We start from the raw sequence: 57671 nt of genomic DNA, 5'->3' as shown, positions 1-57671 counted from the left end.
AGCTGGTGCTGGCCGATCCGGTCGGCTCGATCCTGGCCGAATACATCAATGACGGCGTGCTCAACGACAAGTCGGGCAGCTGGCTGGTGGAGGGCATCGGCGAGGACTTCCTACCGTCGATCTCCGACTTCAGCCGCGTCAAGAAGGCTTACGCCATCAGCGATGCCGAGAGCTTCCACACCGCGCGCGAGCTGTTGGGCAAGGAAGGCATCCTCGGTGGCTCGTCCACCGGCACCCTGCTGGCCGCTGCGCTGAAGTACTGCAAGGAGCAGACCACGCCGAAGAAGGTGCTGGTACTGGTCTGCGATACCGGCAACAAGTACCTGTCGAAGATGTACAACGACTACTGGATGCTGGACAACGGCTTCCTGGAGCGCCCGCAGCACGGTGACCTGCGCGACCTGATCCTGCGCCCGTACGGCCAGCGCGACACCGTGGTGATCGGCCCGAACGACCTGCTCACCACCGCCTACCAGCGCATGAAGCTGTACGACGTGTCGCAGCTGCCGGTGATGGACGGTGACCAGCTGGTCGGCATCGTCGACGAAAGCGACGTGCTGCTGCACGTCTATGGTGACGAAGCGCGCTTCCGCGACACCGTCGCCACGGCGATGGTCAGCAAGCTGGACCGGCTGGACGTGAAGTCACCGATCGAGGCGCTGCTGCCGGTGTTCGACCGCGGCCAGGTGGCGATCGTGATGGACGGCAACGCTTTCCTGGGCCTGATCACCCGTATCGACCTGCTGAACTATCTGCGCCGTCGCGTGCAGTAAGCCGTTGATCGCAGACGTTCGCTGCTGAATCCCGGTTTATCCGCGTCAAAGGTCGTTAAGGCCGCGCTGGTAGACTTCCGCACCTTCGATGGCGCCGCGTGTCGGCGCCCCTCAGGAAAGAACATGTCCAACGCTACTTCCCAGGATCGCGCCCTGGCCCTGGCCACGCTGGCCATCCACGGCGGCCAATCGCCCGACCCCAGCACCGGCGCGGTGATGCCGCCGATCTACGCCACCTCGACCTATGCGCAGTCCAGCCCGGGCGAGCACCAGGGCTTCGAGTACTCGCGTACCCACAACCCGACCCGCTTCGCCTATGAGCGTTGCGTGGCGTCGCTGGAAGGCGGTACACGTGGCTTTGCCTTCGCCTCGGGCATGGCGGCCAGCTCGACCGTGATCGAACTATTGGACGCCGGCAGCCACGTGGTGGCGATGGACGATATCTATGGCGGCAGCTTCCGCCTGTTCGAGCGCGTGCGTCGCCGCACCGCCGGGCTGGATTTCAGCTTCGTCGACCTGACCGATCTGGCGGCATTCGAAGCCTCGATCACGCCGAAGACGAAGATGGTGTGGATCGAGACCCCGACCAACCCGATGCTGAAGATCGTCGACATCGCCGCGGTGGCCGCCATCGCCAAGCGCCATGGCCTGATCGTGGTGGTCGACAACACCTTCGCCTCGCCGATGCTGCAGCGCCCGCTGGAACTGGGCGCGGACCTGGTCCTGCATTCGGCCACCAAGTACCTCAACGGCCACTCGGACATGGTCGGCGGCATGGTGGTGGTGGGCGACAACGCCGAACTGGCCGAGCAGATGGCTTTCCTGCAGAACTCGGTGGGTGGCGTGCAGGGCCCGTTCGACAGCTTCCTGGCCCTGCGCGGCCTGAAGACCCTGCCGCTGCGCATGAAGGCGCACTGCGCCAACGCGCTGGCCCTGGCCCAGTGGCTGGACAAGCACCCGGCGGTGGAGAAGGTGATCTACCCGGGCCTGCCGTCGCACCCGCAGCACGAGCTGGCGGGCAGGCAGATGGCTGGCTACGGCGGCATCGTCTCGATCGTGCTGAAGGGCGGTTTCGAGGCGGCCAAGCGCTTCTGCGAGAAGACCGAGCTGTTCACCCTGGCCGAGTCGCTGGGCGGTGTGGAGAGCCTGGTGAACCATCCGGCGGTGATGACGCATGCCTCGATTCCGGTCGCGCGGCGGGAACAGCTGGGGATCAGCGATGCGCTGGTGCGGCTGAGCGTGGGGGTGGAGGATCTGGGGGATCTGCAGGTGGATCTGGAGAGGGCGCTGGCGGGTACTGCTGCGTGAATCCGATGACCGTGTCGTCCGCCAACACATCAGTTTCGCCGCTGGCGATGGTGCGCAGTTTTCTCGGCAACCGCGTACTCATCTACCAGCTGGCCAAACGCGAAGTCATCAGCCGCTACCGTGGCTCGTTGATGGGTTTGGCGTGGTCGTTCTTCAACCCGCTGTTGATGCTCGCCGTATATACCTTCGTGTTCTCGGTGGTCTTCAATGCCCGATGGGGCGGCGACGTGGCGCACAAGGGCGACTTCGCGATCATCCTGTTCGTGGGCATCCTGGTGCACGGCATCTTCGCCGAGTGCGTCAATCGTGCCCCCAGCCTGATTGTCGGCAATGCCAGCTACGTCAAACGCGTGGTGTTTCCGCTCGACACGCTGCCCTGGGTGGCGATGGGAGCCGCGTTGTTCCATGCGTTGGTGACGTTGGTGGTGCTGCTGCTGGCGCAACTGCTGATCCGTGGCGTTCTGCCCGTCACCGCGTTGTACTTCCCACTGGTCGTGTTCCCGTTGGTGTTGTTCACGATGGGCCTTGCCTGGCTGTTGTCGGCGCTGGGCGTGTTCGTGCGCGACATCGGCCAGATGACCGGCATCTTCACTACCGTGCTGTTGTTCCTCGCGCCGGTGTTCTATCCAGTGCACGCGTTGCCGGAGAACATGCGCAAGTGGATCTACTTGAATCCACTCACGTTCATCATCGAGCAGTCGCGGGAAGTGCTGATCTGGGGCAAGGCGCCCGATTTCATTGGCTTGGGCAAGTACGCCATTTTCGCCGCCGTGGTCGCGTGGCTGGGCTATGTCTGCTTCCACAAAATGCGCCGGGGGTTCGCCGATGTCATCTAATGAACCTGTGCGTGAGCCTGATGATCTGGCGATCCGGGTCTCCGGTGTCACCAAGTGCTTCCAGGTGTACTCGCAGCCACAGGACCGTCTGAAGCAGGCCGTGCTGCCGCGACTGTCGCGGTTGCTGGGGCGTCCTGGTGGCATGTACTACCGTGAGTTCTGGGCGCTGAAAGGCGTCGATTTCGAGGTGCGGCGTGGCGACACGGTGGGCATCATCGGCCGCAATGGTTCCGGCAAGTCGACCCTGCTTCAGATCATCTGCGGCACGCTGCAGCCGACGCACGGCGAAGTGACCGTTCGAGGTCGCGTGGCCGCACTGCTTGAGCTGGGTGCAGGCTTCAATCCGGAGTTCACCGGTCGCGAGAACGTCTACATGAGCGCGTCGATCCTGGGCCTGTCGCGCGAGGAGATCGATCGCAAGTATGACGATATCGTGGCATTCGCCGACATCGGCGACTTCCTCGAACAGCCGGTCAAGACTTACTCCAGCGGCATGTACGTGCGCCTGGCGTTCGCGGTGATCGCGCATGTCGATGCCGATATCCTGGTGATCGATGAAGCGCTGGCGGTCGGTGACGCGATCTTCGTGCAGAAGTGCATGCGCTACCTGCGCAAGTTCCGTGAGAACGGCACGCTGCTGTTCGTCAGTCACGACACCTCTTCCGTGCTGAACTTCTGCCAGAGCGCCGTCTGGCTGGATCGTGGCGACATGCGCATGCATGGCACTGCGCAGGAAACCTGCAACGCCTACATCGAATACTGCTCGCAGGAAGTGTATGGCGATACGGTCAAGCTGCAGTCACGGCAGGCCGCTGCCCGTGCCGCGGAGGCATCGCCTGGCACTCCGTCGCCAGCCCGGATCGAGAAGGACCTGAAGGTCGAGCTGTTCGACAACGTTGCCAATTCAGCCGGTTGGCAGTCCGGCGTGGCAAGCATCGACTCGGTCACCCTGTGCAACGAGGACGGTGAGCCCTTCACGACGTTTGCCGGTGGCGAGCATGTCGTGCTGAAAATCCGCGCGACCGCGCATGATCCCCTGACGAGTCCCTTGATCGGATTCTTCGTCAAGGATCGCCTTGGGCAATCGCTGTTCGGTGAACACACCTACACCTATATCCAGCCGCCGATGGAAGTGGAGGGTGGCACCGGGTTGGAAGCGTCGTTCCGGTTCACTCTGCCGCTGCTGCCCAACGGCGAGTACTCGATGACCGTCTCGATCGCCGAAGGCGACCCGTACACCAACACCCAGCACGCCTGGCTGCATGATGCGGTGCTGATCCGGGTGGCCTCGCCCAAGCTGCGTTATGGCCTGGTCGGTATCCCGTTCGAGGAAGTGACCATGGTCCGCACGCGTCAGCCGCAGCCGACAGGAGAGCCGCAGTGAGCGCATCGCAGGGACCGACGGTGACCGAAGCGCACGGCTTCATTCCACCACTGGCCAGTACCGACCCGCGCATCAGCGTCGGTCGATACACCTATGGTTCTCCGCAACTGAAGGTATGGTCGGAAGGTGAACGCATCGAGATCGGGGCGTTCTGTTCGATCGCCGATGACGTAGTGATCTTTGGGGGCGGCGAGCACCGTCTGGATTGGGTAACGACCTATCCGTTGCGCATCGCGCTGAACTCCCCCGGTGCTGGCCACGATGGGCACCCGCACACCAAGGGCCCCACGCGCATCGGCAACGATGTCTGGATCGGGCATGGCGCGATGATTGTTTCCGGCGTGACCGTGGGCGATGGTGCCTGCATCGGTGCTGGCGCCGTGGTTTCGCGCGATGTGCCGGCCTATGCCGTCGTTGCTGGCAATCCAGCGAAGGTGGTGCGTACCCGATACGACGAGCCGACGATCGCCCGCCTGCGTGCGATTGCCTGGTGGAGCTGGCCGATCGACCGTATCCGCGCCTTCGAATCGCTGCTCTGCAGCGGTGACGTTGAAGCCTTCATCGCCGCCGCCAGTGCGCCCTGACTCTCTGAACATCTCTCAAGAAACCGGCTGTCCCATGAACGATTTTCCGCTGTCGAACAGCATGCTGATCTCCCCGCGCGAACTGTCGCTGAGCGCGTGGCTGGGTCACATTCCCTTTGCCTCGTGGCTGGTCGAGCAGCTGCAGCCGCAGTCGATCGTCGAGCTGGGCACCCATCGCGGTTCCTCCTTCCTCGCGCTCTGCCAGGCGGTGCAGGAGCAGGGGCTGACTGCACGGGTCTTCGCGGTCGATACCTGGGAAGGGGACGAGCACGCCGGTTACTATGGCGACGAGATCTACAATGCGTTGCGCGAGTACCAGCAGCGCAACTATGCCGGCATCTCCGAGATGCTGCGGATGCGGTTCAATGAAGCCCTGCCGTATTTTGCCGACGGCTCGATCGATCTGCTGCACATCGATGGCCTGCACACCTACGAAGCGGTCCGTGAGGACTTTGAAACGTGGCTGCCCAAGCTCTCCGATCGGGCGGTGGTGATCTTCCACGATACCTGCGTTCGCGAGCGTGGTTTTGGCGTCTGGCAGTATTGGAGCGAGATCAGCCAGCAGTACCCGGCATTCGAGTTCACCCATACCCATGGTCTGGGGGTACTGCTGGTCGGCAAGCAGCGTGTTCCCGCGTTGGCGGACTTGGCAGCGCGCGCGGCCGCAGGCGACTTTGCTCCGATCAATCGCCTGTTCGACACACTGGGCAGCAACATCAAGCGTGCCGAAGAGGTGGAGCGTGTCAATGCAGGATTGATGGATGCACGCAACGAGGTCAACCGCCTCGGAACGCTGGGCCACGAGCTGCAGCAGCGTTGCCTGCAACTGGAGCAGGACGTGCGTGATGGCCGGGAGCTGGTTCGGCAGGCGGAGCAGCAGGTGCAGCAGCAGCGGGAACGCGCCGAACAGAGCGCTGTGACCGCAGAAGACCTGCGTCGCATCGTCGCCGAGGAGCGTGCCAGGATGGTCGAAGAGGTACAGGCGGCACTGGGACCGCAGCTGGATTCGCAGGCACGATCGCTCGACAGGCTGCTGCAGCCCTGGTGGCGTCGCTAATCCACGCCCTGCCAACGAGCGGGATGTTAGGTTGAAAAATACGGGGTGCCTGGTCCCACAGGGAACAGCAGAGGGCCGGCATTCCAAGCAACCGATTTCTTCAAGACCCATCAGCAGATTGGGTTGAACCACCTCCTAGGGATGAACATGTCTACCGTCAAGCCAATCTGCTTCTATCTGCCGCAATACCACCCCGTCGCGGAGAATTCGGAGTGGTGGGGGCCTGGCTTCACCGAGTGGACCAACGTTGCCAAGGGAAAGCCGAACTTCGCCGGCCACTACCAGCCCCACATCCCGCGCGAGCTCGGTTTCTATGACCTGCGCCTGATCGACAACATGCGGGCGCAGGCCGAGCTGGCCTCGCTCTATGGAATTCACGGGTTCTGCTTCTACTACTATTGGTTCGATGGACGTCGCATCCTCGAGTTGCCGCTGGACAACTACCTGAAGAGCGACATCGAGTTCCCGTTCTGCGTGTGCTGGGCCAATGAAAACTGGACCCGCACCTGGGACGGGCTCGAGAAGGATGTGCTGCTCGAGCAGAAGCACGGCGCCGATGAGGATCGCCGGTTCCTTGAGGACATCCTGCCGCTGTTGAAGGATCGCCGTGCGATCAAGGTCGATGGCAAGCCCATGCTGCTGGTCTACCGTGCCGACCTGTTCCCGGACGCGAAGGAAACCGTCGCGCGCTGGCGCCAGGTGGCCCGCGAGAATGGTGTGGGCGAGATCCATCTCGTGGCGGTGCAGTTCTACGGCATTGTGGATCCGCGCGATTGGGGTTATGACGCTGCCGCGGAGTTCCCGCCGCATACCTTCATCGGCGCGGAGAATCGTCTGACGCGACCGATCGACATCACCAATCCCGAGTTCCGTGGTGGCCTCGTCGATTATCGCAAGGTGGTCGCCCAGTCCATCAGCCGGCCCAAGCCCGACTTCCGCTGGTACCGCGGCATCGTGCCGTCCTGGGACAACACCGCGCGGCGCCAGCACACCTCGCACACGCTGGTTGACGCCTCGCCGTCGATCTACCAGTACTGGCTGCGCCGCCTGGTCGAGTACACCCGGGTCAACAATGCACCGGAAGACCAGATCCTGTTCATCAACGCCTGGAATGAATGGGGCGAGGGCTGCCACCTGGAGCCGGACCTGAAGCACGGCCTGGCTTACTTGGAAGCGACCCATGCCGCGCTGAACGGTGCTGGCAGTGATGAGATGCTGATGAAGGATGAGGCGTTGCTGCGCGCACTCGGCGGCGAGCGCATGAAAGCGCTCCTGGATGATCGCGAGCGTCTGGTCAACGATGTGGTCCTGCTGTCCGCCGAAGTACGCAGGACCAATCCCCAGGGAATCTCTTCGGTGCCCAGGCCGGGCCTGCGTGCGTTCATTGGCCGTTGCCTGAGGCCCTTCCCCCGCCTGCGTTCCTTTGCGGTGCGCGTCTATCACGCGTGGCACGCATGAGTTCCGTCCGTCGCGTTGCGGTTGTTGCCCACTTCGACGCCGAAGGCCGGTTGACTGACTTCACGCGTCGGCTGCTCGAAGGCCTGTTGCGGCACGCAGAGCGCATCGTGCTGGTGTCCACCCGCCTGGCGTCTGACCAGGCGGTGGGCCTGGACGAGCGCATCACGGTCATCGTCCGAGAGAACGTTGGATACGACTTCTACTCGTTCCGGACCGGTGTGCTGGCCGTGGAGGCGTTGTATGCCTACGACGAGCTGATCATCGCCAATGACAGCGTGCTGGTGATTGATCCGGAGGGCCTGGACCGTGCCTTCACGAAGATGCAGGGTGTGGAATGCGGTGCCTGGTCGATGACCGAGTCGCAGCAGGTCAGCCGCCACCTGCAGTCGTATTTCATGGTGTTCCGCAAGGACGTTTTCTTCAGCCAGTACTTCCACCAGTTCTGGCGCGATGTGCGGGTGCTGGATGACAAGTGGGAAATCATTCTTTCCTATGAGATCGGCTTGACGCAGTGGCTGTTGCATCACGGGGTACGCATTGCGTCGGCGTTCCAGCCTGGCGCGGATGGGATGCAGAAGCTGGCTGCGCGCCTGAAGCGCAAGCGCGAGCGCGATGCGGCTCCGGACAGCATTGCTGCACCGGGGGCATTCGAGATCCAGCAGGCCAATCTGGTCCACTACCTGTGGGATGACATCTACCGCCAGTTTGGTTTCATCAAGACCGAAGTGCTGCGCGATGATCCCAATGGCGTACAGGACGTTGGCCTGTCCAGCCTGATCGCCGACCCGGTGCGCCTGGGCCAGGTCGAGGAGGAAGTCGCCAGGATGCGGGCCACGCGTGTCAACGCGATGCCGCTGCTCGCCCAGTCCAGTGACGGAATTTCACAGGAAGAACTGCAGCGCTATGGTGTCGGCGCCATTCCTGCTGACAAGCTGAAGTCGCGGTTCGCCATCGTGCTTCATCTCTATCATCTGGACCTGATCGAATCGATCCAAGGCTACATGAAGAACATGATCGTTGATCATGATCTGTTCGTGTCGGTGAAATCGGTTGCTGATCGTCGGGTGGCTGTGCGCTTTTTCGAAGAGCGGAAGGTGCGTGCCTTCGTCTTCGTGCATCCGAACATCGGGCGCGACGTCGGTCCCTTCGTCAGCCTGCTCAATACCGGCCTGCTCGACCGCTATGACGCGGTCTGCAAGATCCACTCCAAGAAGAGCGTGTACCACGATGGCGGTGGCCAGTGGAGGGACGAGCTGATGAAGTCCCTGCTGGGCTCTTCACACACCGTGCTGAAGATCCTGCGCGCCTTCAGGCACGATTCCAGCTGCGGCATCGTGGGCCCGGAGCATGCCTATGTCAGCAATGCCCGTTTCTGGGGAGGCAATGAGGAACGGCTGCGCCGCCTTGCTGCGGAAACCGGGATCGACGATGCCCGCATCCGGCTGGGGTTCTTTGCCGGAACGATGTTCTGGTTCCGCCCGGCGGCGCTGTATGCGCTGCGGGAGCGGGCGCTGGCCTTGAGTGAGTTCGACCCGGAAGCAGGGCAGCTCGATGCCACCCTGGCCCACGTGATCGAGCGGCTTTTCGTACTGTGGGTGGAGCAGGCGGGCTACTTCGCGGCGACCACGCGGACTCCAGACGCTGCGTTGCGCCATGAGAACTACGCCAATCAGGGCATTTCTGTCCTTCCGGCCTGAGCTTGCTTCCGGTCTGGGAGATGGACGGCCTGCGGCGGCTTGAGCGCATCGGTCCCGGCGTGCTGTGCACGGGCTGCACGTGCGGCCCCGGCTCTGATCATCACTCCGAACCATCGTGCCTGTACTATGCAGCGTCCAGACTGATGGCTCCCAGATGTGACTCATGAACAACGGTAAAGTAGCGATGACCCGGCTGGGCTGGCTGGCGTCGGGTCTGGCGTGCATCCTGACGATCCTGGTGCTGACGCCCTTCGCAGTGGAGATGCCCATCGCCGGTGTCGACGGTTCCTGGGCCTACGCGATGAACGTCGCCACAGCCGAGCACCTGCGCTTCGGCAAGGACATCATCTTTACCTTTGGTCCATTGGCTTCGATCTACACCGAGGTGTACCACCCGGCGACCGATCACTTGATGATCGGTGGCGCGATGTTGCTGTCTGTTGCCGTGTTCGCAGGGCTGTTTGCGGTCACGTCGCCGCACAGGCGCGTGCTGCTCCCATTGTTTCCATTCCTGGTGGCATTGACCTGGCTGCCTGATTGGGATGGTTGGCGCGACGCCGTGTTCATGCTGCTGCCGCTACTGCTTCCGATCACGGTGGCGCGCGGGCAGGAGACCGGCAAGCCCAACTGGGCTGCAATCATTCTACTGGCCATCGCGATTGCGATTCTGCCGTTGATCAAGGGCAGCCTGAGCGTTCCGGCGGCGCTGGCCAGTCTGGTGGCGGTGCTGTTGTGCTGGCGGGAGTCGCCGAGGCTGGCGATCACACTGTTTGTCGTCGAAGTTGGCGTGCTGATCGCAGCCTGGCTCACCGCAGGTCAGTCATTGCTCGACCTGCCGGTCTACTTCCTGGCGCAGATGCCGCTCATCTCGGGTTATACCGATGGCATGTCGGTGTCGGTAGATGGGCGCCCCCTGAACATCGTGATCTACCTGTTAGCCAGTGTGATGCTGGTTGCCCTTTCGACGTTCGGAGGCGTCCGTCGTCGTTGGTATCTGCCGGTCCTGGTCGCGCTGTATCTCTTTGTGATCTTCAAGGCCAGCTTCGTCAGACATGACCCGCCACACGCCCTGATTGCTTCGTCGGCGCTGCTCCTGATGGGCGCACTGCTGTATCTGGTGCCGGGCTCTGGTAGGTGGCCGGGCATCGCCGCCATGGCAGTGGGCGCGCTGGGCTATGGGCTCCTCGCCTTCGCCTTCCTTCCGTTGGATCCTGTGGCGTCACTGGCACGGGTTGGTTCGAAGTTCGAGCTTTCGGTCGAAGCCGCATGGAGGCGCGCTACAGAGCCGGCAGCACTGGCGAAGGAGTATCCGCGTCGCTTGGTGCTCCTCGGGGACAGGCCGCCATTCAAGGGCCTGTCGGGCGATGCTGATCTCTATCCATGGGACCTGTCACCGCTGCTCGCTTCTGGCGCAAGCTGGAAGCCACGCCCGGTTCCGCAGAGCTATGCGGCATTCTCGCCCCCGCTACTCGATGCCAATGCTGAGCATCTGCGCAGCAGCCCGCCGACCAGGATCTTCTTCAACATCAATCCCATCGATCAGCGCTACCCCAGCATGGAGGATGGCGCCAGTTGGCTCACCCTGCTTGGAGGGTTCCGGGCGCAGCGCATCGATGCGGGCTACGCGTTGCTCTCGCGCCGCGATGCCGTGGCGGAAACCCTGCAACCACGGCCGGTGACCTCGACCGAGGTCCGCATGGGCGAGGACGTTGCGGTGCCTGAGAACCAGGGGCCGGTGTGGGCATCGATCGACGTCCAGCCGACGCTCCTGGGCAGGCTGTTCTCGATTCTCTACAAGGCTCCGGAGTTGACGCTGCAGGTGCGCTACGACAACGGCGAAACCGCGTCATATCGTTTCATTGCCGGTCTGGCCAAGAGCGGCTTCCTGCTTTCGCCTACGATCACGGATGTGAATGATTTTGTCGCGCTGACGTCCAGCCACCGCGATGACCTGCTCGGCAACCGCAAGGTCGTCGCCATGGGCATTCGCGGGGCCAGCGGCACACGCCTGATGTGGAAGTCGGCGGTCAGGGTGAGCTTTGCCCGTCTGGATGTTCCCACCGCCCCGGAGGCCGACGCGGCCTTGGCGGGTATCTGGAAGCACGGCGATGCGGTGGAGTCCTACGTGGCTGCTGGTGATTGCCACATCGATACCGTGAACCAGCTGCAGGCGGAGGGCGGCACGCTGGATCTGCCGGCAGGCCTGGTGAAAGTGCGCGGTTGGTCGGCGCTCGATGGCGCGCGGGGAAGGCCCAACGACGGCGCTTTCCTGCTTGCGTCGGCCACCGATGGCCGCACCTGGATGTTGCCGGCGAACCGGGTGCCCCGCCCCGATGTGGCTGCCTACTTCAAGCAACCGGCACTCCATTACACCGGTTTTGAAGCGTTCGTGGACACCCGCCAGCTGCCTGAGGACGTGCAGATCCGCGTGCTGCAGAAGGATGGTGAGCAACTGAAGGTCTGCGCCGCAGTGCTGGCCATCCGCCGGGCGAGGGTTGCGGAACTGCCCTGAGCGGGCAGTTCCATCGCAGCTGACAGCGCTTACTGTGCGGTTTGGAACAGCGGCAGCAGTTGCGTGAGAACGACCGCGTGGCCTTCGCGGTTGGGGTGATTGAACTGCGCCATCAGCCGTTTGCGGTCACCAGGATAGGCTTCGAACGCGGCAAGGCTGTCGGCGACAGGGGTGTCGGTCAACTCTCCCAGCTTCCGGATCATGCTGGCCTGGGCCCGGAGAGCGGCACGAGCCTGGCCGTTCTCGGCCTGTTGGTCCCAGGTTGGCGTCAGCAGGACCGGACACGCTCCCGCCGCGCGCGATGACATAACAAACCAGGCGAGATTGCGTGCCGACTGCTGCAAGGGAAGAGCACGGTCATTCAGGCCATAGTCAATCAAAACGACGCGGGGGTGCAGGTCCAGCACCCCGCGCTGGAAACGGTCGCGGCCCTGCTGGGAGTTCTCGCCTCCGACAGCGGAAGTGATCACATTCAATACCGCATGCGGATAGGCATCAGCGAGTGCATCTTCCAGTTGCCGCGGGTAGGCATCGCGTTTGTGCACGGCGGGCGTCACGCCGAATCCGGCAGGAACGCTGTGGCCAAAGGCAACGATGTCCACAGTATGGTTATTGGGCCATGCGACCTGCAGATCCCGTACCACTGCAGCCAGGCAGGCTTGCCCAGTGGGGGCAGGTGCAGGTGCGTTTGCCACGGTCTGCGGCGAGGGCTCCGAAGGGACTGGCGTGGGTTGGCAGCCGGGGGCCGCCAGGACCAGGAGAAGTAGGGCGGTATGTTGTTTCATGCGCGCAGTGTGGGCCGTTTTCGCCCAATATAGCGCGCCGCGGACGACAAGGTAGCCAGCGCTCGCCGATGGCCCTGCGCGGAATCCGTCCGCGACCCGAAGGCGACGGGACGCGAGGGGTTTGCGGATACAATCTGTAGGGATAAATGGGGCCGCTGCGGCTTGTCGCACCAGCGAGATAGCGGCACGGCCTTTCAGCGCAAGAATCTCAAGGCAAGCGATGAAACAGGCGATCAGATCAGTCAACGGTGCGGACGGTGCGGGGGCGGCCATGACGCCTGTGTGGGCGGCCTGCGTCGCTTTGTTGAGCTCCTTTCTGGTGATCCTGATGGTTACGCCGTTCGCACCGGCGATGCCATTCGAGAGTCTCGATGGATCGTGGATGTATGCGATGAACCACGCCGTTGCCGAGCAACTGCGTTTTGGCACGCAGATCGTCTTCACCTTTGGACCGTTGGCATCTGTCTATACCACGCTCTATCACCCGGCCACGGACCTGCTGATGCTGGGCGGCTCCCTACTCATCGCGGCAGCCCTGTTTGCAGGCATGTTCGCCGTTGCGCCCCCTCGCTGGCGCGCATGGTTGCTGCTGTTGCCGCTGGTACTCGGGCTGGGCGTAAGCCGCGACGTTGCCTTCCTGTTCCTTCCTGTTCTGCTTCCATGCGTTGTCATGCGCGGTATCGAGCGCGGGCGTGCGTATTCCGCTGTCGTCTGCCTGATTGCGGCGGCGATGGCAATATTGCCGCTGGTGAAAGGCAACTTCGGCGTGATGGTCGCGCTGGCGAGCGCGGCGACGATCCTGCTGGGCTGGCGATTGGATCGCCGGACGGTAATGCTGGCCCTCGCCGTCCAACTGATCGTGATGCCGATGGCATGGATGGCCTCAGGCCAGGCGCTGCCGGATCTCCCGCGCTACTTCATCGCTCAGGCCCCGATCATTTCCGGCTACACCGATGGTATGTCGGTGGTTGGCAGGGGCAAGGACATCCTTTACTTCCTGTTGGCGGCCGTTGTGCTCGTTGGCCTGTCACTGTGCAGCGGCGGGCGTCGCTATTGGCATGTAACGTTGCTGGTTGCGGCCTATCTGTTCGTTACCTTCAAATCCGGCTTCGTACGGCATGACCTGCATGCGCTCACCGCGGCGGTGGCGCTGACGATGGTTGGCGCATTCCTGTGCATCCACAATGCCGGCCGCGCCGGCATGCTGGCCCTGGTCATTGGCCTGGCCGGGTGGTGGGCGATTACCGATCCCTATGCTCCCGTAACGCCGAAGTCACTGTCAGCGCAGTTCGCCCAGTCAATCCAGCGGCCCGCAGCCGGACTGGTGACGCGGATGATCGAGCCGGAGGCACTCGGCAACCAGTTCAAGGCGATTTCCGCGGCGATCGGCTCGCGCGCCCCGTTCGCAGGGTACACGGGGACGGCCGATGTCTATCCCACCGAACTCGCTCCGCTGATCGCGGCTGGATCGACCTGGGTGCCACGTCCGATCCTGCAGAGCTACTCCGTTTACACGCCGGCCCTTGCGACGGCCAATGCCGATCATCTGCTCAAGGATCCGCCTTCGCGCATCTACTTCAAGGTGGATCCAATCGATCATCGCTATCCAGCCATGGACGACGGCGCGAGCTGGCTCCCGTTGCTGGGCAGCTATACCCCGGTGGCTCTGGAAGGGGGATATGCGGTGCTTCAGCGGTCCGGTCGGCCGCCGATGGCGTTGCAGCCTCAGGACGCTCAGCTCACCGTTGCGCGGGTGGACCAGGAAGTCGCCGTACCGGACTGGAGGGAGCCGGTCTGGGTCTCGATGGATATTCGACCGACCCCGGCTGGTCGCATCGCATCGACGCTCTACAAGCTCCCCAAGTTGTCGATCAAGGTCCGCTTCGAGAATGGCCTCACCGCCGACTATCGGCTGATCGCTGGGTCGACCCGGACGGGCTTCCTTCTGTCACCCACGGTGGCCGACGCCAGGGATTTCGTTGCGCTCTCTTCCGGTAGCCGCGAGGAACTGCTGCGTGGGCATCGGGTTGTTGCCTTTACCGTCTATGGCGACAGCGGTACCCGGCGGTTCTGGAATTCAAGCTTCCCGGTGACCTTTGCACGTTTGCCTATTCCTGAGGCCGCCGGGACAGACCGTGTACTGGCTGCTGCGCAGGAGCCCGCCCACTGATCTGCGCGGGCCTTCCGTTGCCGTGATGGCTGGAATCACTCAGGCTCGGAACGATAGTCGCTTGTGGCCGATGTAGCTGGTGATCACCGGTACGATGACGCCCAATGCGTGGGCGATGGTTTCGTTATGAAAATCCACGTTCAGAAGCGGCAGCAGCCAGCGTGCCACCAGCAGGCTGATGAGGAGGGTCTGCCCGACAGCAGCGATGTTGACGGCAATGAACCAGAGCACCTGATGGTGCAGGCGGTTGCTGGCCTGGTTGAACACGAACACCTTGTTCAGCGCGAAGGCGGTGACCAGGCCCAAGCAGAAAGCGAGCAGGATGGCGGTTACATACGGCAGCCAGTGGCTGAGCAGGATCCGGGAGCCGACGTTGACGGCGGCTGCCAGCCCGCCTACCAGCAGGAACCTGATGAACTGGCTTGAGGGCAGTGGTACGTTCATTGGGTCACTTCATTGTTGCCCATCATGTACCTTTATCCTTGATGCGCACGAGTTCTTGAGGACCGCGCAGGTGAGCGTTCGTCACGAACGGCGTCCGGTGACAGGATGCACGCTTCACGCGGCCCGGAAGGATAGGTGCTTGTGGCCGAAGTAGCTGGTCACGACGGGGGCCAGTACGCCGACTACGTGTGCCAGTGTGTCGTTGTGGAAGTGCATGCCCATGGCGGGCAGCAGCCAGTGGGACAGTGACACGCTGATGAGGAGCGTCTGGACAACAGCGGCGGCGTTGACGGCCATGAACCACAGGGCCTGCTGGTGGAATGGGTTCTGCGCCTTTTCAAACACGAACTGCTTGCCCAGTACGAATGCGGTTGCCATGCCGAGGCAATAGGCAACCAGGATGGAAGGTATGTACGCGAGCCAGTGACCCAGCAGCAGGCGTGAACCGATGTTCACCCCCGCCGCGAGGCCACCGGCAATGAGGAACAGCACGAACTGCCGTGCTACGGGAACTGTGCTCACGTTGCGACTGTTCCCTGCAAGGCCAGTGCCGCCAGCGTCTGCCCCACCGCAATGCTCTCGTTGATCGAGCGATCTTCCGGGTAGTAGTAGGCGGTGTCCGCCATGAAGAAGCCCTGCAGCGGCGTCTTCATCGGCGGCAGCATGTCCTGGAAGCCCGGCGGGCAGATCGTCTGCGCGTACTCGTAGCGGTGGCAGTGCGTCGCCTTGATCCATTCTGGCTTGAACGCCGGATTGATCATCGGCAGGTAGCTGATCACCTCGTCGATCAGCTGCTGGTTGCTCCACTGCCACTTCGGGTGGGTCTTGGGCATGTAGTACGGCGCGTACACGATGTGCTCGCCCGGACCCTTGCCCGGATTGAGGTTGCTGTACTCGATCAGGCCCGGGATGGTGATGCGGTCATCACTGATGTTCATCCAGAAGTTCTCGCTGACCGGCTGCGACAGCTTCAGGATCACGCAGGCCACCGGGATGTTCTCGATGGCATCGACCTGCTCGGCGAAGACCTTCGGCAGTGCCGGCACCATCTTCGGCACGTACTGGATGGGGGCGGTCGAGACAACCGTGTCGTACGCTTGTTGCGCGCTGGCGGTGCGGATGCCGGTGACCTTGCCATCGACCGCCGTCACTTCCTCGATTGGCTGCGACAGCAGGATGCGGCCTCCCCGGCGCTGTACCTCTACGGCCATCTTTTCCAGCAGTACCGCCGAGCCACCCTCCAGGTAGCCCATGCTTTCATTGAACAGGTTGCGGCGCGACAGCGCCACGCGCTTGATGCGGGTGCCGATCCACGATGCCGACAGGTCGTTCTGGTATTCGAAGAACTTCAGGGCGAACGCCTTCTCCCACATCACCTTGTAGGCCTTGGGGCCGATCCAGCGGGTGATCCAGTCGCGGGCGTTTTCCTTGTCCAGCGCGGTCCAGTCCTGGATTCCCTTGGTGTGCATCACATGCAGGGCGTAGCGGACCTTGTCAACCAGGCCCAGATGCGGGAAGCCGAGCAGCGCGAACGGGGTGCCCCACTTGTGCAGCTTGCCCTGGTAGTAGTAGCCCATCTTCGTGTCCGTCCAGTGCAGGCGGTCGGACAGCTGCATCTCGTCGAGCAGCTTGAACAGCGGGTAGTCGGTCTTGCAGATGAAGTGGTAGTAGCGCTCGATGCGCAAGCCGTCGAAGTCGAAATCCGCGGACATGCCGCCGATGCGGTCGTCGCGTTCGTAGATGTCGACCTGGTGGCCCTGCTTGAGCAGCTCCAGTGCTGCCATGAGACCCATGGGGCCGCTACCGATGATGGCGAAATTGGGCATGTGAGGAACTCTTCGTCTGTTCTGTCGGATCAGCGCTGCAGCACGATATGGCTGTAGCGCGGGTCGGTGTAGCTTTCGCGGATGGCGGCTTCGAACGGGGTCTGCTTCACCCCGAACACCGCCTCGGTATCGACACCCTTGAAGTCGTCACCGGCACTGAGCGCCTTGAGCTGATCGGCGGTAAAGGGCGGCTTGCTGCTGAACAGGCTGTATACCTTCAGCAGGAAACCGAAGAATCCGATCGGGATGTGCACGATCACCGTGTGCAGCTTCTTGACCCGCTTGATGGTGCGGATGATGTCCACGTAGTCCACGCGGGTATCTCCGACAATATCGAATACTTGGCCGTCCGGTTCGGTCTCGATGCACTTGGCGATGCAGCGGCAGAAATCGCGTTCGTACAGTGGCTGGCGCATGAACCTGCCGTCGCCGGGAATCGGGAAGACCGGCGTACGCGCCATGAAGCGCGACAGCCAGCCCAGGTGCTTGGGGTCGAACCAGCCGAACATCAGGGTGGGGCGAAGCACGCAGTGGCGCTGGCCGCTGGCCACTACCATCTCTTCCTGCTCACGCTTGGTATTGGTGTAGTCGTCCTTGGCGACGGAATTCACCACCGAAGAGCTGATGTGCACCATGTAGGGCACGCCGGCAGCCTTGCAGGCGGCCAATACGTGCCCGGTTGCTGTCAGGTTGTTGCGTACGAACAGTTCGGTGGTCTTGCCGGTGATCTGTGCATGCAGCTGCACCACAAGTCGCGCGCCTTCGAAGGCGCGCGCCCAGTCGCCGGGCTCCGCAAGGTCGGCCAGGATCGTCTCTACGTCGGGATGCAGGCTGCGCAGGATCTCCAGGTTATGGGCGTGCTTGTCGATCGCCACCAAACGGGTATAGCCCTGCTGCTTCATCTCGACGATGAGGTTCTGCCCCACCAGGCCCGCGGCGCCGGTCAGGACGATCTTGTCGTTCTTGTCTACCATGGACGAATTCGAATGTTTGGAAAGGGATTCAGCGTGGCTTGTAGGCCACGACCAGAGCTTGCTTGCCCAGGATGTGCCAGGCGAGCGGAATCTTCAGGTACAGCGAGACCAGCCAGGGCGCCTGTGGCAGGCGGCTTTTGGTGGTGTAGGGCAGGAACTTCGGGATCACAACCCGGGGCTCGAGACCGGCCATCAGCACACCCTCGACCAGGCTCCGGTCGCTCAGCGCGGTGTGATGATCGAAATAGTCCCAGTATTCGTCGTACAGGAAGCGGATGTTCGGCTGCAGAATGATCGCACGGCCACCGGGTTTGAGCATGCGCGCGCTCTCGCGCAAGGTCTGCAGGACGAGATCCTTGGTCGGAAGGTGTTCCAGGAAGTTGCTCATGAACACGGCATCGACGCTGGCATCGGGTATCGAAGCCACCGCCGTGCAGCTCTCGTTGATGATGCGCACGCCATCAGCGGCGAACTGGCGGACATCGGGATTGAGGTCGACCGCGATCTTGCCCGCCGCCGGAATGTTGTTGATGAATTCGCAGTAGCCTGCGCCGATGTCGACCACTGTATCGGATGGATCCACGAAACGACTGAAGTACTGGCCACACAGTACCTGCCAGATCCGATTCTTGTTGGCGAGCTCTTCCTTTGGGAAGCGGTGCTGATAGAGAACGTCTAGGTCGCGATCGATATCGGGCATGCGTGAGATCCTCTCTCTTGCTGGGTCGACGTTTGAGTCAGAGCTTGATTCTGCGGAAAACGAATTCAGGAATGTTCTTGATGATCATCATGATCGCCCACCAGAACCCCGGCAGGTAGGCCACGGCCTTGCGCTTGCCGATGGCCTTCATAATGCCCACAGCGACCTTCTCCGGGGTCGCCCACAGGGCGCCCTTCTTGAAGGCTGCGGTCATCGGTGTATCGACGAAGCCCGGCTTGATCACCAGCACGTTGACGCCGGCAGGGCGCAGGCGCTGGCCAAGGCCGCTGAGGTAGGCGGTCACCGCTGCCTTGGCACTACCGTACAGGTAGTTGCTGGCGCGTCCACGATCGCCGGCCACCGAGGAAATGACCGCCAGGGTGGCACTCGGCTGAAGGCGCTGCGCCAGTGCAGCGGACAGGGCGATGGTGGAGGTGCCGTTGGTGGCGAACTCGCGCAGCGACAGGTTCACCGAGGCATCGCAGGCAGACTGGTCGGGCAGGGTGCCATGCGCGATGAGCACGGTGTCGACACCGCCCAGCGCGTTCCAGGCCGCATCGAGCAGCGCACTGTGCGCGCCTACATCGTTGATGTCGAGCACGCCGTACTCAGCGCGCTGCGCACCGCGCACCTGCAGGTCTGCGGCAATGGTGTCCAATCGACCGGCATTGCGACCGACCAGATAGATTGCAGCCGCGCGGGCGGCATACAGGCGGGCGACGGCTTCTGCAATCGCCGAGGTGGCGCCGATGATCAGGATCTTCTGCATGCTTACTCCATCACCCGGCGCCAGAAGCCGGACGAGAATCGGGGGTCGATGTGGCGGGAGAAGGCCTCCCAGGCCGGGTAGGCCTGCCGGAACAGCGCGCCGGACATGCGCGCATCCTTGGCCGGATAGACAGCGCCGCCGGCCTCGCTGACGATGCGGTCCAGGCGGTCGAGCATCTTCAACAGGTCGGCGCCGTCGTTGGGGAAATCCAGCGCCAGGGTGGTACCCGGGCGCGGGAAGGAGAGCATGCCCGGTGAGGGCCGGTCGCCGAACTCCTTCAGCACCGCCAGGAACGAGCCGCGACCGCTGCGGGCGATTTCGCCCAGCAGCGCCGCGGTGGCATCGTGCGCGATGGCCGGCGGCAGCACGCACTGGTGCTGCAGGAAGCCGCGCGGGCCGTACATGCGGTTCCAGTGGTTGATGCCGTCCAGCGGATAGAAATAGCTCTGGTAGTGCGAGACGTGGCGCGCGCGGCGTGCCGGCTGGCGCCAGTAATACAGCGTATTGAACGGGCGCAGAGTCAGGCGGTTGACCAGTGATACGGGCGGTACCACCGGCATGCTGCGGCGTGGCGCCGAGCTGGGGGCAGCGGCCTGTGCATTGCCCGGCGCATGGTCGCCGCGCAGGAAATGCCCGCGGCCCAGATGCTTGCCACTGGCAAGGCAGTCGATCCAGGCCACGGTGTACTCGAAGCCGCTGGCGGACTCCCGCGACAGGCTGAAGAACTCATCGAGGTTGTCGAAGCGGATCGATTCGGTCTCGATCCAGGGGCCGGGGACGCGTCGCAGCTGCAGTTCGGCCCAGGTGATGAAGCCTGTCAGACCGAGACCGCCTACGGTCGCTTCGAACAGTCCGCTGGCATCGCCAGGTGCCAGTTCCAGTCGCGTGCCGTCACTGCGCAGTAGCTGCAGCCGACGGATATGATGGCCGAACGTGCCCGCACGATGATGGTTCTTGCCATGCACATCGTTGCCAATGGCCCCGCCCACTGTGGCATAGCGCGTGCCGGGGGTAACCGGCAGGAACCAGCCGCTGGGCAGGGCGATGTCGATGATGTTGGCCAAGGTTGCCCCGGCTTCGCAGCGGACGATGCCGGTTGCCGGGTCGAAGGCGATGAAGCGGTCCAGCGCCCGGCTGGCCAGCAGGGTCCCATCCGGGTTCAGGCAACTGTCGCCGTAGCTGCGGCCATTGCCGTGCGGCAGCACGCTGCCATGGTCAGGCAGCGGCAGGCCATCCTCACGATCGAGCACAGGGACGACGCGTTGTTGTACGCGCGGGTAACGCCCCCAGGATGAGCCGCTGACCAGGGTCATATCGCGATCAGGACGATCAGTACGCACAGCGCGATGACGATCTGGCTGCCGCGGTCCAGGGCAGCGAACACGATCGGGTCGTCATGCATGTCGCCGCGGTGGGAGACGATCCACATGCGGCTGATCCAGTACAGCAGGATCGGGCACAGCAGCCACAGCAGCTTGGGATTGCTGTACAGCTCCAGGCTCTCCGGGCTGTTGATGTAAAGCGCGAACACCAGAACGCCGATGTAACCCGCAGCCGCGCCGAGCGACTGCACCAGCGGCAGGTCGGCCACCGAGTAGCCACGGCCGATGGCCATCTCCTTGCCATTGGCCAGGGCCGATGCCAGTTCCGTGTAGCGCTTGAGCATGGCCAGGCTGAGGAACACGAACATCGAGAAGGCCAGCAGCCAGAACGAGAGCTCCGAGCCGATCGCAACTGCGCCACCGATGATGCGCACGGTGTACAGCGCGGCCAGCATCACCACGTCAATCATCACGATGCGCTTGAGCTTCAGTGAATAGCTCAGGGTCATCACGTAGTAGCAGAGCAGTACCAGCGCGAACTCGGCACTGCACACGAAGGCCAGCGCAAAGCCGGCCAGGGTGATCAACGGCGCGACCAGCAGGCCATGCAGCAACGGCAGCGTGCCTGCCGCGAACGGACGCCTGCGCTTGCGCGGATGCATGCGATCCGGGGTGAGGTCCAGCAGGTCGTTGAGCAGGTAGACGCCGGATGCGCACAGACCAAAGGCCAGGAAGGCAACGCCGGCATCGGCGATGGCGGCCGGATCCAGGAAGCGGTGTGCGGTCAGCAGCGGCACCAGCACCAGCAGGTTCTTCAGCCACTGGTAGACACGCAGGGCCTTGATCCAGGTCAGCAGGTTGCCATTCTGCGCGGGCAGATGGGCCAGCACCTCGCTCTGCCTGGACGCCGCGCGGACGAGCCCCGCACCGTTGTTGACCACGATCGCGCCACTGGCATGCGCCCACACCTTCAGGTCGACCTGGCCGTTGCCCATGTAGTCGAAGCCGCGCTCGCCGAAGCGTTCGGCCAGCGCGTGGCCCTTGTTGCTGCCGGACAGGTTGGTATGGCCGTCACTGGCCATGACCTCCTCGAACAGCCCCAGGTGATCGGCGATGGGTTGCACCAGCAGCCGGTCCGAGGCGGTGCACAGCACGCGGGGACGCTGCGTGGTGGTGCGCAGGATCTCCAGCACGCGCTCGTCGTAGGGCAGCGTCTCCGCCGGCAGCTGCACCCGCGAGGCCAGCTGGCGCTTCACGTAGGCCTTGCCGCGCAGCAGCCAGAACGGGATCAGAAACAGGTAAAGCGGGTTGTGGGCGAGCAGCGCCAACAACGATTCGTACAGGATGTCCGAGCGGAGCAGGGTGCCGTCGAGGTCGACGCAGAGGGCGCGGGATGTGGTCACGTTCTGCATGTTTCCGCTTCAGCGAATCCAGGGGTATGCATGGCGGCAAGCTTCAGTTCTCGTCAGATCGGCGATTATAGCGGGTAGTCCCAGCAGTCCTGCTGGGTCCGACCGCAGCTCCGTCCGAGGGGCGCCCCTCGGACGTGGAGTAGCCGTTTCCCCTGGCCCCGCTTGTCGCTTATGGAGTCACATCCGTCAGAAGACGCTTGAGATCAAGGGGGCAGCCCGGGGTTCGCCCGGGGGGCGTCGATGGGTACTCGATGATAATGCAGGGTTGGGTCGTCCCATCCGGCTTTCGCGATTCCCAGAAGCTGATACCCCCACCCTCCCTTATCTCGAAGGACAGGGGCCCCGTTGTACCCGGGGGCACCTCCATGTAGGCATAGGCGTTGTCCTCGATGCCCGGCAGGTCCAGCGTAGCCAGGACCGATGGGGTCCCGTCCGCCAGCGGGGTTGTCAGTACGGCCACGCCCGGGTTGCTGCGCGCGTAGGTTGCCAGTCGCAGGCCAATCCGTCGGGGCGTCTCGTGGGTGTTGTCCGGGGTATGGGCGATGGCAAAGCGATCCCCCTTGGAAACGGGAGGGCTCACAGAGAGGTTGTCGTCCGCCTGAGCAAGAACTCCGATGCCTGCCGCTACGTCCTTGCGGACGTAGTACTGCGTGTGGGGCAGGCGGATGTAGTCGCGTGCCATCGCGTCTATGACGCACCCGCCGTAGCTTGCCCAGTCGTACTTTTCCCACACCTTCCACTCATCCAGCATGACAAGCTTGGGCCGGGTCTTTTCGATGTCCATGCACGGATCAATGCGTACCCCGAGCACCGGATGGTCTAGGTACTGCCGCTGCCACGGAAGATAGAAATAGTAGCCGGAGGCAGGGAGCCGTCCTGCGGCCAGGTACTGGTAGTTCTGGAAGGAATAGGCCAGGATTCTGTCGCCCGGGTCGGTGAGTTTCTGCGCGAGCTGCGCAAACTCGGTTGTTTCCGGAATTCTGCGATCGACCAGCAACTGGTCTTCCTTGGCGCCGCCAACAATCAGTCGAGCCGTCAGGATGCAGCACAACACCAGCAGCAGACTGTGCTGACGGGGGAACCCCGCTGGGATCAGATGCAGGAGCAGCAGAGGCATGGTGAGCGCGACGTAGATATAACTGAGGCCATGAATATCAAGGCCACGAATGAGCATCGACCCCAGCCCCAGTGCGACCAGGATCTCACGCCAGGGAAGCGCTGGACGTTTGCACGCGACAGCCGCAAGGGCGGTCACGATGACGCCCAGCAGAAGCAATCCTCCCAGGTCCGATGTTGCTGCGTGGAAGGCGTTTCCAATCAGCATCAGCAGGCCATGCCCCTGGTTGTACTGTGGAAGGAGTACGGCATTCAGGTAGACATGGAAGGCGAGGTATCCCCTGACGGAACCAGTCCACACGAGGAACACGAGGTTGAACGCGATGGCTGCAACGGACCCGCAGAGCACCTTGCGCCAGTTGTCCTTGTGCACGGATGCGACAAGAAACGCCATCGCTGCCGGAATGTATGTGATCGCAAGAAACGGGATCGAAGCGACCAGCGCACCTCCGACAATGGTCCTGGCCGTCCCGACGCGAAGCTCTCCTGCTATCTGAGGGAGCAACCAGGTCGAGAACGCTACGCTGAGCATGATTCCACAGAGCACCTGGTAGGAATAAGTGTGCCCGAGCCCAGCCGGCAATATCCCCGCATAGATGGTGGCAATAAGCAGCGTGTAGGTCACACGCACGATTGCATGCTGGTTCCGGATCAGTGGAGAAAACAGCAATGCGGCAAGGGAGACCAGCTGCAATATGGCAATCAGCGCGCGATGTGCGGCTATGGAGTGGCCGCCCGCCAACTCGACCAACATGCCCGGCAGGAACGTAAGCGGGCCATGATGGTTGAAAATTTCCCGATAGAGACTGCTGCCTGCAACCATCATCTTTGCGGCAACGATGGTTTCGGTCTCATCGGCAAATTCGCTGAAGTTGAGCAGCCTGAGCTGGTAGGCCACCAGCGCTGCCATCGATATGGTAAAGACAACCCATGCCGCAGTGGCCGCGGGGTCGGTGAAATGGTTCCGGATTGCACGAATCATCATGGTTTGTGCCCGATCGGCGGGTTGTAGCGGCCGGAGATCGCCGCAAGCAATACACGCAGAATCTGCAGGTTGCCCCTTACGCTGCTGATCTTGGTCGGGACCTCTCCCTCCGGATAGCGGCGTGCCGTGGGTAGTTCCTGGCAACGGAAGCCAAGGCGGGGCGCGCGATAGGAAAGGTAGGCCAACAGTTCGTATCCGTTGAATACATCGCGGAAGGTGCCCACGTCCGGGTGTTCCAGCAGTGCCCGGCTGTAGGCGCGGAAGCCCTGGGTGGTATCGGTCCAGTGGAAGCCGGAAAACAGGCTCAGCAGCGGCGCATGGACAAGCCGGATCGCGGCATGGCGCAATAAGGGGGTATTCTCGGCCACACCCCCCGCTATGAAGCGCGAGGCCTGCACGAAGTCCACGCCCTGTTCGAGTGCTTCGATGAAGCGGTGGATGGGGGAGGGCTCGTCCTTGTTGTTGCCATCGATGGTGACCACTCCGCGGTAGCCCGCAGCGAGACAGAAAGCATAGGCGCAGCGCAATTGCGCGCTGAGCCGACCGGGGCCGGTCTTCACGAGCAGTCCAGTGACACCGCAGCTCCGCAGAAAGGTCTCATCCAGGGAGCCGTCGCTGCTTCCACCGTCAACGATGATGATGTCGGCGATGGAGGCAGTGCCGATCTCATGCATCCGGGACAGCAGTGCGCGGATCCGCTCGCCCTCGTTGATCACGGGAATGACAACGGCATGATCGTGGCACTTGCTTTGCAGAAGTGTCTTCGTGAAGGCAGGTACCTGCCAATCCGCGCTGTGTCCAGCCGGGCTTGGGGGCGTGATGGGAGTGGTCATTGCAGAAGTCACTGTCGGCCTATCAGGGGGCGTGAACGGTAATCAGGACAACGCCGGAGAGTATCAATGCAATGCCTGCCACGGTTGTCCATGGCATCGGCTCCCGGAACGCGATCACTGAAACGCAAGCCACCAGGGCAATGGCACCTGCCGTTGAGATCGGGTGGGCAACATTGAGCGGAAGGCGTGCCAGTGACATGGAGTAGAGCAGGAAGGCGCCGCCGTACAGGGCCAGGCCCGTCCAGAAGGGCCAATTGCGCAGGGCCCCCATCGGATCGGTGAGTGAGGGGAACTGCCTCGGCGCGCTTACCGCAACCTTGATGAGGGCGCTTGCGCCCGCATTGCATAGGATGCCGACGACCAGGATCAGCCACTTGTTCATGGCGATGCTCCAATAGACTGGGGTCGATAGTGATCGAGCACGAATTGCAAGGACGCCCTGATCGCATGCTCGCCCTCGGCTGGGCGCAGCATCTCGATCGTCAGCGGTATGTCGCCCATGTGTCGGCGCAATAGAATTGCCATCTCTGCATGATTGGTGTCCCGCGTACCCAAAGGTGCAAGTCCTGGCTCGCTCAGATGGACATGGCCGATTATGTCGGCGTGCCGCTGCAGCAGCTGTGCCGGCTCTTCTCCGTTGATGAAGATTGAACCGGTGTCGAACTGCATCCTGACGTGCGAGTGCCCTGTCAGGCGCACGACTTCGGCAGTCGCTTCGGTATGCGTCATGAAGTTCGCGCCATAGCATTCGGGATTGGGCTCAAGGCACAGGGTGATGCCCTCCAGTCGGGCGGCTTCACCCACGCGATGGAAGAAAGCCGCGCCAGCTTCGTTGGCCCGCTGCAGTGGCAGGGAGCCGCGGTCGCGATTGCGCGGCGAGCCAAAGACCGCGCGTGTCGCACCCAGGCTCGATCCGATCCGGAACACATGGCGAAGATGCTCAAGCAAGCGCAGCTGGACATCGACTGAAGCAAAGACGTTCAGGCCTTCTGTGCCGAACAGCAGCGATTGCATTCCGATGATGTCGATGCCGAGCGCTTCCCAGAAGCGCCTGACCTTGGCGACAGCCGCGTCGCTGGCTTCTGCAAACACCGGGAAGTACTTGCTGGGAGCAACGTCGATATGGCGAACGCCAAGGTCGGCAAGCAGCCGCCCGACAGCGTCATCCTCATCTGGATTCCACGCGATGTTGGAGATCGAGATGCTCATGGTGCCAGCACCGCAGTCGCAGGTTCGGTCTGATGGTAGGCGCGGATGGCCGTGAGCGTGGCGCTCCGATCATAGTGGTAGCCAGGGTTTCCCTGTGCGTCCCGGGCATGTCGGCTGAGCATGTCGTAGCGGGCAGGCGGGCAGTCGGACGTGCCATCGAACTGCAGGCCGAACACCTCGCGGGCGATCTCGCCGACGCTTATCGGGGCGCTGGTCAGATGGATCAGTTCAAGGTCCTGCTGTCGCGCAGCCAGAAGATCCGCGCTGAGATTCACCATGGGATAGAACTGGAACTGGGCACGGCTGTCGATGGCGTGCACATTGTTGTCGTTGTGCAGGTCGAAGATGATGTTCTTGCGCAGGCCTGGGCCGACCAGGCCTGGGAGGCGAACGATCATCCTGGACCTGAATCGTGATTCCACGAACTCTTCCAGCCGGCGCCGATGCAGGCCATAGGGATGCAACCCGGCCGTCATGACCTGCGTCGATTCGTCAACGCCGATCGGGTTGGCGAATACGTCAACCGTGCTGATCAACGTGAGATGGTCGCAGGTGATCGCATCCAGCGCCTTGATGAGTGCCTGGATGTTCCTCCAGTCGGCTTCCGGTTCGCGGTTGGCGATCCACTTCTGCGCGGGCGCGGCCGAGCAGACCACCGTGTGGTAGGCCTGGGCCGCGACCTCCTTGATATTGCTTCTATTGAACAGATGCTCGAACCGTGTCTGACGCTTCAGGGTGGAACCCACGAAGCCGGTATGGCCGATGAGCGCGTGAGACATCGAGTGCTCCTGGTGCCCGGATGCCCGGGCGGCTGTGCGGTTCGGATGTGGGGCGGTGAGCCGGCAACGGCGCGGGCCGGTTGTGTTCACCCTCCCCGGGGAGGGGGGGGGAAGGAGATCGTATCCAGATGGCCGATCACGTCGTAGATATTGTCGATCTTCCCACCCAGTATTGTTGAGTACCCTGGCAGCTGGGGATACGACTCGAACAGAATCGGGCGGCCATCGTCGCCTTCGTTCTTCACCAGGACCGTTTTTATTTCGAACAACGATTGCTGATGCACGGCCTTCGAAACACTCGGGAGATAGCGGGCGGCATCCCGGAGCATGTAATCGAACCGGCTTGAACGGGCATGGGATTCAAGTTCGACGTAGGGATTGCGCGCCGGCGTGTCGATCCAGGCCGTATGGGGCGTGTAGCGCACGTGGGACAGCGTGCTGGACTGGCGCGCGGGGAAGGGCATGATGGAGAAAAAGGGCCCGTCCATGACCGTGATGCCCAGCCCCTCCAGCGCGGGAGGAAGCTGGATCAACGCCATTTCGGTGATTTCATGCTTGAGCGAGGCGTGGCTGTGACCCTGTGGGCCACTGATCAGGTTGAGCCCTGCGTAGGTGCAGTTGAAGACCTGCTTGGCCGCCATGGATGTGGTGACGCTGCCTTCAGTGCTACGCAGGCACACGCGTATCGCATCGTTTTCCTTCTGTACGGCAGTCGCTTCGTATCCCATGCCCAGGTGCACGCCGGCGCCTGCCAGCTTGGCTTCAAGCAACTGGCGGATGCGCTCGGAATCGAAGCTGTACTCCTGCGCGATGAACGCCCGTTCGATCAGGTGCGGGTTGAACAACGTCGCCAGTGACGCCGGTGCCGGTTCCAGAGGGGCGTCGATCGTGCGGCAGAAGCGCACGAACTGGGAGGCCGTGACCTTCGAGTTGCGGCGGGCGATGGCATAGACCTTCAGGAAGTCGGAATGCACCGCTGACTCCCATTCCCGCATGAATCGGGGCAGGTTCACCCTGCTGCGATAGGCCGTGGTGAAGCTGCGGGGATAGTGGTAGCCATTATGGACGCGTGCCTGGTTGGAAAACGAGGCGCGTTGCATCAATCGGGGTTCACGTTCTATCAGAATGACCCGGCCCACCCCCCTCTCGGTGGCGAGATAGCTGGCAACCACGGCGCCATAGAAGCCTCCACCGATGATGATCGCATCGGCGTCCAGTGGCAGGGTCTCAGGCACGCCCGGGCGGTCCAGGCATGCCCGCAGCGCGCTCTACGTTGACGCGCTCAAGGCGTTCAAGGCGTGCGCTGGTGAATTCCTGGGCGACATGGAAGGACGGCCCCTCGTTGCTGAGTGCGGCCATGTGCAGGATGTACTCGCCCAGCACCAGCAGTACAAGAGAGATCAACAGGAACATCCCGGATTGTTGCAACGAAAGGCTGACCCATCCCGGTGCAACGTCGGCCTTGAAGATTGCGATGGCCAGGACATAGACGGAATAGAGCAGGTTGGCCAGTGCGCCGAAGGTCGACAGCATGGTCACCAGTCGCATGGGGAGCCGGGTGCTCGACACCAGCAGGCGCATGCCTCTATCGATGCTCTGCCCAAGCTTCTTTTCCGGGGCCGTTCTGGGCTCGTGCCGGTACGTCACGTTGGTCCGGGTGAAGCCTGCAGTGACGGGCAACAGGCGATAGATGGCGGCTGGTCGAGGATGTTGCAGGATGTAGTTGACGACCTTCTTGCTCATCACTCTGTACTGCGGGGCCTCCGCTCCGGGGTCAACGCCGTTGAGCCAGCGGAAGGCCTGATTGAATACGGCATTGGCCAGCCGGTATGCGAGGCCCAGACGAGGGCGGGCCTGATTGTTGGCAAAGACCACATCCGTTCCCGTGACTGCAGCCTCCAACAACTGTGGGAGGATCGAAACATCATCGGTCAGGGGGTCAAGAACGGCGATGAAATCGCCGAGCGCGCTTTCGATGCCTGCCCAGGCCGCTGTTTCCCAGGCAACGCTCTGGGTCAGTGCATAGACCTGCAGGTTGGGCAGGCCGCCTTCGCGGGTGAGCTCCCGCAGGCGAGCGATGCTCCCATCGGTGGATCCATTGTCCACCACGACGAGTTCATAGTCGGTGGCCAGTGCCCCGAGGCGGGTCACGGTCTCCGAGAGCAGCGACGCCAAGTGCGCGTCGTGATTCCGTATCACGTACACGACGGAGATGAAGGCTGAAACGGATGCAGTCACGCCATCTCCTTAGGTGCGCAGAATGTGGCCAATTGCGTCGTGGTTTGACGATTATAGCCCGATCAGCACAGGTCTCAGAGCCCGATTTCCTTCAAGCGGTGGCAGGCGTGCGCGCCTCCAGCGCAACCGTCGCGGCCATCCCGACCGCCACCGCCAACCACAGGCTGGCCAGGCGTATACCGATAGCCGCAGCCAGCGCCGTATCCAGGTCCGCACCGGATGCGGCCAGCATGAGCACGATCGCTGCCTCGGTGGTGCCCACCCCGCCGGGAACGAAGGAAAGCGCGCCGATCAGCATCGCCAGCGGGTAGATGGCCAGCGCGTACTGCCAAGGCAGAACGATCCCCAGCGCGTAGCACAGCCAGGCGAAAGCCGCCGAGGTCAGTAGCCAGGCCGCCAGGCCACAGGCGGTGCTGGCTGCGGTCAGCCCGGGACGCAACAGCGGGCGCAGTGAGGTGGTACCCGCCACCAGAAAGCGCGCCAGCCTGCGCACCGGCTGGCCGGGGAGCCGGTCGATCACCGCGATGGCCGCGCGCTGCAGCGGGGAAAGGCAGGCAACCAGACACAGGGCCAGCACCAGGCACAGCACGACGGTAGCGAGCACGCCAAAGAGGGGGATCAGATGCGCTGCGCCCAGGCTCAGTGCAGTGATCACCAGTAGATCCAGCGCTCGCTCGTAGATGAAAGTGGTCAGCGTGACCTGCGCGGGAACCCCCAAGCGGGAAAAATAGCGGATGCGCAGAAGCTCCCCGGCCTTGCCGGGGGAGGCGGTGAACGCAAAGCCGGCGAGATAGGCGAGCAGGCCGGCACGCCAGCCCGTGGGCTGGCCCTGTGCCCGCAGCAGCATGTGCCACCGCAGGTGGCGGAACCCGTAACTGGCCAGCACCAGGGCCACGCAGCCACACAAGGGGAGTGCCAGCGCCTGCAGGCGGGTCAGGATCTGCTTGTCCCGGTCGACATACCACAGCCCCAGCAGATAGATGCCGGCTACCAAGGTCAGCCAGGCCAGGGCCCGTCCGCGGCGGATCGGCCTGGTTGTGGCGGAAAGCATTTCGGACACGGGAGCGGCACCTTCTTCAGCACCGGCGGGAAGGTCACGGCCGGACGGGGCGCGATCCTATCACCGTAGCTACCGGCGCCGTGCACGCCGGTAGCTGCGCCCATCTATTCGGCGGCGCCGATTACCAGATCCATGGCCTTGTAGCGGTCGATCAGTTCGGTACCCGCTTCGAAGGCGGCAACGTCCGCCTCGGGTACATTGGGCCGGGCGTAGACCAGACCATTGCGCGTGAGGTAATACTCGTCCTTGCCCATGCTGGAGATCCGATCCAGCGCGCACTCTTCGAAGAAGGTGCAGCCCAGGAACAGGGTGTTGGCGTTCCGTATGCCAAGCAGGCTCAACAAGGTCGGGGCAAAATCCAGTGAATTCTTGTAGTCGGCATTGATCTTGCGGTGCTCGACACCCTTCCAGTAGATCACCAGTGGAATCGGATCGATGAAGTAGCCGCCGACTTCCGGGTCGGCCTGCTGTGCCGGCGGATCGGGGAAGGTCGAGTGGTCGGCAGTGATCACCAGCACCGTGTTCTCGTGCAGGCGGCTGGCCATGAATCGCTGCAGGAAGTCGCCGATGTTGTGGTCGTAGGTGTGGAATCGGTTCAGTACCTGATTCCCCCCGTCACCGTACTTCTGCTCGCCATCAAGGAACGCATGCGTCTGGAAGTTGTAGGCCGCGGCGAAGAACGGCCTGTCCCGGGGCTGTGCCTCCAGCTCATCGAGCATCGCGCTGAACAATTGCGGATCGGAAAGATACTTCGGCCGTTCCTCGTCCGGCGTGGTGCGCAGGTGTTTGTCGAACAAGTAGTCCCTGCCCAGTGTCGCGTCGAAGCCCAACGTTTCGATCATGTTGTTGAGGAATGCCTGCTGCGACAGGAAGAACAGGCTGTGGTACTGATGCGAGCGCAGCACGTCGGGAAGGCTGGCGCGCGATATCGCGGTAATCTCGCGGGAAACATCGCGTTGGCCGATGCCGGTGCCATCCTCGTAGAATCCATCGATTTCCTGGTGGCCAGACGTCAACTGCCCGCGCAGGCCGCGGAACGTGGCTGCTGTATGGTTGTAGTAGTTGCGCACCATCAGCGATCCACCGGCAAATCGATCCAGGTTCGGCATCAGGTCGGCATAGGCTCCGCCGTAGCTGCCCATCCAGCGTGCCGACATGCCTTCGGTAAAAAGGACAATGACGTTGGGGCGCGGCGGCAGACCGGCGATCATGTCCTCGGGAAAGCCCTGCTCGTAGACGGTGCGCCGTGAAAACTGCGTCCGGACGGCAGTGAGCTCGCTGCTGCTGAGTCGTGTCTGCGAGCTCATTCCCGCGTACATGATCATGGAGTGAACCAGTGAGGACACGGGTGATTCGCCGCGTGCGACGGTAATGCCGCGAGCCAGCGGCTGCTTGTGGATCATGCCGGCGTAGGCGATGGCCAGGATGCCGACGCAGGCGAAGATGCCGCGCCTGGAGTAGCGTGATGCTACACCGCGGTATCGATAGGCATGCGCCGCGAATGCCGCAAGATAGCTGCCCAACAAGGCGTAGATGCCGTTGAACGCGATCAGGCCCGCAACCTCTCGATTGGCAAGCGCGATGGGGGGAATCAGGCCGCCGGAAATCCAGATCGAATACATCTGGGCGATGTAGATCGAACCCATCGCGGCCGGAATCAACAGCGCAGTGGCTTTCGCCACACGGTTTCGAATATCCAGTGCAAGCTGCGTGATGAGCTCGATCAGTGCCAGTTCCATTGCGAACGTGGCCGCGACGTAGAACAGGTCCGGCAGACCGAGAAAGGGGTGCATCCGATTCAGGAGGACGCAGGAAAGCACCGCTGCAACGCAGGTTCCCCATGTGGGTGAACGTGGTTGGAAAGAAGGGAAGGTAACGCTCATCAGCTGTAAGGAAGAATTTCCGTGAATTCTTCCGCGGGGCCTCTCTTGGAAAGGAAACGGAGGCCAGGATGCGCTTCAGCGCTGATGCCCTCAGTGCTGGTCAGGTACCCATGGCGGGCCGGATCATAGGCCTTTCTTCACGTTATTTACACATTTATGACTCAGCGGCTAGATGCTGTACTAGCACCGCGCTGATACAAACGGATTCAAAGTTGCGCATGCTGCTTGCCGAATCTGGTGGAATTGGTTTGAAAATGTGATTGAGTCGATTTTCGGGCGCAAAAAAGGGCCGGAATCGACTGATTCCGACCCTCTCCAATGAAACGCTGTATTCCGGCTTAGAGCGCCTTTTCCAGCTCCGGCAGGATCGCAAACAGATCCCCCACCAGGCCGATATCGGCAATCTCAAAGATCGGCGCATCGCCGTCCTTGTTGATGGCCACGATGGTGCCGGCATCCTTGATTCCGGTCAGGTGCTGGATCGCGCCGCTGATACCCACGGCCACGTACAGTTCCGGCGCGATGATCTTGCCGGTCTGGCCGACCTGCAGGTCGCTGGGCACGTAACCGGCATCGACCGCGGCGCGCGAGGCACCGACGGCGGCACCCAGCTTGTCGGCCAGCTGGAAGATGACCTTGAAGTTCTCTTCCGAGCCGACGCCACGGCCGCCGGAGACCACGCGCTTGGCGCTCTGCAGGTCCGGGCGGTCGCTGGCACCGGCGGCGAGGCCGACGAAGCGGGTGTGGGTTGGCAGTGCGGCGTCGACGCTCGCCGCTTCAATGGCGGCGCTGCCGCCCTGGGCGGCTTCCGGCCACGACGCGGCACGCACGGTGGCAACCACGATCTGGTCGGCTGGGGCTTCCACGGTGATGATCGCGTTGCCGGCGTAGATCGGGCGCTTGAAGGTGTGGCTGCCTTCGACGGTCATCAGGTCGGAGACCTGGTTGACGCCGAGCAGCGCGGCCACGCACGGCATCAGGTCCTTGCCGAAGGTGGTCGACGGGCCGAACACGTGGGTGTAGCCCTTGGCCAGCTGTGCGATCTGCGGCGCCAGCACCTGGGCGATGGCCTGCGCGTTGGCGGCATTGGCCACGGTCAGGACCTTGGCGACGCCAGCGATCTTCGCGGCTTCAGCGGCGACAGCGGCCGGATCGGCGGCCAGCACCAGCACGTCGATGCTGGCACCGCTGATGGCGGCGGCGGCGCTGACAGTCTTGGCGGTGGCGGCATTGAGCTTGCCGTCGTGGTGTTCGGCGATGACGAGAATCTTGCTCATTACAGCAGCCCCTTCTGCTTGAGTGCGGCCACCAGTTCGGCCGCGTCCTTGACCATCACACCCTTGCTGCGCTTGGACGGCGCGACGTACTGGGTGGTCTTGAAGGTATCGGCGGCTTCAACACCGAGGTCGGCCAGCTGCAGGGTTTCCAGCGGCTTGGCCTTGGCCTTCATGATGTCCGGCAGCTTGATGAAGCGCGGCTCGTTCAGGCGCAGGTCGGTGGTGACCACGGCCGGCAGGTCCACTTCCAGCGTTTCCAGGCCGGCGTCGACTTCGCGGGTCACCGTGGCCTTGCCGTCGGCGATCTCGAGCTTGCTGGCGAAGGTCGCCTGCGGACGGCCCCACAGCGTGGCCAGCATCTGGCCGGTCTGGTTGGCGTCGTCGTCGATGGCCTGCTTGCCCAGGATCACCAGGTCCGGCTGTTCCTTCTCGATCAGCTTCAGCAGGGTGCGCGAGGCGGTCAGCGGCTGGATGGCCTGGTCGGTCACCACGTGGATGGCGCGGTTGGCGCCCATGGCCAGGCCGTTGCGCAGGTGCGCCTGGGCGTCGGCCGGGGCGATGGTGGCGACCACCACTTCCGTGGCGATGCCTTTGTCGCGCAGGCGCAGGGCTTCTTCCAGCGCGATTTCATCGAAGGGGTTGGGGGATAGCTTGACGCCGTCGGTGACCACGCCGGAACCGTCCGGCTTGACCTGAATGCGGACGTTGTAGTCCACCACGCGCTTGTACGCGACGAGGATTTTCATCTGGTACGGGGTCCTTCAATAACGGGGAGAACGTCCGGTCCTGCAACAGCAACCGGTTCGGGGGTGGGATCCCGATTCTAGCTGGCTTGGGTCGACCATGCGAATGCGTATGGTTTTGCTGCGGTGCGGCAAAAAAATGGCCGATCCAGCGCTCCGTTCACGTCACGCAGGCAGTCGTGAAGACGAACGACATGTATCCTGTGCCGCTGTGCCGGGGCGCCCACAGGCGCTCCGTGGATGAATTTCGATCAGGAGAACAAGTAGTGCCCACATGGCTTGTCACCGGCGGCGCCGGATTCATTGGCGGTAACTTCGTTCTCGAGGCCGTTGCGCGCGGCGTCAAGGTCATCAACCTCGATGCGCTGACCTACGCCGGCAACCTGAAGACCCTGTCCAGCCTGGACGGCAACCCGAATCACGTGTTCGTGCAGGGTGACATCGGCGACAGCGCCCTGGTCACCCGCCTGCTGGCTGAGCACCAGCCCGATGCGGTGCTGAACTTCGCGGCCGAGAGCCACGTCGACCGCTCCATCGATGGCCCGGGCGCCTTCATCCAGACCAACGTGGTGGGCACCCTGGGCCTGCTGGAAGCCGTGCGCGACTACTGGAAGGCGCTGCCGACCGAACAGGGCGCGGCGTTCCGCTTCCTGCATGTGTCCACCGACGAGGTGTACGGCACCCTGGGCGAGACCGGCAAGTTCAGCGAAACCACGCCGTATGCCCCGAATTCGCCGTACTCGGCGTCCAAGGCCGCCTCGGACCACCTGGTGCGCGCCTTCCACCACACCTACGGGTTGCCGGTACTGACCACCAACTGCTCCAACAACTATGGCCCGTACCATTTCCCGGAGAAGCTGATCCCGCTGGTGATCGCCAAGGCGCTGGCCGGCGAGCCGCTGCCGGTGTACGGCGATGGCAAGCAGGTGCGCGACTGGCTGTTCGTGTCCGACCACTGCGAAGCGATCCGCACCGTGCTGGCCAAGGGCCAGGTTGGCGAGACCTACAACGTCGGCGGCAATTCGGAAAAGCAGAACATCGAAGTGGTGCAGGCCATCTGCGCACTGCTGGACCAGCGCCGCCCGCGCGCGGATGGCCAGCCGCGCAGCAGCCAGATCACCTACGTCACCGACCGCCCCGGCCATGACCGCCGTTACGCGATCGATGCCTCCAAGCTGAAGAACGACCTGGGCTGGGAACCGGCCTACACCTTCGAGCAGGGCATCACCTTTACCGTTGACTGGTACCTGGACAACCAGGAATGGGTCAACGGCGTGCTCGACGGCAGCTACCGTCTGCAGCGCATCGGCACCGCGGCCTGAACCCAGGAGACACCATGACCCAGCGCAAGGGCATCATCCTCGCCGGTGGCTCCGGCACCCGGCTGTATCCGATCACCAAGGGCGTCAGCAAGCAGCTGTTGCCGGTGTATGACAAGCCAATGATCTACTATCCGCTCAGCGTGCTGATGCTGGCGGGCATCCGTGAAGTGCTCATCATCAATACCCCGCACGAACAGGCGTTGTTCCAGCAGTTGCTGGGCGATGGCTCGCAGTGGGGCATGGACATCCAGTACGCGGTGCAGCCCAGCCCCGATGGGCTGGCCCAGGCGTATCTGATCGGCAAGGAGTTCGTCGCCGGCAAGCCGAGCTGCCTGGTGCTGGGTGACAACATCTTCCATGGCCATGGCCTGCGTGAAGTCCTCAAGCGTGCCGATGAGCGCGTGGACGGTGCCACCGTGTTTGGCTATTGGGTGAATGATCCGGAACGCTATGGCGTGGCCGAGTTCGACAAGAGCGGCAAGGTCATCGACCTGGTGGAGAAGCCGGAGAATCCGCGTTCGAACTATGCAGTGACCGGCCTGTACTTCTACGACGGCAACGCCAGCGCGCATGCCGCCGAACTGAAGCCGTCGCCGCGTGGCGAACTGGAGATCACCGATCTCAACAAGCGCTATTTGGGCGAGAGCAACCTGCACCTGGAAGCGCTCGGCCGTGGCTATGCCTGGCTCGATACCGGCACCCACCAGTCGCTGCTGGAAGCCTCCAACTTCATCGAGACCATCCAGACCCGGCAGGGCCTGCAGGTCTGCTGCCCGGAAGAAATCGCGTTTGGCCAGGGCTGGATCACCGCCGAACAGCTGGAGGCACTCGCCGCGCCGCTGATCAAGAATGGCTACGGCCAGTACCTGCACAAGCTCGCCCTGCGTGGAGTTGTTCCGTGAAAGTGATTGAAACCAAGTTGCCTGGCTGCGTGGTGATCGAGCCGGCGGTGTTCGGCGATGCCCGTGGCTACTTCTTCGAAACCTGGAATGCCGAGCGCTTCGCTGCGCTGGGCCTGCCGGATCGCTTCGTGCAGAGCAACGTCTCGACGTCGGCCAAGGGTGTCCTACGCGGGCTGCATTACCAGTGGCCGCGGCCGCAGGGCAAGCTGGTCAGCGTGCTGGAAGGCGAGGTCTATGACGTGGCCGTCGACATCCGTCGCGGCTCGCCGACCTTCGGCCAGTGGGAAGCGGTGGTGCTGAGCGCGGAGAACAAGAAGCAGTTCTGGATTCCGGAAGGCTTCGCCCACGGCTTTGCCGTACTGTCCGAGCGCGCGGTGTTCAGCTATCTGTGCACCGAGGTCTACCTGAAGGACTTCGATGCCGGCGTGCGCTGGAACGATGCCGATATCGCCGTGGACTGGCCGATCAGTGCGCCGACGTTGTCGGCCAAGGACGAGAATGCCCCCTTCCTGAAGGACATCGCCGAAGACCGCCTGCCGGTCTACGTGCCATGACCGTTCTGGTCTTCGGTGGCAACGGCCAGGTCGGCCAGGAGCTGCTGCGCGCGCTGGCGCCGCTGGGCAAGGTGGTCGCGACCACCCGCAGCGGCACTCTGCCGGATGGCAGCGCCTGCGAAACCGCCGATTTCGGCCAACCTGAAAGCCTGCCGGCCCTGCTGGACCGGCTGCAGCCGTCGATCGTGGTCAACGCCGCGGCCTACACGGCCGTCGATCGTGCCGAACAGGAGGTCGACGCGGCCTTTGCGGCCAATGCGCAGGCGCCGGGGGTGATCGCGCGCTGGTGTGCGGCGCATAGCGTGCCATTCGTGCATTACTCCACCGACTACGTGTTCGATGGCCAAGGCACCGCGCCCTACCGTGAGGACGAGCCGACCGCGCCGCTGGGTGTGTATGGCACCAGCAAGCGTGATGGCGAGGATGCGGTGCGTGCGGCCGGTGGTCGCCACCTGATCTTCCGCACGGCGTGGGTATATGCCTCGCATGGGGCCAATTTCCTGCGCACCATGCTGCGCGTCGGCGCCGAGCGCGATCAGCTGCGCGTCGTCGCCGACCAGGTGGGCACGCCAACCCCGGCGGCATTGATCGCCGATGTCACCGCGCAGGCGTTGCAGCACCCGGGCCAGTTGTCCGGCACCTGGCACCTGACTGCCAGCGGCCAGACCAGCTGGCATGGTTTTGCCGAGGCGATTTTCGCCGAATCGCTGGCTGCGGGCGTGCTGGTGAAGGCACCCTCGGTCGAGGCGATTCCCAGCTCCGAGTATCCGACGCCGGCCAAGCGCCCGGCCTGGTCGGTGCTGGACAACTGCAAGCTGCAGCAGGATTTTGGCATCGTGCTGCCGGTGTGGCAGGATGGGCTGAAGCGTGTGATTGGTGAGGTTGCTGCGATCCGCGGATGAGACAGCGCAGGTAACGGGGCGCGTCTGCGAGCAGGTTTCGCGGCGCGCCCTCTTCTTTGACAGCTCCTGCAAATGGCTCCACCATCGCGCGGCGCATTCATCGTCGACGAGAAGGATTTCATGAGCAGAGTGTCCACCGCGCCGGTCGCAAGGAAGGGAGGGTCCCCACTGGCTGTGGCCGCAGGTGTGGCCGTGACCGCACTGCTGGCGCGCCTGCTCTACGTGCAGTTCTTCAGCACGCCGATGCCTTTCTGGGACCAGTGGGACGGCGAGGGTGCCACCGCGCTGCAGCCCTGGTTGAACGGGACGCTGCAGTGGAGCACGCTGCTGACGCCGCACAACGAGCATCGCATCCTGCCGACGCGCCTGGTTGCGCTGGTGTCCTATCTGGTCACCGGGCAGTGGAACAACGTCTACGAAGCGCGCATCAGCGCGCTCGTGTTCTGCTTCATTCCAGCGCTGCTGGTCTGGTACGCGCTGCGTGACGCCGCAGCGGCCAACGGACGCCGACTGCTCGTCGCCTTCGCACTGCTCATGTCGGTCCTGCCGTTTGCCTGGCAGAACTTCCTGGTCGGGTTCCAGAGCCAGTTCTACTTTCTGATCCTGTCCAGCATCGTTGCCATTGGGCTGGCCGCGCGGCACCACCAGCGCATTCCGGCGCTGCTGGCATCCACCGCGCTGAGCGTGCTGGCCGCCACCACCATGGCCTCGGGCATGCTGACCGCCGTCGCGGTCGGCATCACCTGCCTGATCGCCTGCCTGTGCCTGCCGGGCAGGCGTGCCCCGGCACTCTGCGCGACGGCGGTACTGGCCGTTCTGGCTGTCGTTGCCTATCGCGTGATTCCGGTCATCGATGGCCACGGCATGCTGCGCGCACAGTCGCTGGCCGAGCTGCTGCTGGCGGCGACGCATGCGCTGGCATGGCCGGCGCGCTCGAACTGGGCGGTCATCATCGTCTGGTTGCCCGGCGCGGTGATGATTGCGCGCATGCTGCTGCGTCGACAGGCGAGCAGAACCGATCTGGTGATGGCGGGCCTGTGCATCTGGACGGCGCTGCAGGGCGTGGCGATCGCTTACGGACGCGGCCATGAGATGCGTGTTCCTGCGTCGCGCTATACCGAACTGTTCGTACCTGGGCTGTTCGCCAACGCCTGGTTCGCACTGCGGCTCTGGAACCTGCTGCCGGCGTCGCGGATGCGTGGCGCCGCGCGTACCGCCGTGGTCCTTTTCGCGCTGCTGGTGGTGGTGGCGCCGCTGAGCCAGGTAGGCAAGGATTTCCAGAGGATCCGCGAGTTCGCTGCGGCCTGTCGGCTACAGCAGGAAAACGTCATCCGCTATCTGGTCACCGGCGATCCGGCTGCGCTGCAGGTGGGCGAGTTCGAGTTGCCGTACCCGGATGCGGGGAAGCTGAAGGCGCAGCTGGACGACCCGAAGCTGCGCGCGATCCTGCCGGTGAATCCCGCCAGGCCGGCGCCCGGCGACCGATGAGCGGGCCCGGTGGGCGGTCGATGTCCGACTGCCCGTCGAAGGCGCCGCCGCGTCAGTTGCGCCCGTACGTATCCTCGAAACGCACGATGTCATCCTCGCCCAGATAACTGCCTGACTGCACTTCGATCAGTTCCAGCGGCAGCTTGCCGGGATTGCGCAGGCGATGCGTCACGCCCAGCGGGATGTAGGTGCTCTGGTTCTCGCTGAGCAGGATCACCTCGTTGCCGCGGGTCACCTCGGCGGTACCGCTGACCACGATCCAGTGTTCGGCGCGGTGGTGATGCATCTGCAGGCTGAGCGTACCGCCGGGCTTGACCGTGATCCGCTTGACCTGGAAACGCTCGCCGTTGTCGATCGAATCGTAGGCGCCCCAGGGGCGGTATACCTTGCGGTGCCAGGTCGCCTCGCTGCGGCCTTCGGCCTTCAGCTTGGCCACCACGGTCTTGACCTCCTGCATGCGGTCGGCCTTGCCGACCAGCACCGCATCGTCGGTCTCGACCACGATCACATCATCCAGCCCGACCAGTGCGACCAGGCGCTGGGCATAGGCATAGGTGTTGCGGCAATCGATGGCGATCACATCACCCTGGTGGGCATTGCCGTCGCCGTCCTGCTGCGAGACATCGCGCAGTGCGGTCCACGAACCGACGTCGTTCCAGCCGGCATTGAGCGGGATCACGACTGCATCGGCAGTCCTTTCCATCACCGCGTAGTCGATCGAGTCCGACGGCACCGCCGTGAAGGCATCCTTGTCCAGGCGGGTGAAGTCGGCATCGCGGCGCGCCTGCTGCCAAGCCTGGCGGCTGCGAGCCAGCATTTCCGGCTGGAAGCGTTCCAACTCCTGCAGGTAGCGCGAAGCCTTGAACAGGAACATGCCGCTGTTCCAGTAGTACTGGCCGCTGCTGACGTAACCGGTAGCGGTCTCCAGGTCGGGCTTCTCGACGAAACGCTCGACCGCGCGCACGCCCTGTCCATCAGCGGCCTTGATATAGCCATAACCGGTTTCTGGGCCGGTCGGCACGATGCCGAACGTGACCAGCTTGCCGGCTTCAGCGGCACTGGCGGCGGCCTGCACCGCGTTGCGGAAGGCCGCCTCGTCGGTGATCACATGATCGGAGGGCAGCACCAGCAGCAGCGCGTCGGCACCGTCACGGGTGGCCTCCAGCGCGGCCACGGCAATCGCCGGTGCAGTGTTGCGGCCTACCGGTTCCAGGATGATCGCGGCCGGCTCGGCGCCGACCTGCTGCAGCTGTTCGGCGGCAACGAAGCGGTGTTCCTCGTTGGCAATCACCAGCGGGCCACGCGCCGCCAGTGGGGCGACGCGTTGCCAGGTGGCCTGCAGCATCGTCAGCTCGCCGGCCAGTGGCAAGAACTGCTTCGGGTAGGCCTCGCGCGAAAGCGGCCATAGGCGTGTACCGGACCCACCGGACAGGATGACGGGCTGGATGCTGCTCATGCGGGCCTCGGTTACTGCTGGATCAGACGGGAGATTTCGTCGGTACGCGCCTGCATCAGTGCGGCGTCACCACGCGCTTCGACGTTCAGGCGCAGCAGCGGCTCGGTGTTGGAACTGCGCAGGTTGAAGCGCCAGTTGCCGAAGTCGGCACTGATGCCATCGGTGTGGTCCAGCGCGGGCGACTGCGCGGCGAAGTGTTCCATCACGCGCGCAACGGCGGCCTTGGCATCGGCCACCTTGAAGTTGATCTCGCCGCTGCACGGGTAGGCTGCCATGCGGTCTTCAACCCAGTCGGCCAGCGAACGGCCGCTCTCGGAAACCAGCTGGGCGATCAGCAGCCACGGAATCATGCCCGAGTCGGCATAGGCGAACTCGCGGAAATAGTGGTGTGCGCTCATCTCGCCGCCGTACACCGCGTCTTCGGCACGCATCTTTTCCTTGATGAAGGCATGGCCGCTCTTGCACTGCACCGCGACACCGCCGGCCTGCTCGACCATGTCCACCGTGTTCCAGACCAGGCGCGGGTCATGCACGATCTTGCCACCCGGGTTGCGCGCCAGGATCGCCTTGGCCAGCAGGCCGACCAGGTAATAGCCCTCGATGAAGCGGCCGGTGTGGTCGAAGAAGAAGCAGCGGTCGAAGTCACCGTCCCAGGCGATGCCGAAGTCGGCACCGTGTTCGCGCACCGCGTCGGCGGTGGCGGCGCGGTTCTCCGGCAGCAGCGGGTTGGGAATGCCGTTAGGGAAGCTGCCGTCCGGCTCGTGGCAGATGCGGATGAACTCGAACGGCAGGTGCGGTGCCAGCAGGTCGACGATGGCGCCGGCGCCGCCATTGCCCGCATTGACCACCAGCTTCAGCGGCTTCAGTTTGCTGGCATCGACGTAGCTCAGCAGATGCTGGATGTAGGCGTGCTTGTCATGCTGGGCGGTCTGCCCGGCACGCGGCGGCTGGGCCTCGGAGGAATCGGCGGCGACCGCGTCGGAAATCGCGAACAGGCCGGTATCCGAACTGATCGGCCGCGCGTTCTCCTTCACCAGCTTCATGCCGTTGTAGTCCATCGGGTTGTGGCTGGCGGTCACCATCACGCCGCCGGCCGCGCCGAGGTGATCGGTCTGGAAGTAGACCTCTTCGGTGCCGCACAGGCCGATGTCGATCACCTCACGGCCGGTCCCACGCAGGCCTGCGGCCAGCGCATCCTGCAGTGCCGGACTGGTAAGGCGCACATCATGGCCGAGGACCACCGGGCCTGGAGCGAGCTGTGCGGCCAGGGCGACGCCGATGCGACGGGCCAGGTCCTCGTTCAGTTCTTCCGGCACACGGCCGCGGATATCGTAGGCCTTGAAAGCGGGCAGGGGCATCGATCAGATCCTTTGTGAGCTCAGCCCCCGATTGTAGTCCCAGTCTCGTATGGGAATCGTTTCCATCGGGAAACGCCACCTGACTGGGTGTTCCGGTCAGTGCTGCGGCGGCCGCCGGCCCGGCCTGCGGGTGCGTCTGGCCGGCAGGCCCGGCAGTGGCGCCAGCAGTGCCTGCACGTCTTCTTCGCTGAAGCGCGGCCCGGCGCTGCCACCGCCTTCGAGAATCGATTCGGCCAGCAGAGCCTTGCGCTCCTGCAGCTCGGCAATCCGCTCTTCGATGCTGCCTGCAGTGATCAACCGGTAGACGAACACCGGCTGCTGCTGGCCGATCCGGTGAGCGCGGTCACTGGCCTGGTTCTCGGCAGCGGGATTCCACCAGGGATCGAAATGGATGACGGTGTCGGCCGCGGTCAGGTTCAACCCCACGCCACCTGCCTTGAGGCTGATCAGGAACACCGGGATTTCACCCTGCATGAAACGCTGCACCGGCGTGGCCCGGTCCTGGGTATCACCGGTCAGGGTCACATAGGCCAGTCCCAGATCGTCCAGCGCCTGCGCGATCAGCGACAGCATGCCGGTGAACTGCGAGAACACCAGGATGCGACGACCTTCCTCGACCATCGGCGGCAGCATCTCGCGCAACAGATCCAGTTTGGCCGAGCCTGCAGCCCGTGCCGGTGCGTTGCCCGGCAGCAGGCGCGGATCGCAGCAGACCTGGCGCAGTTTCAGCAATGCATCCAGCACCACGATATGGCTGCGCGCCAGCCCGCTGCCGCTGATGGCCTCACGCACCTGCTTTTCCATCGCTGCACGCACGGTTTCATAGAGATCACGCTGGCCGCCCTCCATTTCGACCGCACGGGTAATGAGGGTCTTGGGCGGAAGCTCCGACGCGACCTGGTCCTTGCGTCGGCGCAGGATGAACGGGCGCAACCGCTGCGCCAGCAGCTGGGCACGGCGATGGTCGCTGCCGCGTTCGATGGGGTGGCGCCAATGCTGGTTGAACTGCTTCTCGGTGCCGAGCAGGCCAGGCAGCAGGAAATCGAACTGCGTCCACAGTTCGCCCAGGTGGTTTTCCAGCGGCGTGCCGGTCAGACACAGGCGATGGCGGGCCTGCAACGTGCGCAGGGTGACGGCAGCGCGTGATTTCGGATTCTTCACCTGCTGGGCTTCATCCAGAATCAGCAGATGGTAGGCATATGCCTGCAGCGCCTGCTCGTCGCGCCACAGCAGGGGGTACGTGGTCAGTACAAGATCGTGTTCGGGGATGGCCTCGAACAGCGCTTCACGTGCCGGTCCATGCAGGGTCAGCACACGCAGGGCAGGGGTGAAGCGTGCCGCTTCGCTCTGCCAGTTGTGCAGCAGCGAGGTCGGCACCACCAGCAGCGCCGGCTGGTCCAGGCGGCCACTTTCCTTCTCGACCAGCAGATGCGCCAGGGTCTGCAGAGTCTTGCCCAGCCCCATGTCATCGGCCAGCACGCCGCCCAAGCCCTGCTGGCGCAGGTACTGCAGCCACGACAGGCCCTCGAGCTGATAGGGGCGAAGCGTTGCCTCCAGCCCTGCCGGCGGCGGTACTTCGCTCGGTGCGGGTGCCTGCATCAGCCGCTGCACGAGCGCCTGGGTATCCTTGCGGCCACGGAACTGCAGGCGCGCAGTGTCCTGCAGCGCCTGCAGGCGGCCACGGTCAAGCGCAGACAGGCGCAGCGGCGCGCCACGCTGGGTAAACAGGTCCGCCAACAGGGCCATGATCGGCTTGAGTCGTGCGGCCCGCAGTGCCAGGCGCGTGTTGTCGCCCGTCGTCAACAGGATGTTCTCGTCGTCGCCGATGTCATCCAGCTGGCCACGCATCCAGCGAGGGTCGGCCTGCAGCACCTGCTGCAGCAGCGGAACCATCGACACATCGCGGCCTTCCACCTGGATGTCCAGGCCCAGGTTGAACCAGCCCGCGTCTTCCGGGTCCGCCTGGATGTCCAGGTCGATCTCCTCCACCCGGGTGATGCGATGGCGGAAATCCTCGTCCGCCTCCACCTTCCAGCCCAAGGCTTCCAGGCGCGGCACGTCGTCCAGCAGGAACCGTGTCCAGTCATGGGTACGCAGCTGGAACTGCGGGCCGGCGCCTTCCAGTGGCGCCCGCGGAGCCGTGTCGCGATGCAAGCCCACCGTGCGCAGCTCGGCCTCGCGCCGTGATTCCTCACCCAGGTCGCGGGGCAGCAGTGCGAGTTGACCCTCCGGATCGTGGGCGAACAGGCTCGGATCATCCAGGAACCGCACGTGCTCGTCGTACTCGAAGGCCACGGTTGCGATATCGGCCCATTGCGAAGGGTCGCGGGGGCCGAGCCACGGCGGCCGGAATTTGATCGTATGCAGGCGCAGCACGGGGGTCATGGCGCTGATCTGCAGCGTAGGCAGTGTGTCGCCTGCACCGGGGCGCGGCAGCGCGGGGTCGATCTGTTGCAGCAGTTGCGCCACGATCGGTTCCTCATCGGGGAGCAGGTGGGGAAGGGCGAGGAACGCGTCTGCGTCCTCCGGCTTGACGTCCAGCAGGAGAAGGCCGACTTCACCGGAGACCGGATCCAGGTAACCGGCACTAGATCCCAGTACGAGGCCGTCCGCATCGCCTTCCACGCTCAGTGCCGGCGCCAGCAGCAACCTGCCGTGAATCGTCTCTGCGCTCCACCCCAACGTACCGCGACGTGGTGCGCCGGGCCTGGCCGGCACGCGATCATGCATGCCACATGACACCCAGCCATGCCCGCTGGACACGATCGACTGCAGGATCGTGCCGACGTCGAACCACTCCGGCGGTTTTACCGACTGATGCAGGGCCCACAGCTGCGCCACCGCGGCCAGGTCGGCCTGCGTCAGGTAGGCGGGCGGTTCCAGCAACAGCTGAGGGGTGATTTCCTGCCACTTGTCGAACTCGATCGTATCGTCGAGGGCGTATTTGACGCGGCGGAGCAGGATGGAAGGCCGGTGATTGAACGTGGACAGCTCGAAGATGATGCCGTTTCTACGCGACCGGGGAGGCTGGGCTCTGACGGACTGCCAGCGTGACAGCTGTTCCAGCAGTTCGCGGCGTGGCGACTGGACCGGTTCGTGCTCCGACGCTGGATCGTCATCGCCCAGGTCTGCTGCGTCCAGCATGTGGGCGACCAGCACTGCCGCCACGTGCTTGCAGTGATGGCCGACAGGGCACGAGCATTCACTTTGCAGGCGGCTGCGAGGATGGCGCAGGCTGGCTTCCAGATCGATTTCCACCCGGTAGGGATATCTGGCCGAGCCTTTCACTTCGGCGATGAGCATTCCACTGGTCAGATGCATGTTGCGGACACCGGACAGGCAACGTTCGCTCTTTTCCAGTGTCCACGCGTCCATCCAGCGGAGCAGGTCTTCTTCGGTGTAGGTCTGGGCCATCAATGAGGGTGGGCCGGGCATGGGGCCGGCCATGGCAGGGGAACCGGGCATTCTACGGAACCCAGTGCGATGCCCGTGCAATGCTGCGGCGCATCCAGGCCCTTCGCCGCCCTCCAGCTAGAATGCGGTCATCCTCAACGTGCAGGGTAGTACAGCAATGCAGCAATCGACTTTCACCGGCAAGCGCAGCAAGCGCTTCGCCAGTGCGGCGGAGGCCCTGCAAGGGGTGGTCGCCGATGGCCAGACGCTGGCCGTGGGCGGCTTCGGCCTGTGTGGCATTCCCGAGGCATTGATCGCCGCGCTGCGCGACAGTGGTGCCAAGGGCCTGACCGTGATCTCCAACAATGCCGGCGTTGATGGTTTCGGCCTGGGCCAACTGCTGGAAACCCGGCAGATCAAGAAGATGATTTCGTCCTACGTGGGCGAGAACAAGGAGTTCGAGCGGCAGTTCCTGGCCGGCGAGCTCGAGCTGGAATTCAATCCGCAGGGCACCCTGGCCGAGCGCTTGCGTGCCGGCGGTGCGGGTATTCCGGCGTTCTTCACCGCCACCGGCTATGGCACGGTGGTGGCCGAAGGCAAGGAAACCCGCGAGTTCGACGGCAAGCACTACGTGATGGAAACCGCGCTGCGCGCCGACGTGGCGCTGGTCAAGGCGTGGACGGCCGACGAGGCCGGCAACCTGGTGTTCCGCAAGACCGCGCGCAACTTCAACCCTGCCTGTGCGATGGCCGGCAAGATCTGCATCGTGGAGGTGGAGGAGGTGGTACCGGTCGGTGCCATCGATCCGGACCAGGTGCACCTGCCGGGCATCTACGTGCACCGCATCGTGCACAACGCGCATCCTGAAAAACGCATCGAACAGCGCACCATCCGCGCGGAGGGCAACTGACATGGCGTGGACCCGTGACGAGATGGCGGCACGCGCCGCCCGCGAACTGACCGATGGTGCGTACGTGAACCTGGGCATCGGCCTGCCGACACTGGTCGCCAACCACATCCCTGAAGGCGTGGACGTGTGGCTGCAGTCGGAGAACGGCCTGCTCGGTATCGGCCCGTTCCCGACCGACGCGGAAGTGGACGCCGACCTGATCAATGCCGGCAAGCAGACCGTGACCGCACGCGCCGGTGCCAGCTATTTCGGCAGCCACGACAGCTTCGCGATGATCCGCGGCGGCCACGTCAACCTGGCCATCCTCGGGGCCATGCAGGTCACCGACAAGGGCGACCTGGCCAACTGGATGGTGCCCGGCAAGATGGTCAAGGGCATGGGCGGCGCGATGGACCTGGTGGCCGGCGTGCAGCGCGTGGTGGTGCTGATGGAGCACACCGCCAAGAACGGCGAGCACAAGGTCCTGGCCGAATGCACGCTGCCGCTGACCGGCGTCGGCGTGGTCGACCGCATCATCACCGACCTGGCCGTGTTTGACGTCACCGATGCTGGTCTGGTGCTGGTGGAAGCGGCGCCGGGTGTGGGCGACGATGAGCTGAAGGAGAAGACCGGCGTGGCGTTTGCGCGCAGCTGAGGCCGGAGCCTCAGCGCTTTCGGGCGTAAGCATATTCCGAGGAGGAAGCGCGCGGGGGAGCGCCTTCCACCTCGGAGGTGTCGGCCACGGTGAACCCGGCAGCGGACACTACGGCTCCAGTCGCACGTTCGATGGCATGCGCCAGCGTGCCATCGATCTGCCCCGCTTCAGTGTCGAACATGCTCGGCAGCAGATGGGCATCGAGCAGCGGGCGCAGCGCCGGCAGGCGTACCCAGAACATGCTGCCGGACGCGAACTGCCCGTCACCGGGCGCGCTGTCCAGGCCCAGCAATGCCCACAGCCGCTCCATGCGCTGCGCATTGCCGCCGATGTAGTCGGCTACCTTCAGCAGGTGGCCCGCCGGAGCCATCAGGCCGATGCTGGGATTTGCCAGCAGATGGGCCAGGTTCGCCGCAGCCTGCGCAGTGCCCAGCAGCGCATCGACCATCTCGCGCCGCCACTGGTCACCATTGTCGCGGTGGGTGGAGCGCTTGGTGTGCAGCTTCAGCACCAGCGATTCGTTCTGCTGCAGCAATCGGTCGGCGGCGTGCAGGAACGGCAGGACGTCCCGGCCGTGGTTGTCGTAGACCCAGATCTCAGCGGTCAGGCCCTGCGCATCGATGATCGACTGCACCTGTGCCTGACGCTCGCCTGTGGTGGTGATGACCAGGCGTGCCTGTAGCCCGCTGTCCTTCACTGCCTGCAACAGCTCCGGCAGGGCATCCAGGTACCACGCGTGGATGACGATGCAGGGACGCGACGGAGCGGCCTGCGAGGGGAACAGCGCGCGCCGGGTGGCTTGCAGCCAGGCATGGCCGAGACGGGCATCGGGTTCAAGAACAGCGCTTTCGGCCCATTCGTTCCAGGCATTGATGAATACCAGGCGCCGAGCAGGCGCCACATCACGCAGGCGCTGGTGCACCGTGTCGTGCAACCAGTCGCTGTAGCCACGCGGCGACGCGTGAAGCAGCACGCGGCCGCGTCCCGGGCGGCGCGCTTCGTTGTCCCAGCCCGGGTTGACACCTGGATACAACGGATAGTCCGCCAGTGGTGCACGGCGCATCTGTGTCGCCAGCTCACGCCAGTCACGCACGTCGCCTTCGTAATCGGGATTGAGCAGGAACTGCGTGGTGTTCAGCTGGCGTGGGGCGGCAATATTCGGTGGGAACTCCACCGCGGCATCGAAGCCGATGTCGCGGGGGTCCGGGCGTTCGAAACTCTGCACGTAGGCCAGATGGATCTCGCCGATGCCATTTTCACGGCACCAGCCACGCCAGCGCGCCGCCGTGGCCTTGGGGTCGGGCAGCAACTGTGGCCGGTACAGCAGCAACACCGGTCGTCCCTCGATCTTCAACGCACGCCGGTCGCGCAGGTAATCGGCAACGTGGGCGATGAACGCCAGATCATCCTCGGCACTGTGCTGTTGGCCGATCAGTACGTCCTGGTTGCGCCCATCCCAGCGCCGGGTCCAGTTCTCGTTGGCCCAACACAGGCAGAACGGCAGCTCGATCGTGCTGTCGGCCAACCACTGCCGCAGCGGCCGCTCCATCAGCGTGTGGCCGCTGAACCAGTAGAAGTAGAAGCAGAAAGCGCCGATGCCATGGTCTGCAGCGAGTTTGGCCTGCGCCCGCAGCGTGTCGCCAACACGAAGGTCATAGAAGCCCAGGTCGCCGGGCAGGCGTGGCTGTACATGGCCCTCGAACTGGGGCAGGGCGCGGCTGACATTTCGCCATTCAGTGAAGCCCTTGCCCCACCAGGCATCGTTCTCTTCGAACGGATGGAACTGGGGCAGATAGAAGGCCACCAGCGTAGCTGGCAGCGTGGCAGGCAATGGCGCGTCATCTTCGGCGGCGTAGCCGATCGCCCGTTCATCGGCGCGCTGCAGTGGACGGGTACCGTCGGCAGCGGCGCCGAGGCGACCACGCGGCGGAGGGGGACTCCAGCTGCCAATGCGATCCAGGCCCCGGTTGCGCAGCCGATCACGCAGCGACGCAGGCATCGGCAGGGCACGGAACAGTGCGCGCAGGACCGAGAAGGTGAGCTGGCGGATGCCGGGCGCCGCGTGGCTCATGGATGGAACCTGGGAAAAGAGGGGCGGCGCATGATTCGGGACCAACGGTGGGACTGCAGCCATTTTCCGGTAATCGTCGCTGCAACGGCAAATCCATCAAATCCATCAGGTGCTACTGTGCCGCCATGCTGTTCCCCCACGACCTTCCCGATGCGGACGTCCGCCACCTCCCGGCCTGGCTGTCTCCCGCCGAGGCCGATGCCTTGCAGCGCGATCTGCAAGCCGGCGTGCCGTGGGAGGTGCATCGCATCCGCATGTTCGGCAGCTGGGTGGATTCGCCACGGTTGAGCTGCTGGATAGGTGATCCGCAGGCGCGCTATCGCTACTCGGGGGCAGAATTCGTGCCGCACCCGTGGCCGCCGTCCCTGCAGGGCATGCGCGAGCGCCTGCAGGACGATGGCTTCGGCCGCTTCAACAGCGTACTGCTGAACCGCTATCGCGGCGGTGGCGATTACATGGGCTGGCACAGCGACGACGAGCCCGAACTGGGCCCGGCGCCGGTGATCGCCTCGCTGAGCCTGGGCGCGGCACGGCGCTTCCTGCTGCGCCGGCGAGACGATACGGCGCAGAAGACCGAGTACCTGCTCGGCCATGGCGACCTGCTGGTAATGGCCGGGCAGACCCAGCGTTATTACCAGCACGCGTTGCCGAAGATGGCGCGCGTGCAGGGCGAGCGGATCAACCTGACGTTCCGCTGGATTGCGCCACGCTGATCGATCAGCGCGTGACGGTCGGCTGGTCGGCCTGCCCGCTCACCAGCGTCCAGCCCACCACATCCTGCGCCAGCTGCTGCAGGCCGCGCTCGAACGCGGCGGTCACCGCCGGCACGTCGGTACTGCCGACCGGCTGTGCCTGGCGGAAGGTACGGTCGGCCACCACGCGCTGGTCGGCGACGTGGATCAGCTTGGCGTTGACCTCGATCACCACGGTCGGCGTGGCCTGGCCCTGGTAGTCCGACTCGAAGCGGCGCACGTCGGTGGACAGCTTGTAGTCGGCGCGGATGCCGGCGGTGCTGCGGGCGACGCCGTGGATGCGTCCGGAATCCTCAAAGCCGCGCAGCAGGGTGTCCTCGATCATGTCGGTGGCCGGCTGGGCCCAGCTGGCGCCCTTGTAGATCTCCAGCTGCGATGGGGTCGGCCGCACGTTGATGCGCGGGCTGTCGACCATGCGTGCGGCGCTGGGCTTGGCCAGTACCAGCTGCCAGCTGGCCTGCGGCCACGCCGGATCGGCCTTCACCTGCACGGCGGGCGAGTACAGCGTCACCGCGGTTTTCTCGCTGCTGCCAAGGATGGAGCAGCCGCCCAGCAGGGTGACCAGCGAAGCGGCCAGCAGCAGGCGCGGAAGGGTCATCGGGCTCATTTGGGTTCGAACTCCTTCGGTGCGTCGCGGCCCAGCAGGTAGCGCGCGGGGTTGTTCTCGAGGCGGTCGCTGACCCGGCGCAGGTCGCGGATCAGGCCGCGCAGTTCGGTCAGCGTCGGGCCCAGCTGGCCGAGGCCATCATTGGCGAAGCTGTTGATCGCGGCGCGGTTCTCGCCAAGGATCGAATCGGCGTTGCCGGCGGCCGAGTCGAGCTTGGCCAGAGTGCCATCCAGTTTGTCGATGATGCCCGGCAGCTGCTGCACCAGGTTCCTGTCCAGGCGCTCGATGGTGCCGTTGGTGGTCTTCAGCGTGGTGTCCAGACTGCGGGCGGCATCGCGCGCGCTGAGCAGCAGCGCCTGGGTACCCTGGTCACGGTCGGCCAGGCCGCCGCTGATCGTCTCCAGGTTGGCCAGCGTCGCGTTGATCGAGGCCACGTTGCGGTCGCTGAGGATCTGGTCCATGCGCTCGACGATGCGGTTGGCGACGTCGGTGATGTTCTGCAGCGCCGACGGCGTGGTCGGGATGATCGGGGCCGGGTCCTTGTTGACCGTGGTCAGCGCCGGCGACTGCGGCGTGCCGCCGCTGAGCTGGATGATCGACGGGCCGGTCAGGCTGGTGATCGCCAGCTTGGCACGGGTATCGGTCTTGACCGGGGTGGTCGAGTTCAGGCGGATGCGTGCGACCACCTGGCGCGGGTCGTCCGGCACCAGGTTCAGTTCGATGATCGAACCGACCGCGATGCCGTTGTACTGCACCGGGCTGCCCACCGACAGGCCGGTCACGGCCTCGCGGAACACCACGCGGTATTCCTGCCAGGTGCGGTCGGAGGAGTACTTGGCCGCCCACAGGCCGAAGGCCAGCAGGGCCAGGCCGGTGATCAGGGTGAACGCGCCGATCAGCACGTAGTTGGCTTTGGTTTCCATGGCTCAGGCACTCTCGATCTGTTCGCCGCGCGCGGCACGCGCACGCGGTCCGTGGAAGTATTCCTGGATCCACGGATGATCCAGTTTCTCGATGTCCGGCAGCGGCGCGTTGGCCACCACTTTGCGGTCGGCGATCACCGCCACCCGGTCGCAGATGGCGTACAGCGTGTCCAGGTCGTGGGTGATCAGGAACACGGTCAGCCCCAGCGCCTCCTGCAGGGTCTTGATCAGGCGGTCGAACGCGGCCGCACCGATCGGGTCGAGGCCTGCGGTCGGTTCATCCAGGAACAGCAGCGGCGGGTCCAGCGCCAGCGCGCGGGCCAGGCCGGCGCGCTTGCGCATGCCACCGGACAACTGCGATGGCAGCTTGTTGATCGCATCGGCGGGCAGGCCGGCCAGCTTCACCTTCAGCAGCGCCAGCTCGTAGTGCCAGCGCTCGGGCAATTCGCGGTGGTGTTCCTTCAAGGGCACCTGCACGTTCTCGCCCACGGTCAGCGATGAGAACAGGGCGCCGTCCTGGAACAGCACGCCGGTATTGCGTTCGATGTGCAGGCGGCTCTCGGCGTCGTCGGCACGCGCATCGCGGCCCAGCACTTCGATCTGGCCGGCGTCGGGCGTGCGCAGGCCCAGGATCGAGCGCATCAGCACCGACTTGCCGGTGCCCGAGCCACCCACCACGCCCAGGATCTCGCCACGGCGCACGTCCAGGTCCAGGTCTTCATGCACGGTCTGGCTGCCGAAGCGGTTGACCAGCCCGCGCACGCGGATGGCCAGGTCGTGGCCGTCGCCGTCCTGCATGGGTATTTCTTCGGGAGTCGGATGCGTGCTCATGTCACCAGTCCATGTGCATGAACCACAACGCCGCGAAGGCGTCGATGATGATCACCAGCGAGATCGTCTGCACCACGCTGGAGGTGGTGCGTTCACCGACCGACTGCGCCGTGCCTTCCACCTTCAGCCCTTCCAGGCAGCCGATCAGGCCGATCACCAGCGCAAACACCGGCGCCTTCGACAGGCCGACCAGCATGTGCCGCACTTCCATCGTCTCGTGCATGCGCGCGATGTACATCTGCGGCGGGATGTCGAGGTCGAACGCGCCGACAGTGATGCCGCCGGCCAGGCCCGCGATCATCGCGATGAAGGTCAGCAGGGGCAGGGTGACCAGCAGCGCCAGCAGGCGTGGCAGCACCAGCAGGTCGATCGGATCCAGACCCAGCGTGCGCATCGCGTCGATTTCCTCGCGCGCCTTCATCGCGCCGATCTGCGCGGTGAACGCACTGGCGGTGCGGCCGGCCAGCACGATCGCGGTCAGCAGCACGGCGAACTCGCGCAGGAAGGCGATGTTGACCAGCTCGACCACGTAGATCTCGGCGCCGAAGTCGCGCAGGATGGTCGAGCCGAGAAAGGCGATCACCGCGCCAACCAGGTAGGACAGCAGCGCCACCAGCGGTACTGCGTCCAGCCCGACCTGCTCCATCTGGTGGACGGTGGCGGTCAGGCGGAAACGGCGGGGCTCCTTGACCAGGCGTGCAGCCTTGACCAGGTTCTCGCCGAGGAAACTGCACAGCGCCTTGATGTTGTGGCCAGTGGCATGGACGCTGACACCGAGCCGTTCCAGCGCCGCCAGCACGCCGAAATCGCGCTTGGGCCGGGGCCGGTCGTCAGCCACTTCCTCGATGGTGCAGACCAGTGCCTGGTGGTCCGGCCGGAACTGCAACGCGTCCTCGCCAAGGTCGGCGCGATGCGCTACGCGCAGTACCTGCAGCACGCCGGCCGAATCCATCTTCTCGATGCCGGTGGCGTCGATGCCGGTCAGCGTGTCGGGAACGCCGCGCAGGACTTCGGCCGCGGCCAGCGCGGTCTTCAAGGTCCAGGTGCCGGACAGGCGGATCAGGCCCGGGTCATGGGCATCCTGTTCGAGCTGGGGGGCGTGGTTCGGGGTCACTTGGGCCATTCGGGTCGCAGCATAACCGTTCTGTCTGGGGCATCGCGTCGAACCCGGATGAATTTATCCAGTGCGGCCCGGCAGTAGGTAATACTACGGCGCATGTCCGCAGACGCTCACACGATCCCCACGCCCCAGGCCACCTACGCGCAGCGCGTGGCCTTTGTTTCCGAGATCGCCGGACGCCTGCACAGCTACGGCACCACGGCCCAGCGCCTGGAAACGGCGGTGGTGGCACTGGCCCGCCAGCTCGATCTGGATTGTGAACCCTGGTCGAATCCCACCGGTATCATCCTCAGTTTCAGCGACCCGGCACAGGCGATCGGCTCCAGCGACATCACCCGCGTGATCCGCCTGGCACCCGGTGAGAACGACCTGCACAAGCTCAGCGTCGCCGACCATATCGCCGAGGAAGTGGCCAACGGGCGGATGAGCATTGCCCAGGGCCACACCGCGCTGCGCCAGTTGGACAAGGATCCGGGCCGGCGCGGCAAGCTGCGCACCATTCTTTCATTCACCCTCGGCGCGGCCGGCGTGGCCGGCATGTGGAAGCTGCCGTGGCTGGACATCGCCACCGCCGGTGTCATCGGCCTGATGATCGGCCTGCTCGGCATGGTCACCGACCGTCGCCCGGCCACCCGTGAAGCGGCCGAGGCGCTGGCGGCGCTGCTGGCCGGCATGGTCGCAACCCTGGTCGCGTCCTTTGTCGGCGCACTCAACCTCAACACGGTGATCATCGCCTCGCTGGTGGTGCTGCTGCCGGGCATGTCGCTGACCAATGCGGTCAATGAACTCGCCAGCCAGCATTGGGTCTCCGGTACCGCGCGCTTCGCCGGCGCGTTGACCACCATCATGAAGCTCAGCGTGGGCGCGATGATCGCGGTGACCCTGGCTGATGTACTCGGCCTGGACCCGGTGATCCGCGCCACGCGGCCGCAGGGGCCGTGGGTGGAGTGGGGTTCGCTGCTGACCGCGGCATTCGCCTTCGCGATGCTGTTCAAGGCCAACCGGCGCGATTACCCGTGGGTGATCGCGGCCTCGGTGGCGGGTTACGCGATCTCCAAGTTCGGCGGGCACGCCTGGGGCGCGCCGGCCGGCATCTTCCTGTCAGCGATGTTGCTGACCGCCGGTGGCAATCTGTTCGGCCGCCTCGTTGGCCGCCCAGGAGCGATCATCCGCCTGCCCGGCATCATCATGATGGTGCCCGGCAGCACCAGCCTGCGCGGCGTGCTGACCCTGGTCCAGCAGCAGGACGTTGGCGCGGGCCAAAGCGTGTTCCTCACCGTGCTCAACGTGGTGATGGCGCTGGTGGCCGGCCTGCTGTTCGGCAACCTGCTGATGCCGGCGCGCAAAACCCTGTAGGTGTGGACCGTTGGCCCGCACACCGAAGAATGAAAAACGCCGGCTTCCGCCGGCGTTTTTCATTGCATCCCGATCCGGCCTCAGACCTTCTTGATCAGGAAATCTTCCGGCTTCTTGTTGCCCTTGGCGGTCAGCTCGGCCATCCAGCGCGGCTGCTTGCCACGACCGGTCCAGGTTTCCTTGGGGTTGGCCGGGTTGCGGTACTTCGGGGCAACCTTGCCCAGCTTGCGGCCGGCGGTCTTGGACGGTGCCTTGGCTGCCGGGGCGGCTTTGCGCGCGCGCGGTGCCGGGGCGCCGCCGAACAGTTCTTCAATGGTGTAACCCTCGGTCTTGGCCAGCTTGGTCAGCTGGGCCCGGACCTTGGTGATTGGCCGGCGCTTGGCGACGATGGTCTGCTGCTTCTTGGCGGTACGGATCAGGGCGCCCAGCTCGCGTGCCGACAGGCCGGTCAGGTCAATGCTCATTTACGGTTACTCCGGAAACTAAAATGTGGACGGGACGAGCCAGTCCATGGCGTCGCGGGACAGAATAAAGATGAATTAATCACAGCACAAATGCAGGCGGGTCATGGCCTGGCAGCATCCCGGCTGCATTGCGTCGATTTTGACCGGATTATGTCCGCTGCAATATTGCTCAACTGGGCGACAGGCAAAAAAAAAGACCGAGGCGTGCCCCGGTCTTCTCCTGATCAGCCCTGCAGTCGCTGCAGCAGGGTGGCCTTGTCCAGGCTTTCCGCTTCGCTGGCGCGGCGCGAGCGGTACTCGTAGGTACCGGCGGCCAGGCCGCGCTCGCTCACCACCACGCGGTGCGGGATGCCGATCAGTTCCATGTCGGCGAACATCGCACCCGGGCGCAGGCCACGGTCGTCCAGCGCGGCATCGAGGCCGGCGTCGCGGAGTTCCTGCAGCAGGCTGGCAGCAGCATCGGCCACGGCGGCGTCGCCCCTCGGGTTGATCACGCACACCACCACCTGCCACGGCGCCATCGCGTCCGGCCAGATGATGCCGGCATCGTCATGGTTCTGTTCGATCGCGGCAGCCACCACGCGCGAGATACCGATGCCGTAGCAGCCCATCGCCATCACCGCCGCCTTGCCGTTCTCGTCCAGCACGGTGGCATCCAGCGCTTCGGCATATTTGCGGCCGAGCTGGAACACGTGGCCGACTTCGATGCCACGGGCGATCTTCAGTTCGCCACCGTCCAGCGCGCGGTCACCGGCACGCACGTTGCGGATGTCGGCCACTTCCGGTTCCGGCAGGTCGCGGCCCCAGTTGACCCCGGCCAGGTGGAAACCGGCTTCGTTGGCGCCGACGACGAAGTCGGACATCGCGGCCACTTCGCGGTCGGCGACCACGCGGATGGCCTTGGCCGGGGCGACCGGACCGAGGAAGCCCGGCACGCTGCCCAGGTACTCGGCGATTTCCGCCTCGCTGGCAAAGCGCTGTTCGTCCAGGCCGGCAACCTTGGCCAGCTTGATTTCGTTGACCTCATGGTCGCCGCGCACCAGCACCAGCACGAACTGCTGTGCTTCGCCTTCACCGGCGATCAGCGCCACCGACTTCACCGTGCGCTGCAGCTCGATGCCGAGCAGCGCCGCGACGTCCTCGCAGGTTTTCTGGGTAGGGGTGTCGACCTTGCGCATGGCTTCACTGGCAGCCGCACGCGGTGCCGGGTCGGCGGCGATCGCCGCTTCCATGTTCGCGGCGTAGTCCGAACCGGTGGAGAACACCAGCGCGTCCTCGCCGGAATCGGCGATGACGTGGAATTCCTGCGAGGCATCGCCACCGATCGCACCGGAGTCGGCCTGCACCATGCGGAAGTCCAGGCCGAGGCGGGTGAAGATGCGGCTGTAGGCCGACTTCATGTTCTCGTACTCGCGCACCAGGCACTCATCGTGCAGGTGGAACGAATAGGCGTCCTTCATCAGGAACTCACGCGAACGCATCACGCCGAAGCGCGGACGGATCTCGTCGCGGAACTTGGTCTGCACCTGGTAGAAGTTCACCGGCAGCTGCTTGTAGCTGGACAGCTCGCTGCGCGCGAAGTCGCAGGCGGCTTCTTCGGCGGTCGGGCTGTAGCAGAACACCTGGTCCTTGCGGTCCTTGATCTTCAGCAGCTGCGGGCCGAACTTCTGCCAGCGGCCGGTCTGCTCCCACAGTTCCTTCGGCTGGATGGTCGGGATCTGGAATTCCACGGCACCGGCGCGGTCCATTTCCTCGCGCACGATGCGTTCAACCTTGCGCAGCACGCGCAGGCCCAGCGGCGACCAGGTGTACAGGCCCGATGCCAGCTTGCGGATCATGCCCGCGCGCAGCATCAGCCGGTGGCTGGTGAGCTCGGCGTCGCTGGGGGTTTCCTTGGTGGTGTGCAGGTGGAACTGGGAGAGGCGCATCGTCGGCTTCGGATAACGGCAGAGACGCCTATTCTGCCAGCCCGGCCGGGGAGAGGGGTATCGGCAGGGCTGCGCCCTGCACCCGCAGTAGTGCCGGCCGCTGGCCGGCAACCTCAGAAGCAACTGCCGAAGCAACAGCGGGCTTCCCGTGGGAGGCGGGGTGGGTCCGGTTGCGGGAGACGCCGTAAACCCATCCCTGGGGGCTTGGCCGCGGCATCCATGCCGCGGACACTCCCGCAACCGGACCCACCCCGCCTTCGACAGTTTCCTGCGAGCTGTCGGAATGGCTCCTGGGGTCAGATCCGTTTTCCGCAGGAAAACGGATCTGACCCCGGATTCAATTCGAGATCTGACAGATTTCATCCACGCATGGCGTGGATCTACCACCGTCACCAGGAACCTGTCGGGGGTGGGGCGGTGTGGGTTGGCAGGACCGTTGGCGCCATGGATGGCGCCATCGAGCCCCCAGGGGTGAGGGCGCTTTGCTTGCGAAGCACTGCTTCGCAAGCGCCCGAACGCACAGCCGCCAGCGGCTGGGCCGGACCCCGGAAGGGGGGTTTACGGCG

At 64.3% G+C, this 57671-nt stretch carries 48 protein-coding genes and 1 pseudogene (1 of these 49 running past the window's edge); 19 read left to right on the top strand and 30 right to left on the bottom strand.

Annotation, left to right across the window (positions count from 1 at the left end; all coding sequences use genetic code 11):
• The 9 genes from AC5P6S_RS15190 to AC5P6S_RS15150 form a co-directional block, all read left to right on the top strand.
• On the top strand, positions 1 to 773 hold the 3' portion of the coding sequence (locus AC5P6S_RS15190) for a pyridoxal-phosphate dependent enzyme (RefSeq protein WP_005407965.1). The gene continues 598 nt to the left of window position 1, outside the view; 773 of the gene's 1371 nt are visible here — the last part of the coding sequence; the start codon falls outside the window, past its left edge; it ends in the stop codon at positions 771 to 773.
• Positions 774 to 896: 123 nt separating this feature from the next.
• Positions 897 to 2081, top strand: a complete 1185-nt coding sequence (locus tag AC5P6S_RS15185; RefSeq protein WP_282255381.1) for a cystathionine gamma-synthase — start codon at positions 897 to 899, stop codon at positions 2079 to 2081.
• Positions 2082 to 2086: 5 nt separating this feature from the next.
• Positions 2087 to 2917, top strand: a complete 831-nt coding sequence (locus AC5P6S_RS15180; protein ID WP_012479055.1) for an ABC transporter permease — start codon at positions 2087 to 2089, stop codon at positions 2915 to 2917.
• Positions 2907 to 4301 (top strand): ABC transporter ATP-binding protein, encoded by a 1395-nt coding sequence (locus tag AC5P6S_RS15175; protein WP_012479056.1) that lies wholly within the window; start codon positions 2907 to 2909, stop codon positions 4299 to 4301. The genes AC5P6S_RS15180 and AC5P6S_RS15175 overlap by 11 nt, the downstream gene beginning before the upstream one ends.
• Positions 4298 to 4885 (top strand): CatB-related O-acetyltransferase, encoded by a 588-nt coding sequence (locus AC5P6S_RS15170; RefSeq protein ID WP_012479057.1) that lies wholly within the window; start codon positions 4298 to 4300, stop codon positions 4883 to 4885. Before AC5P6S_RS15175 ends, AC5P6S_RS15170 begins: the two co-directional genes overlap by 4 nt.
• Before the next feature lie 34 nt (positions 4886 to 4919).
• Positions 4920 to 5942 carry a class I SAM-dependent methyltransferase gene (locus AC5P6S_RS15165; RefSeq protein WP_012479058.1) on the top strand — a complete coding sequence of 341 codons (1023 nt, stop codon included), beginning with the start codon at positions 4920 to 4922 and terminating at the stop codon, positions 5940 to 5942.
• 45 nt (positions 5943 to 5987) lie between these two features.
• A complete protein-coding gene (locus tag AC5P6S_RS15160; protein WP_224481839.1) occupies positions 5988 to 7400 on the top strand; it encodes a glycosyltransferase WbsX family protein in 1413 nt (470 codons plus the stop codon).
• Positions 7397 to 9097, top strand: coding sequence for a rhamnan synthesis F family protein (locus AC5P6S_RS15155; RefSeq protein ID WP_012479060.1), 1701 nt, complete (start codon positions 7397 to 7399; stop codon positions 9095 to 9097). The genes AC5P6S_RS15160 and AC5P6S_RS15155 overlap by 4 nt, the downstream gene beginning before the upstream one ends.
• Before the next feature lie 163 nt (positions 9098 to 9260).
• Positions 9261 to 11609, top strand: a complete 2349-nt coding sequence (locus tag AC5P6S_RS15150) for a hypothetical protein (protein WP_012479061.1) — start codon at positions 9261 to 9263, stop codon at positions 11607 to 11609.
• A gap of 29 nt (positions 11610 to 11638) precedes the next feature.
• Here the strand turns inward: AC5P6S_RS15150 and AC5P6S_RS15145 are convergent, their stop codons facing one another.
• The gene (locus AC5P6S_RS15145) at positions 11639 to 12211 is read right to left on the bottom strand and encodes an SGNH/GDSL hydrolase family protein (RefSeq protein ID WP_157804444.1); all 573 of its coding nucleotides are present in this window, start codon (positions 12209 to 12211) and stop codon (positions 11639 to 11641) included.
• A gap of 403 nt (positions 12212 to 12614) precedes the next feature.
• Here AC5P6S_RS15145 and AC5P6S_RS15140 point away from each other — a divergent pair, with 403 nt between their 5' ends.
• Complete coding sequence (locus tag AC5P6S_RS15140; RefSeq protein WP_012479063.1) at positions 12615 to 14564, top strand: hypothetical protein; 1950 nt, start codon at positions 12615 to 12617, stop codon at positions 14562 to 14564.
• Between the two features lie 39 nt (positions 14565 to 14603).
• On the opposite strand, the gene AC5P6S_RS15135 is transcribed toward AC5P6S_RS15140, so the two are convergent.
• The 19 genes from AC5P6S_RS15135 to AC5P6S_RS15045 form a co-directional block, all read right to left on the bottom strand.
• The gene (locus tag AC5P6S_RS15135; RefSeq protein WP_012479064.1) at positions 14604 to 15008 is read right to left on the bottom strand and encodes a GtrA family protein; all 405 of its coding nucleotides are present in this window, start codon (positions 15006 to 15008) and stop codon (positions 14604 to 14606) included.
• Between the two features lie 114 nt (positions 15009 to 15122).
• Entirely contained in the window at positions 15123 to 15530 is a 408-nt protein-coding gene (locus AC5P6S_RS15130) for a GtrA family protein (RefSeq protein WP_282255393.1), read from the bottom strand.
• Positions 15527 to 16834, bottom strand: coding sequence for an NAD(P)/FAD-dependent oxidoreductase (locus tag AC5P6S_RS15125; RefSeq protein ID WP_012479066.1), 1308 nt, complete (start codon positions 16832 to 16834; stop codon positions 15527 to 15529). Before AC5P6S_RS15125 ends, AC5P6S_RS15130 begins: the two co-directional genes overlap by 4 nt.
• Positions 16835 to 16863: 29 nt before the next feature.
• On the bottom strand, positions 16864 to 17808 hold the full coding sequence (locus AC5P6S_RS15120) for an NAD-dependent epimerase/dehydratase family protein (RefSeq protein WP_012479067.1): 945 nt from the start codon (positions 17806 to 17808) through the stop codon (positions 16864 to 16866).
• 28 nt (positions 17809 to 17836) lie between these two features.
• A complete protein-coding gene (locus AC5P6S_RS15115; protein WP_012479068.1) occupies positions 17837 to 18508 on the bottom strand; it encodes a class I SAM-dependent methyltransferase in 672 nt (223 codons plus the stop codon).
• Between the two features lie 37 nt (positions 18509 to 18545).
• Positions 18546 to 19277 carry an SDR family oxidoreductase gene (locus tag AC5P6S_RS15110; RefSeq protein ID WP_012479069.1) on the bottom strand — a complete coding sequence of 244 codons (732 nt, stop codon included), beginning with the start codon at positions 19275 to 19277 and terminating at the stop codon, positions 18546 to 18548.
• A gap of 2 nt (positions 19278 to 19279) precedes the next feature.
• Positions 19280 to 20584: an FAD-binding oxidoreductase gene (locus AC5P6S_RS15105; RefSeq protein ID WP_024957348.1), complete on the bottom strand. Its 1305-nt coding sequence runs from the start codon at positions 20582 to 20584 to the stop codon at positions 19280 to 19282.
• Positions 20585 to 20586: 2 nt separating this feature from the next.
• Positions 20587 to 22011: a UbiA family prenyltransferase gene (locus tag AC5P6S_RS15100; protein WP_012479071.1), complete on the bottom strand. Its 1425-nt coding sequence runs from the start codon at positions 22009 to 22011 to the stop codon at positions 20587 to 20589.
• Positions 22012 to 22180: 169 nt separating this feature from the next.
• A complete protein-coding gene (locus AC5P6S_RS15095) occupies positions 22181 to 24112 on the bottom strand; it encodes a hypothetical protein (protein ID WP_012479072.1) in 1932 nt (643 codons plus the stop codon).
• Positions 24109 to 24945, bottom strand: coding sequence for a glycosyltransferase family 2 protein (locus AC5P6S_RS15090; RefSeq protein ID WP_024957346.1), 837 nt, complete (start codon positions 24943 to 24945; stop codon positions 24109 to 24111). Before AC5P6S_RS15090 ends, AC5P6S_RS15095 begins: the two co-directional genes overlap by 4 nt.
• A 22-nt stretch (positions 24946 to 24967) precedes the next feature.
• The gene (locus AC5P6S_RS15085) at positions 24968 to 25327 is read right to left on the bottom strand and encodes a DMT family transporter (protein ID WP_197614739.1); all 360 of its coding nucleotides are present in this window, start codon (positions 25325 to 25327) and stop codon (positions 24968 to 24970) included.
• Positions 25324 to 26154, bottom strand: a complete 831-nt coding sequence (locus tag AC5P6S_RS15080; RefSeq protein WP_282254707.1) for a sugar phosphate isomerase/epimerase family protein — start codon at positions 26152 to 26154, stop codon at positions 25324 to 25326. The genes AC5P6S_RS15085 and AC5P6S_RS15080 overlap by 4 nt, the downstream gene beginning before the upstream one ends.
• Positions 26151 to 26933 (bottom strand): NAD-dependent epimerase/dehydratase family protein, encoded by a 783-nt coding sequence (locus AC5P6S_RS15075; RefSeq protein ID WP_012479076.1) that lies wholly within the window; start codon positions 26931 to 26933, stop codon positions 26151 to 26153. The genes AC5P6S_RS15080 and AC5P6S_RS15075 overlap by 4 nt, the downstream gene beginning before the upstream one ends.
• Before the next feature lie 86 nt (positions 26934 to 27019).
• Positions 27020 to 28168: an FAD-dependent oxidoreductase gene (locus AC5P6S_RS15070; protein ID WP_012479077.1), complete on the bottom strand. Its 1149-nt coding sequence runs from the start codon at positions 28166 to 28168 to the stop codon at positions 27020 to 27022.
• A complete protein-coding gene (locus tag AC5P6S_RS15065) occupies positions 28161 to 29171 on the bottom strand; it encodes a glycosyltransferase (protein WP_012479078.1) in 1011 nt (336 codons plus the stop codon). The genes AC5P6S_RS15070 and AC5P6S_RS15065 overlap by 8 nt, the downstream gene beginning before the upstream one ends.
• Positions 29172 to 29262: 91 nt before the next feature.
• Positions 29263 to 30222, bottom strand: a complete 960-nt coding sequence (locus tag AC5P6S_RS15060; protein WP_044569494.1) for a lysylphosphatidylglycerol synthase transmembrane domain-containing protein — start codon at positions 30220 to 30222, stop codon at positions 29263 to 29265.
• 113 nt (positions 30223 to 30335) lie between these two features.
• Positions 30336 to 32114, bottom strand: coding sequence for an LTA synthase family protein (locus tag AC5P6S_RS15055; RefSeq protein ID WP_282254714.1), 1779 nt, complete (start codon positions 32112 to 32114; stop codon positions 30336 to 30338).
• Positions 32115 to 32452: 338 nt separating this feature from the next.
• On the bottom strand, positions 32453 to 33391 hold the full coding sequence (locus AC5P6S_RS15050) for an electron transfer flavoprotein subunit alpha/FixB family protein (RefSeq protein WP_012479081.1): 939 nt from the start codon (positions 33389 to 33391) through the stop codon (positions 32453 to 32455).
• Positions 33391 to 34137 carry an electron transfer flavoprotein subunit beta/FixA family protein gene (locus AC5P6S_RS15045; protein WP_012479082.1) on the bottom strand — a complete coding sequence of 249 codons (747 nt, stop codon included), beginning with the start codon at positions 34135 to 34137 and terminating at the stop codon, positions 33391 to 33393. The genes AC5P6S_RS15050 and AC5P6S_RS15045 overlap by 1 nt, the downstream gene beginning before the upstream one ends.
• A gap of 263 nt (positions 34138 to 34400) precedes the next feature.
• Between AC5P6S_RS15045 and rfbB the strand changes: the two genes are divergently transcribed.
• The 5 genes from rfbB to AC5P6S_RS15020 all read left to right on the top strand — a co-directional run bounded on the left by rfbB (position 34401) and on the right by AC5P6S_RS15020 (position 39302).
• Positions 34401 to 35456 (top strand): dTDP-glucose 4,6-dehydratase, encoded by a 1056-nt coding sequence (rfbB, locus tag AC5P6S_RS15040; protein ID WP_012479083.1) that lies wholly within the window; start codon positions 34401 to 34403, stop codon positions 35454 to 35456.
• A 14-nt stretch (positions 35457 to 35470) separates the two neighbouring features.
• The gene (gene rfbA, locus AC5P6S_RS15035; RefSeq protein WP_012479084.1) at positions 35471 to 36358 is read left to right on the top strand and encodes a glucose-1-phosphate thymidylyltransferase RfbA; all 888 of its coding nucleotides are present in this window, start codon (positions 35471 to 35473) and stop codon (positions 36356 to 36358) included.
• A complete protein-coding gene (gene rfbC / locus AC5P6S_RS15030) occupies positions 36355 to 36912 on the top strand; it encodes a dTDP-4-dehydrorhamnose 3,5-epimerase (protein WP_012479085.1) in 558 nt (185 codons plus the stop codon). The genes rfbA and rfbC overlap by 4 nt, the downstream gene beginning before the upstream one ends.
• Entirely contained in the window at positions 36909 to 37814 is a 906-nt protein-coding gene (gene rfbD, locus AC5P6S_RS15025; protein WP_165711254.1) for a dTDP-4-dehydrorhamnose reductase, read from the top strand. Before rfbC ends, rfbD begins: the two co-directional genes overlap by 4 nt.
• Before the next feature lie 192 nt (positions 37815 to 38006).
• Positions 38007 to 39302, top strand: coding sequence for a hypothetical protein (locus AC5P6S_RS15020; protein ID WP_143568537.1), 1296 nt, complete (start codon positions 38007 to 38009; stop codon positions 39300 to 39302).
• A 52-nt stretch (positions 39303 to 39354) separates the two neighbouring features.
• On the opposite strand, the gene AC5P6S_RS15015 is transcribed toward AC5P6S_RS15020, so the two are convergent.
• The 3 genes from AC5P6S_RS15015 to AC5P6S_RS15005 form a co-directional block, all read right to left on the bottom strand.
• Entirely contained in the window at positions 39355 to 40758 is a 1404-nt protein-coding gene (locus AC5P6S_RS15015) for a mannose-1-phosphate guanylyltransferase/mannose-6-phosphate isomerase (RefSeq protein WP_165711255.1), read from the bottom strand.
• Positions 40759 to 40769: 11 nt separating this feature from the next.
• On the bottom strand, positions 40770 to 42116 hold the full coding sequence (locus AC5P6S_RS15010; protein ID WP_165711256.1) for a phosphohexomutase domain-containing protein: 1347 nt from the start codon (positions 42114 to 42116) through the stop codon (positions 40770 to 40772).
• A 96-nt stretch (positions 42117 to 42212) separates the two neighbouring features.
• Positions 42213 to 45530, bottom strand: coding sequence for a DEAD/DEAH box helicase (locus tag AC5P6S_RS15005; protein WP_495204664.1), 3318 nt, complete (start codon positions 45528 to 45530; stop codon positions 42213 to 42215).
• Positions 45531 to 45687: 157 nt separating this feature from the next.
• Between AC5P6S_RS15005 and AC5P6S_RS15000 the strand changes: the two genes are divergently transcribed.
• Entirely contained in the window at positions 45688 to 46419 is a 732-nt protein-coding gene (locus AC5P6S_RS15000; protein ID WP_065183708.1) for a CoA transferase subunit A, read from the top strand.
• 1 nt (position 46420) lies between these two features.
• The gene (locus AC5P6S_RS14995) at positions 46421 to 47053 is read left to right on the top strand and encodes a CoA transferase subunit B (RefSeq protein ID WP_060381085.1); all 633 of its coding nucleotides are present in this window, start codon (positions 46421 to 46423) and stop codon (positions 47051 to 47053) included.
• A 10-nt stretch (positions 47054 to 47063) separates the two neighbouring features.
• On the opposite strand, the gene AC5P6S_RS14990 is transcribed toward AC5P6S_RS14995, so the two are convergent.
• On the bottom strand, positions 47064 to 49124 hold the full coding sequence (locus tag AC5P6S_RS14990) for a glycoside hydrolase family 99-like domain-containing protein (protein ID WP_495204655.1): 2061 nt from the start codon (positions 49122 to 49124) through the stop codon (positions 47064 to 47066).
• 125 nt (positions 49125 to 49249) lie between these two features.
• Here AC5P6S_RS14990 and AC5P6S_RS14985 point away from each other — a divergent pair, with 125 nt between their 5' ends.
• Positions 49250 to 49837: an alpha-ketoglutarate-dependent dioxygenase AlkB family protein gene (locus AC5P6S_RS14985; RefSeq protein WP_087802820.1), complete on the top strand. Its 588-nt coding sequence runs from the start codon at positions 49250 to 49252 to the stop codon at positions 49835 to 49837.
• A 4-nt stretch (positions 49838 to 49841) separates the two neighbouring features.
• Here the strand turns inward: AC5P6S_RS14985 and AC5P6S_RS14980 are convergent, their stop codons facing one another.
• From AC5P6S_RS14980 to AC5P6S_RS14965, 4 genes are read right to left on the bottom strand one after another with little or no spacing between them, the layout of a single operon-like run.
• Positions 49842 to 50483, bottom strand: coding sequence for an ABC-type transport auxiliary lipoprotein family protein (locus AC5P6S_RS14980; RefSeq protein ID WP_099561838.1), 642 nt, complete (start codon positions 50481 to 50483; stop codon positions 49842 to 49844).
• On the bottom strand, positions 50480 to 51406 hold the full coding sequence (locus tag AC5P6S_RS14975) for an MlaD family protein (RefSeq protein WP_005408000.1): 927 nt from the start codon (positions 51404 to 51406) through the stop codon (positions 50480 to 50482). Before AC5P6S_RS14975 ends, AC5P6S_RS14980 begins: the two co-directional genes overlap by 4 nt.
• A gap of 3 nt (positions 51407 to 51409) precedes the next feature.
• Positions 51410 to 52237, bottom strand: a complete 828-nt coding sequence (locus tag AC5P6S_RS14970) for an ABC transporter ATP-binding protein (protein WP_005408001.1) — start codon at positions 52235 to 52237, stop codon at positions 51410 to 51412.
• Between the two features lies 1 nt (position 52238).
• Complete coding sequence (locus AC5P6S_RS14965) at positions 52239 to 53360, bottom strand: ABC transporter permease (RefSeq protein WP_005408002.1); 1122 nt, start codon at positions 53358 to 53360, stop codon at positions 52239 to 52241.
• Positions 53361 to 53453: 93 nt separating this feature from the next.
• Between AC5P6S_RS14965 and AC5P6S_RS14960 the strand changes: the two genes are divergently transcribed.
• A complete protein-coding gene (locus tag AC5P6S_RS14960) occupies positions 53454 to 54713 on the top strand; it encodes a threonine/serine exporter family protein (protein WP_005408003.1) in 1260 nt (419 codons plus the stop codon).
• Between the two features lie 83 nt (positions 54714 to 54796).
• Here AC5P6S_RS14960 and AC5P6S_RS14955 read toward each other — a convergent pair.
• Positions 54797 to 55177, bottom strand: a pseudogene (locus AC5P6S_RS14955) (H-NS histone family protein); the annotation flags it as partial.
• A 224-nt stretch (positions 55178 to 55401) separates the two neighbouring features.
• Positions 55402 to 57105, bottom strand: a complete 1704-nt coding sequence (locus AC5P6S_RS14950; RefSeq protein WP_099561836.1) for a proline--tRNA ligase — start codon at positions 57103 to 57105, stop codon at positions 55402 to 55404.
• Positions 57106 to 57671 lie beyond the last annotated feature (566 nt).

It is taken from the genome of Stenotrophomonas sp. YJH_SMC_119 (assembly GCF_059368315.1).
This window is presented reverse-complemented; position numbering and strand designations above follow the sequence as displayed.

Bases quoted from the DNA above. Each gene is read 5' to 3' on its own strand.
- AC5P6S_RS15185 (WP_282255381.1), top strand. From the start codon at position 897: ATGTCCAACGCTACTTCCCAGGATCGCGCCCTGGCCCTGGCCACGCTG.
- AC5P6S_RS15180 (WP_012479055.1), top strand. From the start codon at position 2,087: ATGACCGTGTCGTCCGCCAACACATCAGTTTCGCCGCTGGCGATGGTG.
- AC5P6S_RS15175 (WP_012479056.1), top strand. From the start codon at position 2,907: ATGTCATCTAATGAACCTGTGCGTGAGCCTGATGATCTGGCGATCCGG.
- AC5P6S_RS15165 (WP_012479058.1), top strand. From the start codon at position 4,920: ATGAACGATTTTCCGCTGTCGAACAGCATGCTGATCTCCCCGCGCGAA.
- AC5P6S_RS15155 (WP_012479060.1), top strand. From the start codon at position 7,397: ATGAGTTCCGTCCGTCGCGTTGCGGTTGTTGCCCACTTCGACGCCGAA.
- AC5P6S_RS15150 (WP_012479061.1), top strand. From the start codon at position 9,261: ATGAACAACGGTAAAGTAGCGATGACCCGGCTGGGCTGGCTGGCGTCG.
- AC5P6S_RS15140 (WP_012479063.1), top strand. From the start codon at position 12,615: ATGAAACAGGCGATCAGATCAGTCAACGGTGCGGACGGTGCGGGGGCG.
- AC5P6S_RS15135 (WP_012479064.1), bottom strand. From the start codon at position 15,008: ATGAACGTACCACTGCCCTCAAGCCAGTTCATCAGGTTCCTGCTGGTA.
- AC5P6S_RS15125 (WP_012479066.1), bottom strand. From the start codon at position 16,834: ATGCCCAATTTCGCCATCATCGGTAGCGGCCCCATGGGTCTCATGGCA.
- AC5P6S_RS15120 (WP_012479067.1), bottom strand. From the start codon at position 17,808: ATGGTAGACAAGAACGACAAGATCGTCCTGACCGGCGCCGCGGGCCTG.
- AC5P6S_RS15115 (WP_012479068.1), bottom strand. From the start codon at position 18,508: ATGCCCGATATCGATCGCGACCTAGACGTTCTCTATCAGCACCGCTTC.
- AC5P6S_RS15110 (WP_012479069.1), bottom strand. From the start codon at position 19,277: ATGCAGAAGATCCTGATCATCGGCGCCACCTCGGCGATTGCAGAAGCC.
- AC5P6S_RS15100 (WP_012479071.1), bottom strand. From the start codon at position 22,011: ATGCAGAACGTGACCACATCCCGCGCCCTCTGCGTCGACCTCGACGGC.
- AC5P6S_RS15095 (WP_012479072.1), bottom strand. From the start codon at position 24,112: ATGATGATTCGTGCAATCCGGAACCATTTCACCGACCCCGCGGCCACT.
- AC5P6S_RS15090 (WP_024957346.1), bottom strand. From the start codon at position 24,945: ATGACCACTCCCATCACGCCCCCAAGCCCGGCTGGACACAGCGCGGAT.
- AC5P6S_RS15085 (WP_197614739.1), bottom strand. From the start codon at position 25,327: ATGAACAAGTGGCTGATCCTGGTCGTCGGCATCCTATGCAATGCGGGC.
- AC5P6S_RS15080 (WP_282254707.1), bottom strand. From the start codon at position 26,154: ATGAGCATCTCGATCTCCAACATCGCGTGGAATCCAGATGAGGATGAC.
- AC5P6S_RS15075 (WP_012479076.1), bottom strand. From the start codon at position 26,933: ATGTCTCACGCGCTCATCGGCCATACCGGCTTCGTGGGTTCCACCCTG.
- AC5P6S_RS15060 (WP_044569494.1), bottom strand. From the start codon at position 30,222: ATGCTTTCCGCCACAACCAGGCCGATCCGCCGCGGACGGGCCCTGGCC.
- AC5P6S_RS15055 (WP_282254714.1), bottom strand. From the start codon at position 32,114: ATGAGCGTTACCTTCCCTTCTTTCCAACCACGTTCACCCACATGGGGA.
- AC5P6S_RS15050 (WP_012479081.1), bottom strand. From the start codon at position 33,391: ATGAGCAAGATTCTCGTCATCGCCGAACACCACGACGGCAAGCTCAAT.
- AC5P6S_RS15045 (WP_012479082.1), bottom strand. From the start codon at position 34,137: ATGAAAATCCTCGTCGCGTACAAGCGCGTGGTGGACTACAACGTCCGC.
- rfbA (WP_012479084.1), top strand. From the start codon at position 35,471: ATGACCCAGCGCAAGGGCATCATCCTCGCCGGTGGCTCCGGCACCCGG.
- rfbD (WP_165711254.1), top strand. From the start codon at position 36,909: ATGACCGTTCTGGTCTTCGGTGGCAACGGCCAGGTCGGCCAGGAGCTG.
- AC5P6S_RS15015 (WP_165711255.1), bottom strand. From the start codon at position 40,758: ATGAGCAGCATCCAGCCCGTCATCCTGTCCGGTGGGTCCGGTACACGC.
- AC5P6S_RS15010 (WP_165711256.1), bottom strand. From the start codon at position 42,116: ATGCCCCTGCCCGCTTTCAAGGCCTACGATATCCGCGGCCGTGTGCCG.
- AC5P6S_RS15005 (WP_495204664.1), bottom strand. From the start codon at position 45,530: ATGGCCCAGACCTACACCGAAGAAGACCTGCTCCGCTGGATGGACGCG.
- AC5P6S_RS15000 (WP_065183708.1), top strand. From the start codon at position 45,688: ATGCAGCAATCGACTTTCACCGGCAAGCGCAGCAAGCGCTTCGCCAGT.
- AC5P6S_RS14995 (WP_060381085.1), top strand. From the start codon at position 46,421: ATGGCGTGGACCCGTGACGAGATGGCGGCACGCGCCGCCCGCGAACTG.
- AC5P6S_RS14990 (WP_495204655.1), bottom strand. From the start codon at position 49,124: ATGAGCCACGCGGCGCCCGGCATCCGCCAGCTCACCTTCTCGGTCCTG.
- AC5P6S_RS14985 (WP_087802820.1), top strand. From the start codon at position 49,250: ATGCTGTTCCCCCACGACCTTCCCGATGCGGACGTCCGCCACCTCCCG.
- AC5P6S_RS14980 (WP_099561838.1), bottom strand. From the start codon at position 50,483: ATGAGCCCGATGACCCTTCCGCGCCTGCTGCTGGCCGCTTCGCTGGTC.
- AC5P6S_RS14975 (WP_005408000.1), bottom strand. From the start codon at position 51,406: ATGGAAACCAAAGCCAACTACGTGCTGATCGGCGCGTTCACCCTGATC.
- AC5P6S_RS14970 (WP_005408001.1), bottom strand. From the start codon at position 52,237: ATGAGCACGCATCCGACTCCCGAAGAAATACCCATGCAGGACGGCGAC.
- AC5P6S_RS14965 (WP_005408002.1), bottom strand. From the start codon at position 53,360: ATGGCCCAAGTGACCCCGAACCACGCCCCCCAGCTCGAACAGGATGCC.
- AC5P6S_RS14960 (WP_005408003.1), top strand. From the start codon at position 53,454: ATGTCCGCAGACGCTCACACGATCCCCACGCCCCAGGCCACCTACGCG.
- AC5P6S_RS14950 (WP_099561836.1), bottom strand. From the start codon at position 57,105: ATGCGCCTCTCCCAGTTCCACCTGCACACCACCAAGGAAACCCCCAGC.